This window comes from Nitrosopumilus ureiphilus (assembly GCF_013407185.1).
Taxonomy (GTDB): domain Archaea; phylum Thermoproteota; class Nitrososphaeria; order Nitrososphaerales; family Nitrosopumilaceae; genus Nitrosopumilus; species Nitrosopumilus ureiphilus.
This window is the reverse complement of the sequence record NZ_CP026995.1, coordinates 686,607-742,184: the sequence shown is the minus strand read 5'-3', so window position 1 is coordinate 742,184 and position 55,578 is coordinate 686,607. Positions and strand designations below refer to the sequence as shown.

At 33.1% G+C, this 55,578-nt stretch carries 72 protein-coding genes and 1 tRNA gene (1 of these 73 cut by a window edge); 38 read left to right on the top strand and 35 right to left on the bottom strand.

The window, feature by feature from the left end; genetic code table 11:
- The 8 genes from aroD to C5F50_RS04235 all read left to right on the top strand — a co-directional run.
- A protein-coding gene (aroD, locus tag C5F50_RS04270; RefSeq protein ID WP_179372443.1) for a type I 3-dehydroquinate dehydratase crosses the window boundary here: on the top strand, positions 1-484 show its 3' portion. It extends 185 nt beyond the left edge of the window; 484 of the gene's 669 nt are visible here — the last part of the coding sequence; its start codon lies beyond the left edge, outside the window; its stop codon occupies positions 482-484.
- 46 nt (positions 485-530) lie between these two features.
- Entirely contained in the window at positions 531-1,352 is an 822-nt protein-coding gene (gene aroE, locus C5F50_RS04265) for a shikimate dehydrogenase (protein ID WP_179372442.1), read from the top strand.
- Entirely contained in the window at positions 1,352-2,206 is an 855-nt protein-coding gene (locus C5F50_RS04260; protein ID WP_179372441.1) for a shikimate kinase, read from the top strand. The genes aroE and C5F50_RS04260 overlap by 1 nt, the downstream gene beginning before the upstream one ends.
- Complete coding sequence (gene aroA / locus C5F50_RS04255) at positions 2,196-3,464, top strand: 3-phosphoshikimate 1-carboxyvinyltransferase (protein WP_179372440.1); 1,269 nt, start codon at positions 2,196-2,198, stop codon at positions 3,462-3,464. Before C5F50_RS04260 ends, aroA begins: the two co-directional genes overlap by 11 nt.
- A 330-nt stretch (positions 3,465-3,794) precedes the next feature.
- Positions 3,795-4,892, top strand: a complete 1,098-nt coding sequence (aroC, locus tag C5F50_RS04250; protein ID WP_179372439.1) for a chorismate synthase — start codon at positions 3,795-3,797, stop codon at positions 4,890-4,892.
- Between the two features lie 4 nt (positions 4,893-4,896).
- Positions 4,897-6,267 (top strand): aminotransferase class I/II-fold pyridoxal phosphate-dependent enzyme, encoded by a 1,371-nt coding sequence (locus C5F50_RS04245; protein ID WP_179372438.1) that lies wholly within the window; start codon positions 4,897-4,899, stop codon positions 6,265-6,267.
- Entirely contained in the window at positions 6,264-7,115 is an 852-nt protein-coding gene (locus C5F50_RS04240) for a prephenate dehydrogenase/arogenate dehydrogenase family protein (protein WP_179372437.1), read from the top strand. The genes C5F50_RS04245 and C5F50_RS04240 overlap by 4 nt, the downstream gene beginning before the upstream one ends.
- Before the next feature lie 5 nt (positions 7,116-7,120).
- Positions 7,121-7,525: an NUDIX domain-containing protein gene (locus tag C5F50_RS04235; protein WP_179372436.1), complete on the top strand. Its 405-nt coding sequence runs from the start codon at positions 7,121-7,123 to the stop codon at positions 7,523-7,525.
- Here C5F50_RS04235 and thiC read toward each other — a convergent pair.
- From thiC to C5F50_RS04220, 3 genes are all read right to left on the bottom strand, one after another.
- Positions 7,508-8,836, bottom strand: coding sequence for a phosphomethylpyrimidine synthase ThiC (gene thiC / locus C5F50_RS04230; RefSeq protein ID WP_179372435.1), 1,329 nt, complete (start codon positions 8,834-8,836; stop codon positions 7,508-7,510). The genes C5F50_RS04235 and thiC overlap by 18 nt on opposite strands.
- Before the next feature lie 240 nt (positions 8,837-9,076).
- Positions 9,077-9,304 (bottom strand): hypothetical protein, encoded by a 228-nt coding sequence (locus C5F50_RS04225; protein ID WP_179372434.1) that lies wholly within the window; start codon positions 9,302-9,304, stop codon positions 9,077-9,079.
- On the bottom strand, positions 9,301-9,489 hold the full coding sequence (locus C5F50_RS04220; protein ID WP_179372433.1) for a hypothetical protein: 189 nt from the start codon (positions 9,487-9,489) through the stop codon (positions 9,301-9,303). The genes C5F50_RS04225 and C5F50_RS04220 overlap by 4 nt, the downstream gene beginning before the upstream one ends.
- A gap of 103 nt (positions 9,490-9,592) precedes the next feature.
- On the opposite strand from C5F50_RS04220, the gene thiD reads away from it, so the two are divergent.
- The 3 genes from thiD to C5F50_RS04205 are packed head-to-tail and all read left to right on the top strand — an operon-like array spanning position 9,593 to position 12,086.
- Positions 9,593-10,885, top strand: a complete 1,293-nt coding sequence (gene thiD, locus C5F50_RS04215) for a bifunctional hydroxymethylpyrimidine kinase/phosphomethylpyrimidine kinase (RefSeq protein ID WP_179372432.1) — start codon at positions 9,593-9,595, stop codon at positions 10,883-10,885.
- 53 nt (positions 10,886-10,938) lie between these two features.
- On the top strand, positions 10,939-11,640 hold the full coding sequence (locus C5F50_RS04210) for a nucleotidyltransferase family protein (protein WP_179372431.1): 702 nt from the start codon (positions 10,939-10,941) through the stop codon (positions 11,638-11,640).
- Positions 11,641-11,648: 8 nt separating this feature from the next.
- Positions 11,649-12,086, top strand: a complete 438-nt coding sequence (locus C5F50_RS04205; protein ID WP_179372430.1) for a GNAT family N-acetyltransferase — start codon at positions 11,649-11,651, stop codon at positions 12,084-12,086.
- Here C5F50_RS04205 and C5F50_RS04200 read toward each other — a convergent pair.
- Together C5F50_RS04200 and C5F50_RS04195 are read right to left on the bottom strand one after the other, a co-directional pair.
- On the bottom strand, positions 12,083-12,520 hold the full coding sequence (locus tag C5F50_RS04200) for a hypothetical protein (RefSeq protein ID WP_179372429.1): 438 nt from the start codon (positions 12,518-12,520) through the stop codon (positions 12,083-12,085). The two genes, C5F50_RS04205 and C5F50_RS04200, sit on opposite strands and share 4 nt — an antisense overlap.
- 42 nt (positions 12,521-12,562) lie before the next feature.
- Positions 12,563-13,579 (bottom strand): galactose-1-phosphate uridylyltransferase, encoded by a 1,017-nt coding sequence (locus tag C5F50_RS04195; protein ID WP_179372428.1) that lies wholly within the window; start codon positions 13,577-13,579, stop codon positions 12,563-12,565.
- A 233-nt stretch (positions 13,580-13,812) separates the two neighbouring features.
- Here C5F50_RS04195 and C5F50_RS04190 point away from each other — a divergent pair, with 233 nt between their 5' ends.
- Complete coding sequence (locus C5F50_RS04190; RefSeq protein WP_179372427.1) at positions 13,813-15,099, top strand: BPG-independent phosphoglycerate mutase family protein; 1,287 nt, start codon at positions 13,813-13,815, stop codon at positions 15,097-15,099.
- Here C5F50_RS04190 and C5F50_RS04185 read toward each other — a convergent pair.
- Entirely contained in the window at positions 15,083-15,643 is a 561-nt protein-coding gene (locus C5F50_RS04185; protein ID WP_179372426.1) for a DUF309 domain-containing protein, read from the bottom strand. The two genes, C5F50_RS04190 and C5F50_RS04185, sit on opposite strands and share 17 nt — an antisense overlap.
- An 83-nt stretch (positions 15,644-15,726) precedes the next feature.
- Between C5F50_RS04185 and C5F50_RS13050 the strand changes: the two genes are divergently transcribed.
- Together C5F50_RS13050 and C5F50_RS04175 are read left to right on the top strand one after the other, a co-directional pair.
- On the top strand, positions 15,727-16,335 hold the full coding sequence (locus C5F50_RS13050; RefSeq protein WP_246282139.1) for an eS24 family ribosomal protein: 609 nt from the start codon (positions 15,727-15,729) through the stop codon (positions 16,333-16,335).
- On the top strand, positions 16,335-16,520 hold the full coding sequence (locus C5F50_RS04175) for a 30S ribosomal protein S27ae (RefSeq protein WP_179372425.1): 186 nt from the start codon (positions 16,335-16,337) through the stop codon (positions 16,518-16,520). Before C5F50_RS13050 ends, C5F50_RS04175 begins: the two co-directional genes overlap by 1 nt.
- 30 nt (positions 16,521-16,550) lie before the next feature.
- On the opposite strand, the gene C5F50_RS04170 is transcribed toward C5F50_RS04175, so the two are convergent.
- The 3 genes from C5F50_RS04170 to C5F50_RS04160 form a co-directional block, all read right to left on the bottom strand.
- Positions 16,551-17,258 carry a hypothetical protein gene (locus C5F50_RS04170; RefSeq protein ID WP_179372424.1) on the bottom strand — a complete coding sequence of 236 codons (708 nt, stop codon included), beginning with the start codon at positions 17,256-17,258 and terminating at the stop codon, positions 16,551-16,553.
- A 342-nt stretch (positions 17,259-17,600) separates the two neighbouring features.
- Positions 17,601-17,876: a hypothetical protein gene (locus C5F50_RS04165; protein ID WP_179372423.1), complete on the bottom strand. Its 276-nt coding sequence runs from the start codon at positions 17,874-17,876 to the stop codon at positions 17,601-17,603.
- A 61-nt stretch (positions 17,877-17,937) separates the two neighbouring features.
- The gene (locus C5F50_RS04160; protein ID WP_179372422.1) at positions 17,938-20,391 is read right to left on the bottom strand and encodes a heavy metal translocating P-type ATPase; all 2,454 of its coding nucleotides are present in this window, start codon (positions 20,389-20,391) and stop codon (positions 17,938-17,940) included.
- 138 nt (positions 20,392-20,529) lie between these two features.
- Here C5F50_RS04160 and C5F50_RS04155 point away from each other — a divergent pair, with 138 nt between their 5' ends.
- Together C5F50_RS04155 and C5F50_RS04150 are read left to right on the top strand one after the other, a co-directional pair.
- On the top strand, positions 20,530-21,216 hold the full coding sequence (locus C5F50_RS04155) for a DsbA family protein (protein ID WP_179372421.1): 687 nt from the start codon (positions 20,530-20,532) through the stop codon (positions 21,214-21,216).
- Positions 21,217-21,224: 8 nt separating this feature from the next.
- On the top strand, positions 21,225-21,707 hold the full coding sequence (locus C5F50_RS04150) for a hypothetical protein (protein WP_179372420.1): 483 nt from the start codon (positions 21,225-21,227) through the stop codon (positions 21,705-21,707).
- 10 nt (positions 21,708-21,717) lie between these two features.
- On the opposite strand, the gene C5F50_RS13200 is transcribed toward C5F50_RS04150, so the two are convergent.
- The gene (locus C5F50_RS13200; protein WP_280924472.1) at positions 21,718-21,843 is read right to left on the bottom strand and encodes a hypothetical protein; all 126 of its coding nucleotides are present in this window, start codon (positions 21,841-21,843) and stop codon (positions 21,718-21,720) included.
- A gap of 335 nt (positions 21,844-22,178) precedes the next feature.
- Here C5F50_RS13200 and C5F50_RS04145 point away from each other — a divergent pair, with 335 nt between their 5' ends.
- From C5F50_RS04145 to C5F50_RS04135, 3 genes are all read left to right on the top strand, one after another.
- Positions 22,179-23,993 (top strand): potassium transporter TrkG, encoded by a 1,815-nt coding sequence (locus tag C5F50_RS04145; protein ID WP_179372419.1) that lies wholly within the window; start codon positions 22,179-22,181, stop codon positions 23,991-23,993.
- 108 nt (positions 23,994-24,101) lie between these two features.
- Positions 24,102-24,947, top strand: a complete 846-nt coding sequence (locus C5F50_RS04140; protein ID WP_179372418.1) for a sulfurtransferase — start codon at positions 24,102-24,104, stop codon at positions 24,945-24,947.
- Position 24,948: 1 nt separating this feature from the next.
- Positions 24,949-26,589, top strand: a complete 1,641-nt coding sequence (locus tag C5F50_RS04135; protein ID WP_179372417.1) for a Vgb family protein — start codon at positions 24,949-24,951, stop codon at positions 26,587-26,589.
- Positions 26,590-26,599: 10 nt separating this feature from the next.
- Here the strand turns inward: C5F50_RS04135 and C5F50_RS04130 are convergent, their stop codons facing one another.
- The gene (locus C5F50_RS04130; protein ID WP_179372416.1) at positions 26,600-27,028 is read right to left on the bottom strand and encodes an AsnC family transcriptional regulator; all 429 of its coding nucleotides are present in this window, start codon (positions 27,026-27,028) and stop codon (positions 26,600-26,602) included.
- An 89-nt stretch (positions 27,029-27,117) separates the two neighbouring features.
- Between C5F50_RS04130 and C5F50_RS04125 the strand changes: the two genes are divergently transcribed.
- A complete protein-coding gene (locus C5F50_RS04125; RefSeq protein WP_179372415.1) occupies positions 27,118-27,255 on the top strand; it encodes a YHS domain-containing protein in 138 nt (45 codons plus the stop codon).
- Positions 27,256-27,271: 16 nt separating this feature from the next.
- Here the strand turns inward: C5F50_RS04125 and C5F50_RS04120 are convergent, their stop codons facing one another.
- Both C5F50_RS04120 and C5F50_RS04115 read right to left on the bottom strand, forming a co-directional pair.
- Entirely contained in the window at positions 27,272-28,243 is a 972-nt protein-coding gene (locus tag C5F50_RS04120; protein ID WP_179372414.1) for a WD40/YVTN/BNR-like repeat-containing protein, read from the bottom strand.
- A 61-nt stretch (positions 28,244-28,304) separates the two neighbouring features.
- A complete protein-coding gene (locus tag C5F50_RS04115) occupies positions 28,305-29,129 on the bottom strand; it encodes a DsbA family protein (RefSeq protein ID WP_342448756.1) in 825 nt (274 codons plus the stop codon).
- A gap of 103 nt (positions 29,130-29,232) precedes the next feature.
- On the opposite strand from C5F50_RS04115, the gene C5F50_RS04110 reads away from it, so the two are divergent.
- The 3 genes from C5F50_RS04110 to C5F50_RS04100 all read left to right on the top strand — a co-directional run bounded on the left by C5F50_RS04110 (position 29,233) and on the right by C5F50_RS04100 (position 31,524).
- A complete protein-coding gene (locus C5F50_RS04110; RefSeq protein WP_179372413.1) occupies positions 29,233-29,724 on the top strand; it encodes a hypothetical protein in 492 nt (163 codons plus the stop codon).
- Positions 29,725-29,761: 37 nt separating this feature from the next.
- Positions 29,762-30,484, top strand: a complete 723-nt coding sequence (locus tag C5F50_RS04105; protein ID WP_179372412.1) for a sulfite exporter TauE/SafE family protein — start codon at positions 29,762-29,764, stop codon at positions 30,482-30,484.
- A gap of 80 nt (positions 30,485-30,564) precedes the next feature.
- A complete protein-coding gene (locus C5F50_RS04100) occupies positions 30,565-31,524 on the top strand; it encodes a YVTN family beta-propeller repeat protein (protein ID WP_179372411.1) in 960 nt (319 codons plus the stop codon).
- A 38-nt stretch (positions 31,525-31,562) separates the two neighbouring features.
- Here C5F50_RS04100 and C5F50_RS04095 read toward each other — a convergent pair whose 3' ends face one another.
- Positions 31,563-32,081: a hypothetical protein gene (locus tag C5F50_RS04095; RefSeq protein WP_179372410.1), complete on the bottom strand. Its 519-nt coding sequence runs from the start codon at positions 32,079-32,081 to the stop codon at positions 31,563-31,565.
- 2 nt (positions 32,082-32,083) lie between these two features.
- The gene (locus C5F50_RS04090; protein ID WP_179372409.1) at positions 32,084-32,359 is read right to left on the bottom strand and encodes a hypothetical protein; all 276 of its coding nucleotides are present in this window, start codon (positions 32,357-32,359) and stop codon (positions 32,084-32,086) included.
- A 178-nt stretch (positions 32,360-32,537) separates the two neighbouring features.
- On the opposite strand from C5F50_RS04090, the gene C5F50_RS13195 reads away from it, so the two are divergent.
- Positions 32,538-32,660, top strand: a complete 123-nt coding sequence (locus C5F50_RS13195) for a hypothetical protein (RefSeq protein WP_280924471.1) — start codon at positions 32,538-32,540, stop codon at positions 32,658-32,660.
- Positions 32,661-32,696: 36 nt separating this feature from the next.
- On the opposite strand, the gene C5F50_RS04085 is transcribed toward C5F50_RS13195, so the two are convergent.
- From C5F50_RS04085 to C5F50_RS04055, 7 genes are all read right to left on the bottom strand, one after another.
- On the bottom strand, positions 32,697-33,026 hold the full coding sequence (locus C5F50_RS04085; RefSeq protein WP_179372408.1) for a YnfA family protein: 330 nt from the start codon (positions 33,024-33,026) through the stop codon (positions 32,697-32,699).
- On the bottom strand, positions 33,014-33,196 hold the full coding sequence (locus tag C5F50_RS04080) for a YnfA family protein (RefSeq protein WP_280924485.1): 183 nt from the start codon (positions 33,194-33,196) through the stop codon (positions 33,014-33,016). The genes C5F50_RS04085 and C5F50_RS04080 overlap by 13 nt, the downstream gene beginning before the upstream one ends.
- A gap of 108 nt (positions 33,197-33,304) precedes the next feature.
- Complete coding sequence (locus tag C5F50_RS04075) at positions 33,305-34,450, bottom strand: tRNA pseudouridine(54/55) synthase Pus10 (RefSeq protein ID WP_179372407.1); 1,146 nt, start codon at positions 34,448-34,450, stop codon at positions 33,305-33,307.
- A gap of 22 nt (positions 34,451-34,472) precedes the next feature.
- Positions 34,473-35,798, bottom strand: coding sequence for a signal recognition particle receptor subunit alpha (locus C5F50_RS04070; RefSeq protein WP_179372406.1), 1,326 nt, complete (start codon positions 35,796-35,798; stop codon positions 34,473-34,475).
- A complete protein-coding gene (locus tag C5F50_RS04065; RefSeq protein ID WP_179372405.1) occupies positions 35,791-36,480 on the bottom strand; it encodes a diphthine--ammonia ligase in 690 nt (229 codons plus the stop codon). The genes C5F50_RS04070 and C5F50_RS04065 overlap by 8 nt, the downstream gene beginning before the upstream one ends.
- A gap of 116 nt (positions 36,481-36,596) precedes the next feature.
- On the bottom strand, positions 36,597-37,007 hold the full coding sequence (locus C5F50_RS04060) for a translation initiation factor IF-5A (protein ID WP_179372404.1): 411 nt from the start codon (positions 37,005-37,007) through the stop codon (positions 36,597-36,599).
- A gap of 33 nt (positions 37,008-37,040) precedes the next feature.
- A complete protein-coding gene (locus C5F50_RS04055) occupies positions 37,041-37,652 on the bottom strand; it encodes a hypothetical protein (RefSeq protein ID WP_179372403.1) in 612 nt (203 codons plus the stop codon).
- 109 nt (positions 37,653-37,761) lie between these two features.
- Between C5F50_RS04055 and C5F50_RS04050 the strand changes: the two genes are divergently transcribed.
- The 9 genes from C5F50_RS04050 (at position 37,762) to C5F50_RS04010 (ending at position 41,761) form a co-directional block, all read left to right on the top strand.
- Positions 37,762-37,888: transfer RNA gene (locus C5F50_RS04050), tRNA-Tyr, on the top strand.
- 308 nt (positions 37,889-38,196) lie between these two features.
- On the top strand, positions 38,197-38,451 hold the full coding sequence (locus tag C5F50_RS04045; RefSeq protein ID WP_179372402.1) for a hypothetical protein: 255 nt from the start codon (positions 38,197-38,199) through the stop codon (positions 38,449-38,451).
- A gap of 66 nt (positions 38,452-38,517) precedes the next feature.
- Positions 38,518-38,940, top strand: a complete 423-nt coding sequence (locus C5F50_RS04040; RefSeq protein ID WP_179372401.1) for a hypothetical protein — start codon at positions 38,518-38,520, stop codon at positions 38,938-38,940.
- 108 nt (positions 38,941-39,048) lie between these two features.
- Positions 39,049-39,231, top strand: coding sequence for a DUF1059 domain-containing protein (locus C5F50_RS04035; protein WP_179372400.1), 183 nt, complete (start codon positions 39,049-39,051; stop codon positions 39,229-39,231).
- A gap of 105 nt (positions 39,232-39,336) precedes the next feature.
- Positions 39,337-39,861 (top strand): Lrp/AsnC ligand binding domain-containing protein, encoded by a 525-nt coding sequence (locus tag C5F50_RS04030; protein WP_179372399.1) that lies wholly within the window; start codon positions 39,337-39,339, stop codon positions 39,859-39,861.
- 102 nt (positions 39,862-39,963) lie between these two features.
- Complete coding sequence (locus C5F50_RS04025) at positions 39,964-40,257, top strand: hypothetical protein (protein WP_179372398.1); 294 nt, start codon at positions 39,964-39,966, stop codon at positions 40,255-40,257.
- A 453-nt stretch (positions 40,258-40,710) separates the two neighbouring features.
- The gene (locus C5F50_RS04020) at positions 40,711-40,860 is read left to right on the top strand and encodes a hypothetical protein (protein WP_179370589.1); all 150 of its coding nucleotides are present in this window, start codon (positions 40,711-40,713) and stop codon (positions 40,858-40,860) included.
- 123 nt (positions 40,861-40,983) lie between these two features.
- Positions 40,984-41,223, top strand: coding sequence for an Lrp/AsnC ligand binding domain-containing protein (locus C5F50_RS04015; protein WP_179372397.1), 240 nt, complete (start codon positions 40,984-40,986; stop codon positions 41,221-41,223).
- 7 nt (positions 41,224-41,230) lie between these two features.
- The gene (locus tag C5F50_RS04010) at positions 41,231-41,761 is read left to right on the top strand and encodes an Lrp/AsnC ligand binding domain-containing protein (RefSeq protein WP_179372396.1); all 531 of its coding nucleotides are present in this window, start codon (positions 41,231-41,233) and stop codon (positions 41,759-41,761) included.
- Positions 41,762-42,103: 342 nt separating this feature from the next.
- Here C5F50_RS04010 and C5F50_RS04005 read toward each other — a convergent pair whose 3' ends face one another.
- Together C5F50_RS04005 and C5F50_RS04000 are read right to left on the bottom strand one after the other, a co-directional pair.
- Positions 42,104-42,583 (bottom strand): hypothetical protein, encoded by a 480-nt coding sequence (locus C5F50_RS04005; protein ID WP_179372395.1) that lies wholly within the window; start codon positions 42,581-42,583, stop codon positions 42,104-42,106.
- Positions 42,584-42,591: 8 nt separating this feature from the next.
- Positions 42,592-43,305 carry a hypothetical protein gene (locus tag C5F50_RS04000; protein ID WP_179372394.1) on the bottom strand — a complete coding sequence of 238 codons (714 nt, stop codon included), beginning with the start codon at positions 43,303-43,305 and terminating at the stop codon, positions 42,592-42,594.
- 104 nt (positions 43,306-43,409) lie between these two features.
- Here C5F50_RS04000 and C5F50_RS03995 point away from each other — a divergent pair, with 104 nt between their 5' ends.
- Positions 43,410-43,853, top strand: coding sequence for an Lrp/AsnC family transcriptional regulator (locus tag C5F50_RS03995; protein ID WP_179372393.1), 444 nt, complete (start codon positions 43,410-43,412; stop codon positions 43,851-43,853).
- A gap of 19 nt (positions 43,854-43,872) precedes the next feature.
- Here the strand turns inward: C5F50_RS03995 and C5F50_RS03990 are convergent, their stop codons facing one another.
- From C5F50_RS03990 to C5F50_RS03980, 3 genes are all read right to left on the bottom strand, one after another.
- Positions 43,873-44,145: a hypothetical protein gene (locus C5F50_RS03990; RefSeq protein ID WP_179372392.1), complete on the bottom strand. Its 273-nt coding sequence runs from the start codon at positions 44,143-44,145 to the stop codon at positions 43,873-43,875.
- Between the two features lie 207 nt (positions 44,146-44,352).
- On the bottom strand, positions 44,353-44,754 hold the full coding sequence (locus C5F50_RS03985) for a zinc ribbon domain-containing protein (RefSeq protein ID WP_342448761.1): 402 nt from the start codon (positions 44,752-44,754) through the stop codon (positions 44,353-44,355).
- Positions 44,755-44,757: 3 nt separating this feature from the next.
- Positions 44,758-45,501 carry a hypothetical protein gene (locus C5F50_RS03980; RefSeq protein ID WP_179372390.1) on the bottom strand — a complete coding sequence of 248 codons (744 nt, stop codon included), beginning with the start codon at positions 45,499-45,501 and terminating at the stop codon, positions 44,758-44,760.
- Between the two features lie 381 nt (positions 45,502-45,882).
- Here C5F50_RS03980 and C5F50_RS03975 point away from each other — a divergent pair, with 381 nt between their 5' ends.
- Together C5F50_RS03975 and C5F50_RS03970 are read left to right on the top strand one after the other, a co-directional pair.
- Complete coding sequence (locus C5F50_RS03975; protein ID WP_179372389.1) at positions 45,883-46,122, top strand: Lrp/AsnC ligand binding domain-containing protein; 240 nt, start codon at positions 45,883-45,885, stop codon at positions 46,120-46,122.
- 244 nt (positions 46,123-46,366) lie between these two features.
- On the top strand, positions 46,367-47,050 hold the full coding sequence (locus C5F50_RS03970; RefSeq protein WP_179372388.1) for a class I SAM-dependent methyltransferase: 684 nt from the start codon (positions 46,367-46,369) through the stop codon (positions 47,048-47,050).
- Here C5F50_RS03970 and C5F50_RS03965 read toward each other — a convergent pair.
- The 6 genes from C5F50_RS03965 to C5F50_RS03940 form a co-directional block, all read right to left on the bottom strand.
- Positions 47,018-47,455 (bottom strand): hypothetical protein, encoded by a 438-nt coding sequence (locus C5F50_RS03965; protein WP_179372387.1) that lies wholly within the window; start codon positions 47,453-47,455, stop codon positions 47,018-47,020. The genes C5F50_RS03970 and C5F50_RS03965 overlap by 33 nt on opposite strands.
- Positions 47,456-47,478: 23 nt before the next feature.
- Entirely contained in the window at positions 47,479-48,165 is a 687-nt protein-coding gene (locus C5F50_RS03960) for a UbiA prenyltransferase family protein (protein ID WP_179372386.1), read from the bottom strand.
- Between the two features lie 41 nt (positions 48,166-48,206).
- The gene (locus tag C5F50_RS03955; protein ID WP_179372385.1) at positions 48,207-48,374 is read right to left on the bottom strand and encodes a hypothetical protein; all 168 of its coding nucleotides are present in this window, start codon (positions 48,372-48,374) and stop codon (positions 48,207-48,209) included.
- 697 nt (positions 48,375-49,071) lie between these two features.
- A complete protein-coding gene (locus tag C5F50_RS03950; protein ID WP_179372384.1) occupies positions 49,072-49,968 on the bottom strand; it encodes a transcription initiation factor IIB in 897 nt (298 codons plus the stop codon).
- Positions 49,969-50,612: 644 nt separating this feature from the next.
- Positions 50,613-51,266, bottom strand: coding sequence for a hypothetical protein (locus C5F50_RS03945; protein WP_246282199.1), 654 nt, complete (start codon positions 51,264-51,266; stop codon positions 50,613-50,615).
- A gap of 4 nt (positions 51,267-51,270) precedes the next feature.
- The gene (locus C5F50_RS03940) at positions 51,271-51,675 is read right to left on the bottom strand and encodes an Lrp/AsnC family transcriptional regulator (RefSeq protein ID WP_179372382.1); all 405 of its coding nucleotides are present in this window, start codon (positions 51,673-51,675) and stop codon (positions 51,271-51,273) included.
- Positions 51,676-51,807: 132 nt separating this feature from the next.
- On the opposite strand from C5F50_RS03940, the gene C5F50_RS03935 reads away from it, so the two are divergent.
- Positions 51,808-52,647, top strand: coding sequence for a proline dehydrogenase family protein (locus C5F50_RS03935; RefSeq protein WP_246282137.1), 840 nt, complete (start codon positions 51,808-51,810; stop codon positions 52,645-52,647).
- Here the strand turns inward: C5F50_RS03935 and C5F50_RS03930 are convergent.
- Both C5F50_RS03930 and C5F50_RS03925 read right to left on the bottom strand, forming a co-directional pair.
- Complete coding sequence (locus C5F50_RS03930; protein WP_179372381.1) at positions 52,629-54,200, bottom strand: aldehyde dehydrogenase family protein; 1,572 nt, start codon at positions 54,198-54,200, stop codon at positions 52,629-52,631. The two genes, C5F50_RS03935 and C5F50_RS03930, sit on opposite strands and share 19 nt — an antisense overlap.
- A complete protein-coding gene (locus C5F50_RS03925) occupies positions 54,193-55,050 on the bottom strand; it encodes an arginase family protein (RefSeq protein ID WP_179372380.1) in 858 nt (285 codons plus the stop codon). The genes C5F50_RS03930 and C5F50_RS03925 overlap by 8 nt, the downstream gene beginning before the upstream one ends.
- A gap of 82 nt (positions 55,051-55,132) precedes the next feature.
- Between C5F50_RS03925 and C5F50_RS13190 the strand changes: the two genes are divergently transcribed.
- Entirely contained in the window at positions 55,133-55,255 is a 123-nt protein-coding gene (locus C5F50_RS13190; protein WP_280924470.1) for a hypothetical protein, read from the top strand.
- Positions 55,256-55,578: the final 323 nt, after the last annotated feature.

The window sequence follows — 55,578 nt, the reverse complement described above, 5'->3', positions numbered from 1 at the left end:
ACCAAAAATCGAAGGCGGAAAATTTTCTGGAAATGAAAAGGAAAGAATAGCAATTCTGAAACTCATTGCAGAATATAATCCATTTTTGTTAGATGTTGAATTTAACACACTAAAGAAAAATTCACAATTAACAAAATATCTAAAATCAACAAAAACAAAATTGCTTGTTTCATGGCATGACTTTAAGAAAACTCCGAAAAATGCGGAATTAAAAAAGAAAATTGCTCAGATGGCCAAGTTCTCAAATAATGTAAAAATTGTGAGTACAGCAAATACAACAGATGATGCAACTAGAATGCTTGAATTGTATAGCAAGAAAGGAAAGAACAATTTGATATCATTTGCAATGGGAGACATGGGCAGGATTTCAAGGATTTTGTGCCTATATTTGGGCAGTCCATATACATACGTCTCTTTAGGAAAAGCAGTAGCACCAGGACAATTCAGTGTTGATGAAGTAAAGAAAATTACAAATCTAAAATAATTATCAGTTGAGAGTTTAAATCAATCATACTAGTGAGAAAAATAAGATGGGAAAATCATTTGCAGTTATTGGAGATCCAATTGATCATTCATTGTCTCCAAATATCCACAGTGCAGCATTTAGAGAATTAAATTTAGATTGTTCATACATTGCATATAGGATTCCAACAGGAGAATTAGAAGAAGGAATTGAAGGACTCAAAAAAATAAAGATAGACGGATTCAATATCACCATTCCACATAAAGTAGAGATGATGAAGTATTTGGATAAAATGGATGAGTCATGCAGTTTGATTGGTGCAGTAAATACTGTTACAAACAAAGATGGAGTTCTCAAAGGATACAATACAGACATGGATGGTTTTCTAGAGCCATTTAAGAAAAAGAAATTAAACATAGAAAATACCAAAGTTCTTCTTCTTGGTGCAGGAGGGGCAGCAAGAGCAATAGTTGCAGGATTTGCAAAAGAGAAAGCAAAGAACATCACTATTGCAAACAGAACTTTAGAAAACGCAAAGAACCTATCAGAGTTTGCAAAGAAAATTGGACTTTCTGCAAACGCAATCAAGATTGAAGATGTTAAAGACTCTGCAAAAGATTACGACATTATAGTAAACGCAACATCAATAGGACTAAGAAATGAGCCTAGTCCAATTTCATTAGATAATATCAATGAGAAGACAATAGTTTATGATATTGTATACATGCCAATGAATACAGATTTTATAAAAAAGGCAAAAGAAAAAAATGCAGTGATAATTTTTGGCTATGAAATGCTATTAGGTCAAGCAGCAAGAGCCTTTGAGATATGGCACCATATGGAAGCACCTTATAATGCCATGAAAAAAGCATTGTTAGGAGGATTTTGATGGCAAAAGCAAAGGCTACAGTCCATGGCGCTGTATCACTAGTTAACGCCATTGCAAATCAAAAGGGTGCAACTTTGGGGATAGAGTTGAAGGTAGAGGTCACAGTGGAGACAAGCCCAGGAAAAGGAATCGTAATTGAATCAGACAACAAAACCCTCAGTTCACGATTAATCAACAAAACAGTTGAGAAGATCATCTCAAAAAAAGATTTGGAGCAAAACAAAATCTCAATTAAACTAGATTCTGAAATTCCGACAGGATATGGATTAAAGAGTTCAAGTGCAATTTCATCGGCAGTTGCACTGGCATGTGCAAAGATATTCAAACCAAAATTTACTGATCAGCAAATTTTACTTGTAGGAGTTGATGCATCAATTGAATCCAAAGTGAGTATTACCGGGGCATATGATGATGCATGCTCATGTTACTATGGTGGATTTAATGTTACTGACAATGCAAAGAAAAGACGAATCCATTTTGAAAAAGGACCAACTAATATGATTGCAGTAATATTTATTCCAAAAAATAGAAAACGGGGGAATTTGAAAAATCTCAAAATTTTATCAACAGTATTTGAAAATGCTTGGGAATTGGCAAGAAAAGCAAATTATTGGGAAGCAATGACAATTAACGGTTTAGCTACTGCATCAATTCTGAATTCAGATCCTAAAATTATTACGAGTTTGATTGAAAAAGGTGCACTTGCAGCATCAGTTTCGGGTAATGGGCCTGCCATCGCTGCAATTGTAAAAAAAGAAAATGAATCAAACATTAAAAAAATATTTGCAGCTCTTGAAGGAAGAGTAATTGTTTCCAAAGTGAATAACAAAAAGGCTGAAGTTCATGAAGTGTAAAGTTGAAAAATCAAAAATTTCGGGACAAATAGTTTGTCCTGCAAATAAGAGTTATACACATAGAGCAATTTTTCTTGCTTCACTTGCTGGAAATAATAGCAAAGTAGAAAATATTTTACATTCAGCAGATACTATTGCCACCATAGAAGCATGTAAAAAATTCGGGGCGGAAATGGAAATTGAAGATTCATCAATAATTGTAAAAAATCCCATAAAATTCGACAAAATTGTGCCTGAAATCAATACAGAAAATTCAGGGACAACTATCAGAATCGCATCAGGAATCGCTAGTCTATTTTCTGAAGAGATTACTCTAACAGGTGATTCTAGTTTGCAGAAAAGGCCCATGCAGCCACTACTTGATGCATTATCAAGTATAGGAGCACAGTGCACTTCAACTGATGGAAAACCACCAATCAAAATCAAAGGAAAGATTTCCGGAGGAGATGTAAAAATCCCAGGAAATTTTTCTAGTCAGTTTATTTCAGCATTATTAATCAGTGCCCCTCTAACAGAAAAGGGAATTAATCTTACAATAGAAGGAAATTTAGTATCAAAACCATATCTTGATGCAACAATAGCTACAATGCGAAAATTTGGAGTTACAGTTCAAACATTAATCCCATACAAAAGATACAACATACCACCACAAATATACAAAGAGGCAACATTTACAATTCCCATTGATTTTTCTAGTCTCGCATTACTTCTTTCAGCTACTGTTCTTAACGGAGATGAAATCACAGTTAAAGGGAACATTGGAAATTTACCACAAGGTGATGAAGTGTTCATAGATATTTTAGAGCAGTTAGGAGTTACCATAGTGATTAATGATGAAGAAATCAAAATTAAATCGCCTGAAAAACTAACAGGGGGGAAATTTGATTTGAGTAATTCTCCAGATCTTCTTCCACCACTTGCAATTTTAGCATTAAAATCATCAGCACCAATTGAAATAGTTAATGTAAAACATGCAAGACTAAAAGAGACAGATCGAATTGCAATTATATCAAGAGAACTTGTAAAAATTGGAATCAAAATTGAAGAAAAAGACGACGGTTTAATTTTAGAAGATTCAGAGAATTTGAAAGGTGCTGAGCTAAATTCCGAAAATGATCACAGATTATTCATGTCTTTTTGTATTGCTGGAATGTATGTAGGAGATTGTACAGTAACAGATCCTGAATCAGTAAATGTTTCATTTCCAAATTTTATAGAAGAGATGAATCGTCTTGGTGCAAAAATTCAAGTGAATTAAAAAACTATTTTCAAAAAATCAAGTAAAAGTTGTAAAAGGCGCGACCCTGTATAGGATGAAAAGCATTCTCCTCACCCGCAACGCTTTTGCGTAGATAACATGTCTTTTTCGCAGGGCCGCGCAAATTATGGTTTAGAATTTACACGTTTTTGCATGTATTATATATGTAATCGTGATATTTAAGAATATATTATAATTATTTCATAAAAATAGGGCTAATTATATAAGTTTTAACTAGCCATGAGAGGTTTTCAAAAAAAATCCAGCATAGAGCAAAAATCGTAAAAATTTCAGAATGAGGAATTATAAGCATCATTTAACTTTGATAGATTGTTGCCGGGAAGTTCAATTGGTCAGCGTCTTGTTTTAACAAGTTTTGGCGAAAGCCATGGAAAAACTATTGGTGCAGTGTTAGATGGTTGTCCTGCAGGTTTAGAAATTGATGAGAAAGAAATTCAGAAAATGTTAGACTTGAGAAAACCAGGTCAAAACATGATATCTACACAAAGAAAAGAAGGAGATGTTGTAGAAATTGTTTCAGGAGTTTTCAGAGGATTTACGACTGGTGCACCAATTACAATGCTAATTTGGAATAGTGATCAAAAATCAAAAGATTATGAAAATTTGAAAACAAAACTAAGACCTGGGCATTCAGATTATCCTGCCATGATAAAATACAATCACTTCAATGATCATAGAGGGGGAGGTAGATTTTCAGGAAGGCTTACTGCAACGCATGTGATGGGTGGTGCAATTGCAAGAAAATTGCTCAAAGTGTCACTAGGAATTGAAACAAATTCGTTTACATCACAAATTGGAAAAATAAAGATGGAAAAAGAATTCGATGAAAAAATGATATCATCAATTTATAAAAATGAAGTTAGATGTCCTGAAAACAAAACTGCAAAAATGATGCGAGAAGATATTTTGAATGCACGTAAAAAAGGGGATTCACTTGGAGGAATTATTGAATCAGTCACAACAAATGTTCCAGTTGGTTTGGGAGAACCAATCTTTAGTTCATTAGAATCAGATTTGAGTAAAGCAATTTTTTCAATTCCATCAGTCAAAGGAATTGAATTTGGTTCAGGATTTAGAGGCTCAGAGATGCATGGTTCTGAAAATAATGATTTGTATACAATAAAAAAAGGAAAGATAATAACAAAGACGAATAATTCAGGAGGAATTCTTGGCGGAATTTCAAATGGAATGCCAATAACTATGAGAATTGCATTCAAGCCCGCATCATCAATTGCACAAAAACAAAGTACAGTTGACATCAAGACAAAAAAAGAAACAACCCTTCAAGTAAAAGGAAGACACGATCCATGTGTAGTTCCTAGAGCCCCACCTGTAGTGGACTCACTTGTTTCCTTGACGATCGCAGATCATGCACTACTTGCAGGTACAATCAGACCTGTTTTGTAAGAAAATGTCAGATATCAATGATCTTCGAAACAGGATGGATGAAGTTACACTTGAAATGATAAAGTTGCTAAAAACTAGAACAGATATTGCAAAAGAAATCGGCGAAGTCAAAAAAAATATTGGGAAAGGAGTGACAGATGAAGTCAGAGAAGATAATTTACGTGGAAAAGTAATTTCATTATGCAATGAAATTGGACTAGATGAGACTATTGCGACAAAATTTTTTAATTTCCTATTAAATGAATCAGTGAAAGTTCAATCAAACAATAAACAAACACACCTCTCTATTTTCCTAAAAGCAAAATCAATGGAACAACAAGGAAAAAAAATAATCCATATGGAAGTTGGAGAGCCAGACTTTTTGCCACCAGTTATTGTGAAAAATGCGTTGGAAGAAGTTTTTGATAAAGGATTTTTAAAATATGGTCAAGCAAGAGGGATGCCAATATTCAGAGATGCACTTGCAAAATATGTTTCTAAAAAATTTAACGCAAATATAACTGAAGATAACATAATTGTCAGTCCGGGTGCCAGATTTTCAATCTTTACTGCAATTACAACACTTCTTAATCCAGGTGATGAAATAATAGTGATTGAACCTGCATGGCCTGCATACAAAGATTGTGCACTAAATGCAGGAATCAAAGTAAGGACCATCAATACAACTCTAGAAGAAAAATGGGAACCATCATTAGAGCAGATCAAAAATACAATTAATTCAAACACAAAGATGATTGTTCTAAATTATCCGAATAATCCAACTGGCAAAATACTTTCTGAAAAACTACAAGACAAAATTGTTGAATTGGCCAGACAAAATGATCTGTATGTGCTAAGTGATGAAATCTATTCCCAATATGCAAAAACTAGCTGGAAAAGTATTCTATCATATAGTTATAAGAAAAGTATCGTTACTCAATCATTTTCAAAATCCCATGCAATGACAGGCTTTAGAATTGGGTATGCCATAGCAGATACTGAAATTATTGAAAAAATGGCAAAATTAGAGGCATTATGCCTGACAAATGTGTCTGAACCCATCCAATACATTGCCATGAAAGCCCTAGAGGCAGACACAACCAACAATTCTAATACAGTCCAAAATAGACTAGATATGTTGTCTGAAAAAGCATCGAAGATGGGACTAGATTTTGTAGTTCCAGATGGTGCAATGTACATTTTTGCTCGAATTAATCAAGAAGGATTTGATGGGGTTCAATTTGCAAATAGTACTCTTGAGAAAGGACTTGCCATTGCCCCAGGGGAAGGATTTGGAAATTACAAGAATTTCATTAGAATTTCGGCATGTCAAGACGAGAAAACACTAATTGAGGGAATGAATATACTGGGTAACATTATGAGTGAAGAACAATGAAGAAGATTACAGTTATTGGTGCTGGAGGTCAAATGGGACAATGGTTTACCAAATATTTTGCAGAGAAAGATTTTGAAGTAACAGGGTACGATTCAGAAAATAAGATTACAGGAAAAAATATTATATCATCAGATTCTTTAGTTGGTTCAATTCTAAAGGCAGATTATGTAGTATTATGTACACCCACAAGAAGAACCCCAGAAATTATCAGACTCATTGCAAAAGAGATGAAGAGAGGAACATATCTAATAGAAATATCATCTGAGAAATCTAAAGTAGTTTCATCATTATCAAAAATGCCAGACAAGATTAATCCAATTTGCATTCATCCAATGTTTGGTCCTGGAACAAAAATTATCAAAGGTCAAAACATAATTTCAGTCCCAATTAAAGATGCTAAAAAAGAACTAACGGTTGCAAAATCATTGTTTGAAGGCGCAAACTTTGTAACTATTGATGCAGCAGAACATGATAAAAAAATTGCAGTAATTTTAGGGTTGACCCATTTGATGAATTTAGTTTTTGCAAACATTATTTCAAAAGATGAAAAAATGAATCTTACAGAAAAAATGTCAGGTACGACATTTAGAGTTCAAAAGATATTGGCAGAAAGCATTATGACAGAATCCCCAGAACTAATTGAAACAATTATTGCTAATCCAGAAATTAGAAGAGTTGCAGAAGAACTTTGGAAAGACATTGGCAGATTACTTACTGCTGTTCAAGAATCAAAGACCGAAGAGGTAATCACATACATCAAAGAATGCCAAGAGAGACTTGCCAAGCATACAGATACCAATGAATCTTACAAAAAACTAACTAAAATGGTAAAATCCGTTGAAAAATAGCAGGCATGCGTTCAACAAAAATTGTCACATCTTTCATTAGAAATAATGATAAATTATTGATTCTCAAAAGAAGCAACAAAGTAAAATCAATGAAAGGACTCTGGGCGGGAATTAGCGGAATCATTGAAAATGATGAAGAACCATTGAAAAGAGCAAAGATTGAAATTTTTGAAGAAGTTGGAATTACAGAAGATAAGATCACACTTGTAAAATCTGCAGAAGGAATGCGAGTGAATTCTCCACAATATGAAAATCATGAATGGGAGATATACCCATTTTTGTTTGAAGCAGAGAATCCAACGATCGAGCTTAACTGGGAAAATTCACAATTCGAATGGATAGATATTGATGAGTTAGGAAATTATAAGACAGTTCCTAGTCTTCAAAAAGTCTTATTCAATTTGTTGTAGATTATTATTTTCTTTTTCGTATTTTTTTTGTTGTGGCAACATCATGTAAACACATGCACCGCCACACATTGTACATGGCACATTATTTCCAGGATGCTGTCCTGTTCTACTATGAATCTTAGCTGCTTCTTCTGGATCAATAGATAATGCAAGTTGCTTTTCCCAATCCAAAGTACGTCTAGCTTCTGTCATTTCCATATCCCATTTGATAACTTTATCACGAATTTTAACAAGGTCACCTGCATGAGCAGCAATTCTATATGCAATTAATCCAGCTTTTACTTCTTCGGCATTTGGCAAAGCCAAATGTTCAGAAGGAGTAAGATAACATAAAAGATCTACACCTTCACTTGCTGAAACTGCAGCACCTATTGCACTTGCAATATGATCATGACCAGATGCAACATCAGTAACTAATGGACCTAGAACATAGTATGGCACATCACCAATTAGAGATTTTGCCAATCGTACATTTGCTGCAACTTCATTTAATGGAACATGTCCTGGACCTTCCACCATTACTTGAATATCGTGTTCATGAGCTCGTTTCGTTAATTGAGAAATATTGATCATCTCTTGAACTTGCAATTCATCATGAGAATCCAAGATTGAGCCGGGTCTAAGTGCATCTCCGAGGCTAAATGTAACATCATATTTTTTAGCAATTTCAATCAAATAGTCATAGTGAGTCAAATATGGATTTTCTTTATCATGTTTTAACATCCATGCAGCTGTAATTGTTCCACCTTTACTTACAACTCCACCATATCGTTGAACTTTTAAAATTCTTTTTGCGATATCTTTAGTAATTCCACAGTGAATTGTCGTATAATCAACTCCATCTTTTGCATTATTTTCAAATGCATTTAGATAATCATCTTCTGTTAAATTCAAAGGATTTTTGTGAACTTCAACACCATAATTATAAGCCTCATAAATTGGAACAGTTCCAAATGTTATTGGTGCAGAATCCATAAGAGTTTGTCTTATCATTTTAACATCACCGCCATCACTAAGATCCATGATTGTATCTGCATGGTATTTTATTGCGACTTTTGCTTTTTCAATCTCTTCATCAAGGTTTACATTTAGAGTTGAAGTTCCAATGTTTACATTTACTTTAGTTTTAAGACCTTTACCAATTCCAACATTGTGAATTTTTTGTAGTCGTACATTATTACTTGGAATTATTATTGAGCCACGAGCAATTTTTGGAATAAGCCAATTTAATGAGACATCCTCGTCTTTTGCAACTTGTTTCATTTCATCAGTTGCGATACCGCGTTTAGCAAAAGTCATCTGTGTTGCCATAACGTAATCTATGTTTTTGCCTGATTTAAACAATCGTGGAAAATGAAAAAAATGCTGATCGCACTATAATTCCTTGGCACTATATTAAGAAAATAGATCGATTTTAAATGCTAGGATGCCGTTATAGATTAGTATGAGAGCAATAAAAGAATGCAGGCATTGTGGGAGGGAGTTCTATAGCTTGAAAGATGACTTTTGTTCTTTTGATTGTGTAACCCAATCATCATCGTAATTTAGAAATCAATCTAGGTCCAATTCCTTTTGTAGAGTTAGTTTTTCATCTTTTATTCTAAAGATTCTATCCATAATAGGCGTGATTATGTGCTTAGAGTCATCAGAACTTATAAAATTCTGCCTTATCTCACCTACCCTTTGAATTAATTCAATTTCAGCAGAAATTAGAGAAATGTATTTCCTAAGTTTTTGATTTTCAGATTTTAGAGATTCAATTTCGGAGAGGCCTGTCATCTTGGAGGACTCCAACTTTCTTCAACGTCTTCAGTGTTTGTAGATACAAGGTATTGCTTACCACATTTGAAACATTGCCAAAGGAATTTCCCATCTTTTTTTGTTTGATATTGCATAGGAAGTAAACATGTTGTACACCGTAATTCTTCAGTAGAGGCATCATTTGCTATTGGAATTTTAGTCATTAGTTTTTAGAAAGATATTCAAGTATAAAATCAATGTTACAAAGTGAAATATTTGTAAAAATGTAAAGTAAAAACAAATTAGTGCTAAGAAAAATAGAAAATTATGAATTTACTTTCAATTGGAGGATCGGATCCATCATCAGGTGCTGGAATTCAAAGTGATATCAAAACTTTTTCGTCATTTAATGTTCATGGGCTTACAGTAATCACATCTATCACCAGTCAAAACACATCAAATTTTGGTATTGCTGAACCAGTATCACAAAAAATTTTAAAAGATCAAATTGAATCTGTAATGTCGGATTTTAAAATTGATGGAATAAAAATTGGAATGGTATACAATTCTCAAATTATTAAAATTCTAAATAATAAATTAAGAAAAGTAAAAATTCCAATTGTAGTAGATCCTGTAATCAAATCAACGACGGGTGGAGCATTAATTGAAAAAACAGCCATTTCAGATTTTCAAAAGTATATTGTTCCTCTTGCAACAGTAATTACACCAAACAAGTTCGAGGCCGAAATACTATCAAAGACTAAAATAAATTCAAAAAAATCAATACAAAATGTCGCCAAAAAAATTCAAAAGATGGGTGCAAAAAATGTTGTAATTACCGGAGTTGTGACAGGAGATAAAACAATATCAGATTTTATTTTGGAAAAAAATAAAGAATATTTTATTTCTGGAAACAAAATTAATAGAGTCAATCATGGTAGTGGTTGTAATTATTCAGCAGCCATAATTTTTGCTCTAGCAAAAAACAAGACAATAAAAGACTCATTAAGGTTTGCCCAACAATTTACTCAAAATTCAATTAAAAATGCAAAGAAAATAGGAAAAGGAATAGCAATCACAGAAATTCAAGATGTTATCAATCGAGATTTATCAGAAGCAATAGACAAATTTATTCAAATTAAAAATATTTACAAAAATATTCCTGAATGCCAAATAAATTTTGTATATTCCAAACAAAAACCTAAATCAATAAAAGACATTCTTGGTATTTCTGGAAGAATAGTCAAATCAGGAAAGAGTGCTACGGTAGCTGGAGAGTTGACTTATGGCGGTTCAAAACATGTTGCAACAGCATTACTAATAATGAATAAAAGATATCCAAAAATCTGCTCTGCAATAAATCTAAAATATCAAAACACTACAATTTCAAAAATTAAAAAATCAAAACTAATAGTTTCAAGTTATGATAGAAATGAAGAACCAAAAAATGTGAAAATTAAGGACTCAACTATTGAATGGGGCATAAAAAAAGCAGTTAAGAATTCAACAAAAATACCAGATGCAATTTACCATAAAGGAGATTTTGGAAAAGAGCCGATGATCATAGTATTTGGTGAAACCCCAGATGATGTTTTGAGAAAGATTTTAAAAATTATTTGAGTCGGGTCGAAATTCATCCTTGAACATAAATAGTCAATTCTCAAATGAAATTTGTGAAAGCAATAATTCTTGCTGGAGGATTAGGTACAAGACTACAACCGTACACCACATTTCTTCCAAAGCCCATGTTACCGTTGGGAGAAAAACCAATCTTGGAGCACCTAATTGATTGGACAAGAAAAAATGGTGTAAAATCAGTTGTGTTGTGTGTTAGTTATCTTAGAAAAACAATTGAGGATTATTTTGAAGATGGTAAAAGGTTTGGAGTGAACATAGAGTATGCAATTTCAAATAAACCACTTGCTACTGCAGGGCAACTAAAAACTGCTGAAGAATTCATAGATGATACTTTTGTTTGCATATATGGTGATTCAATTTTTAATTTTAGTCTTAGAAATATGATAAAACAACACAATCAGAAAAAAGCATTCGTTACCATGAGTCTTAATGAATACAAAACTAATTTGCCATACGGAGTAATTGAGACTTCAAAGAATGGAAAGGTACTGAGTTGGAATGAAAAACCAGAGATAAAAGCCAATGTAAACATGGGGTGCTACGTCATGGAACCGGAAATTTTGAAATTCATACCAAAAAACAAACCTTTTGGAATGGATGATGTAATTAAAAAAGCCATGAGCAGAAAAAAACTAGTCAATAGCTTTCTTACAAAGAATGGATTTACAGATATTGGAAATAAAGCATCCTACAAAAAAGCATATCAAGAATATATTCAAAAACTAGGTAAGATCTGAAAATAAAAATGAGTGAACCAATAATCAGAGAATTAAGAAAAGAAGACATTCAAAATGGATTTTTGACATCGCTTGATTCATTGAGAAAGACAAGCAATATGGATAATGACAAGGCAATTAAGATTTTTGAGAAAATAAATTCCAATCCGGATCACATAATTGCAGTTGCAGAATTAGGTGGAAAAATAGTGGGTTCCACCACATTGCTAATAGAGCAGAAATTCATTCATGATGGAGGAATGGTAGGTCATATTGAAGATGTGGTAGTAAACAAGGATTTTCAAGGACAAAAAATAGGCGAGAAAATTATGAAGTATATACTAGAAATTGCAAAAAACAGAGGCTGTTATAAAACAATTCTAGATTGCACAGACGACGTAAAACCATTTTATGAGAAATTAGGCTTTAAGCAAATTGCAAATGAATTAAGATTTGATAATGATTAAAAGAACTCTTTCTTAGGACGCTTCTTTTTTTGTTTGGTCAAATAAATACCAACAGCAATTACAATAGGAGACAGACCCATAAATAAAACAGGGGTATTGGTAACAATATCGGTAAGATAAACATCATTAATTTGATCTAACAAGGTATAACAAACAAACATTCCAACTAACAAAATTACTCCACCTGCAACAATTAATCCACCTATAGGTTTTGAACCATATTGTTTTGTCATGAAGAAAGGAACTGCAGCTAAAATTCCAGCGGGGGCAACACCGATTGAAATAAACTGAAATATTTTAGAATCAAACCAAGAATCATCAAGCATAGCATTTTCAGGAGGATCAACAACATAAGAGTAAATTGAAATCATTTCACCGGCAAACATTGCAAATAATGCAACACTTGTTATTGCAAGCCATTTCTCTATTGCCATAATTAAAACAGATTTGAGTAGATAAATAAACCATGCAGAAAATCATATAATGCCAACAAGGTTAGCTAATTCTTTCCTGCAAGATGCTCCAAGTTTTTCAGCAGCTTGTTCTGGAGAAACATCATTTAAGAAAATACCATATCCACGTTCTAATCCAGACCATGATTTTGTAATAGGATAAATTTCAATATGCCAATGAATTTGTCTACTGTTTTTCTTTTCAGGAGATAGATGAAAAACAAGATTATAAGATACATTTTTGACAGTTTTCGACAATCCGCCCAAAGTTGCCCTCAAAATTAAAGACAAATCATTAATTTCTTTTTGAGTAATTTTGGAAAAACTAGTAGTGTGTTTTTTTGGAGAAATCCAAAATTCGTAAGGATATGAGGGGGACCAAGGACAAAATGCGATAAAGCCTTCAGTTTGAAGAACCTGCCTTGGACCACCAATTTCTTCATTTACTGTCTGGCACATTGGACAGACGCCTTTTTCATTTAGAATTTTGTGTGATGCTTCAGCTTCACTCTCAATTACTGGAGGAATAGTAGAAAATGTAAGAAGGTTCAGGTGAGGGTGAGGATTAGTACTTCCTGCCAAATCACCATGGTCAGCATAAATTGAAACATAGGTAACACCTTTTTGAGTATACAGCCACCTCAATCTATCTTGAACAACAACTAGAACGTTTGACCATTGTTCAGGATCAATTGTTGCAAATGTGTCTTTTTCTTTTGGGGATGCAACAACAATGTAATGATATCCATATGCAGGTTCGCTATAGAAAGGTCTGTCACTATAAGAATTTTCTGTATCAATTGAAACGATTGGATTTTTGCTTTCAAATACTCTAATAGCCCAACCCTCTACATATTCATCCTCATTATCTTGAAGACGTTGTAGCATTCCATCTTTTGCAACAAGTGATAATACAGAAGGATTTGTCATAGATTCATTACCAGGAGCAAATGGAGATTTTTTTGGATTAATAATTTTGTCTTCTTTTTTTGTTACAATCATGAAACGTTCAGAAACATAATCTTTACGCATATCCCCCATAATTGTTACTGAAAGTAAATGTCTGTTAAAACGTTTGCTAAGAGAGGGTATTTCTAAATTAAAAACATGTTTTGTAATTAATTTCAGTAAAAATTAAAAAATCATACTTTGATCAATTATGAATAATTAGAAAAATTAAATTAGAAAAATTAAACTGATTCTAAATTTTTGATCGCATATTTTGTTGCAAGATTTAAAGGAGAGCACCTGATGTTGCTAAAACAGAGAATATTATGGATAATTCAGATATTCATATGATTTACGTTCTATTAGATGGAGTTGGAGATCTTCCACATCCAGATTTACAAGGAAAAACACCATTGGAGGCTGCAAATACCCCAACTTTGGACAAGATTGCAAGTAATGGCTGTATAGGAGAAGTAATTTCTGTCGGAAAAGGAATTGCTCCAGAGTCAGACATTGCGGTTTTCAATATGTTGGGATACAAATTCAATCATGCAGAATATGCAGGAAGAGGAGTGATTGAAGCCATTGGAATTGGGATTGACTTCAAAGATGGAGATTTAGCATTAAGAGGAAATTATTCAACACTAAATGATGATGAAGTAATCATAGATAGAAGAGCAGGTAGAAATATTGAAAAAGAAGATGCAGATGGAATTGCAAAAGAGATTGAAGAAAAAATAAAGTTATCCAGTCCAGATACATCGGTTGTAGTATCACCTACAATTGGTCACAGGGTTACAGTTAGAATAAGAGCAAACTCTAGAAAACTTTCTTCAAAAATTACCAATACAGATCCTGCATATAGTAACATCGGAGGCATGGGCGTAGCAAAGGCAGTTGGAGATTTTCTAAAAATTGAAAAATGTTTACCCTTAGAAGATGATGAAGATTCAAAGTTCACTGCAAATATTGTTAATGAGTTTTCAGAACAATCAATCAGAATTATGAAGGAGAGTCAGGTTAATAAAAAAAGAAAAGAGCAAGGTAAGAAACAACTTAGTTGTATTTTACTCAGAGATGCAGGAAACAAATATCCAGATGTGATTCCAATTAATGAAAAATATTCTATGCAATTTTCATGTATTGTGGATATGCCAGTAGAGATTGGAATCTCAAATGTTCTAAAGATGAAAGCATTTGAAGCTGGAGGATTAACAGATTATGAAGAAAAAGCAAGAGTTGCAGCAAAAGCAATGGAGACTCAAAATTCAATTTATGTCCATCTCAAAGGACCAGATGAATTCGGTCATGATGGAGATGCAATTGGCAAGATGAAAAACATAGAAGAGATTGATCAGCGATTTTTTAAAACACTTGTTGAAAATATTGATTCAAGCAAAGTTGCAATTGTCATTTCTGCTGATCACTCCACACCATGTATTAACAAAGGGCACAGTGATGATCCTGTGCCAGTTTTAGTTTCAGCTGATTTTATTCAAAATGATGGAACTACTAGAATGACTGAAGAGCAAGCAAAGAAAGGAAGTATAGGTTTGCTTCAAGGCGCAGCGGTAGTTCCAAAAGCTCTAGAATTAATTAAATCTCAAAAATAGTTAACTTGTTTTCTTGTTGCATATCAACTGCCTTTTTTCTAATTCTATCAACATCAATGGAATGATACATTGAAGGGGAAGTTCCTAGTTTGTCTAAGACTCTTTTGAGCATTCTAATTCCAATACTGACATCATTTTTTTGAGCATGAGCTAATGCTACTGCCATCAGAATTATTCCTTGGACAAGGTCTTTTTCTCTACCAAAGCATTGTTTCCAAACACCTTCAAAAGCCTCATGACTCTCCCAGAATCGTTCATTGTTAAAGTAGAAAATTCCATCAGCGATTCCCTTCTCTTTTTCGATCTCCTCTTCTACAACATGCCGGATATTATCAATAGGACCAATAGGAGATAATTTTTCAACAAGGGTGTCAAGGTCTTCTTTTTTAACAGCCACATCTAACTCCACAAATTTACTGGCTACTCTTGCAATTCTAACTGATGCATTCATGTCAGATGCCAAATCTCTGGCTCTGTAAACGATCTCGCGTGATTGTTTAGGCGAATATCCAGTATTTTTAAAATGAAGCATATAACGTTCCATGGCAATATTCTGCAAGGATTTCTTAAATTTCTTCTCTAATTTCAATCAAGGTTTATATGAAATATCCAAAGGATTTTTGATACATGTCCATCATCGAGACAGTCACAGACGTTGATAACACATTCCTATCTAGGAGAGAGCTGACATGTAATTTTGCAGGATTGGGTGGAAAACTCAAAAGTCTAGAGGCAACAGATATGATTACAAAAGAATTCAAGCTAGACGGCAAAGTTGTAATTCCAATGAGGCTTAGAACTCATGTAGGAAAATCACATGTCACTGGTACTTTCTATGTTTATTATGATGAGGGTTTGGCAAAAAAACATGTCAATCCAACAATTTTCTCAAGAATTGAAAAAATAAAAGCAAAATTGGCAGAGGCACAAGCAGTAGAAGCTCCTGTAGAAGAGGCATCTGAAGAAGTAAAAGCAGAAGAGGCATCTGAAGAAGTAAAAGCAGAAGAGGCATCTGAAGAAGTAAAAGCAGAAGAGGCATCTGAAGAAGTAAAAGCAGAAGAGGCATCTGAAGAAGTAAAAGCAGAAGAGGCATCTGAAGAAGTAAAAGCAGAAGAGGCATCTGAAGAAGTAAAAGCAGAAGAGGCATCTGAAGAAGTAAAAGCAGAAGAGGCATCTGAAGAAGTAAAAGCAGAAGAGGCATCTGAAGAAACAAAACCAGAGGAGAAATCGGAATAATGCCTGTAGAACAAAAAGGTAAGAAAGGTTCTAGTCCCAATGTTTACAAATACTTCAAAGTAGATGGAGACAAAGTTACAAGAATTAGAAAGATTTGCTCTAGATGTGGAAAAGGTGTTTTCATGTCAGAGCATAAAGACAGACACACTTGTGGAAAGTGCGGACTAACTGAATTCAATCAGTAAAAATAAAATTATTTTACAGTAATTTCTAAATCAGTACAATCTTTTTTGGCGAATTTTAGAACTTTTTTCTTCCAATTGCTCAATTTTTGAAATAAATTCTGGTACAAGTTTTATTTTAGAAAGCGATTCGGCAGACAATTTCACATTATTTGCGTCCAAAGATATATTGGATTTGGGAAGATTTTTGTCAGCCCAAAATTTCATCACCTTATCTTCAAGTTTATAATCACGAAAACCAGATGGAAATTTTTTTGTTATGTGATTTAACAAAGTGCGGTCTTTGAAGACAACTCTAGGTTCAAACAATCGCGTTTCATCAGTGTAGACATTTTCAAATAAATTTCCAGATATTTCATCTGAGAGTAACTCCATCTTTGAAATTTTTCTCATCAGTTCTAGAAAATGTAAAAACTCATGTGCTAAAATGGCATGAATAGTACCTTTAAGCCCATAAGCAATTAGAGGTGCAGATATCTGAATTACAACCTGAAATTTATCATCAAACATCACAGGTATTGTTCTTGCAAATAATATTCCAAATTCATAGGAATTGGGATTTGGAGAAGACAATACAAGTGAAGGCTCCACATATGCAACGGGATATTTTATTCCAGATGCTTTTTCGATTCTATTAATTCCTGCAACAACAATTGGAAAACGTTCTACCACAAGATCATAGACATCATCAGGAATTATTCCTTTAGAATGTGCATCTTTGAAACGTATTAGCGGGTCCAATATTACTCCTTGACAAGTTTGAATGTAAAAGGGTTAATTTGTTTAGGATCTTGGCTTTCCAGATTTTGCTTTCTTTTTTTTACGGGTTTCAGCCCTTTGATCAGCATGTCTTTGATGTTTACCTTTTTTTCTCATTGGCATGGTGTTATACAATATTCAGAGGTAGTTAATTGTTATCATAAGTCAATAAAACAACAAATTATCATTAACTCTTGAAATATCAAATGCCTAAAGATCAATAGTCACACACAAATAAAAATTATCATTAAATCCTTTTTGACGCATAAATCACAGGTTATTTGAAAGACTGTCATATGATTAATTTCAAAAATGGTGAGTTTTCTAGGGATTATTCAATTGATTCAAAAATTCTTGATTTTCTCTAAGACTGTTCATCATTTGAGGATGTTTAGTAATATCTTCAATTATCTCATCATGTAATTCTGGATCATTCATCATCGTACCTAACATTATCTCCCTCCATCTTTCAGTGGTATCAGGATCTTTTGCCATCAAATTACCTGGACTGTTAATCTGTTCAGAGTAAACATATCCTGCAAGAAATCCTGCAAAAAGTATTCCTAATGAGAATCCAATCCAAACATGTAGTATTGACAAAACAGTATAGAGAATAAAGAATAATATCAATTCAATACATTACATTTGTAAAGAATCATTTTCATATTTTTTGGGGGTTCCATCGCTTCAAAGACAACGAACTAAGTGTTACTGATACTGAGCTTGTAGCCATTGCCAAACCTGCCAAAGCAGGATAAAGCAAGCCCAATCCTGCAAATGGAATCAACACTGCATTATAGACAAATGCATAAAACAAATTTTGTTTGATTTTACCTACAGTCTTTTTACTTATTTCAATTGACGAGATTACTGCAAAAAGATCATTTCGTAATAACACGACATTTCCAGCTTCCAGTGCAATATCTGTACCACTTCCTACTGCAATTCCAACATCAGCCTGAGTTAGGGCAGCAGCATCATTGATACCGTCACCAATCATGCCCACTTTTTTACCCTCATTTTGTAATTGTTTTATTATCTCAACTTTTTCTGATGGCACTACATCTGAAAACACTCTAGAAATTGAAAGATCCTTGGCAATAGTGGCAGCTGCTCGTTGATTATCTCCTGTAAGCATTACAACATCTATTCCTAATTTTTCTAATTCTCTCAGAGTAGTTTTTGCACTAGGTTTTGGAATATCCAAAAGTGCTATGAATCCAATTAATTTACCATCATGTGTTGTCACAACTACAGTTTTTCCTTCTTGTTGAAGATTGAAAATATTTTCTTCTATTGAGTTTAAATCAACTCCTTCTCTTTTCATTTGACTTGGACTGGCAACCAAAATCTCTTTACCCTCAAATACTGCCCTTACTCCTTTTCCAGGAATAGATACAAATTCAGACGGTGATTCAATGTGTAAATTCATGTCTTTTGCATTTTGTACTATTGATTTTGCTAGTGGGTGCTCTGAATTTTTTTCGGCAATTGCAGTAAATCTTAACAAAGTATTTGCATCATCCAATTCTGAATTATCATTTGTTCTGTTGGATGTGTTTACTGGAATAATATCTGTGACTTTTGGTTTTCCTTCTGTTAATGTACCTGTTTTGTCAAATACCGTTACTTGGATCTTGCCAAGTATTTCTAATGCATCTCCGCCCTTGAATATTACGCCACTACTTGCACCCTTTCCCATTCCAACCATGATTGCAGTAGGAGTTGCCAAGCCCAACGCACAAGGACATGCAACCACAAGTATGGCAACTGCTGGAATTAATGCTATTGCAATACCTGCACCATCTGGTGCAACAAAATACCAAGTCAGAAATGTACCAAGTGCCACAACCAAAACTATCAATGCAAAGTAACCTGCTATCTTGTCTACTATTCTCTGCATTGGCGGTTTTGTTCCCATCGCGTCTTCTACTAGTTTAACAATCTGTGAAAGAATAGTATCGTTTCCAACTTTTGTAGCTTGGAGCACTAGAGAACCCTCATGATTTACTGTGCCTCCAATAGCTCTGTCACCCGGCTTTTTTTCAACAGGAACAGATTCCCCCGTAATCATTGATTCATCAACTGCAGAAAATCCATCAGCAACTATGCTATCAACAGGGATTTTCTCTCCAGGTCTCACAATTACAATATCCCCAGGCTGGATGGACTCTATAGGAACGTCAATTTCTTCGTCTCCTTTTTTAATTCTAGTCGTTTTTGGCTGTAGTTCAAGCATTTTACGAATAATAGATGATGCTTTTCCTTTTGTTTTGTGTTCCATGTATTTTCCTAAAATTATGAATGTAACTACAATTGCAGCTGCATCATAGTAGATATTTTCCCAAACAGGCGTTGGAAATGTATTCCATACACTAAATAGAAATGCAGCAGTTGTACCAGTAACAACTAGAGTATCCATATTTGCAGACTTTATTTTTGCTATCCTGTATGCTCCAACATAGAATCTTCTCCCTACTACAAACTGAACAATGCTTGCACACACAAAGATCAAATATGCTGCAGTATCGGTTCCAGCAAATGGAACAAATGAAAGAAATTCCGGATATCCAAATATGACAACAGGCATTGAAAAAATAACTCCAATTATGAACAGTCTTTTTAATTTCCTTGCTTCAATTCCTTCTGATGATACAACATCATCTTCACTTAAAATTTGAAATCCTGATCTATTAATCATCCCTCTAAGATCTGAACTTGAAAGTAGAGCGGGATTGTATTCAATAACAACTTGACTGTTTTCAGTATTGACTGAAATTTCTCTTACTCCTGCTATTCCAATTAGATTTGTTTTTAATTTTTCCGAATTTACAGAATCAGATACTCCATCAATCTTTGCAGAGAATTTCTCATAGACGACAGTATAACCAATGTCTTTTAATAAATTTTCAATATTTTCCAAATTAATCACTGATGAATCATATTCCAAAGTAGCTTTTTCAGCTGCCAAATTTACTTGACATTTTTCCACCCCATCAACATCTGACATGTAATTTTGAATTGCAGTTATGCATCCTGCACAATGCATCCCACCAATTTTAATGGCTGTCTTTTTGATTTGATCTTTTTTGGCTTCTATTACGAGATTATCCATTATCTGATTGTATACTTTGATTTTGTATTTATTACCAAATACTTACATTTGTAAAATTCTATAGGTATAGATTTTAACAATTTAGAACCTATTAAAAGTGGAAAAAGACGTAAATGGATAATGATTACTGCGAGATGTATGAAAAAGCCTTTGATTATTGGTGCTATTGTCTCTGTAGTTATTGCAATCATCGTAGTATCTGCACTTAATTTTGATTCTACTGATACAAATACTGAAAATACAGGCACCGATTCATCAGTTTCACCATTATCCTTTTCAAGTCTTATCACTTCTGACACTCCACTGAAAGGAGATCCGTCAGCCCCTATCACTTTAATTGAGTTTGGGGACTTTCAATGTCCAAACTGTGGACGATTTGCAAGAGACACCAGTCCACAAATAGAGGCATCTTATATAGAATCTGGTCAAGTCAGTATGGCATTTAAGCACTTTACTGTAGTTGGTCCTGACTCAAAAACTGCTGCAATGGCATCTCAATGTGCAAATGATCAGGGAATGTTTTGGGAATTTCATGATGAATTATACAATAATCAAGGTCATGAGAATTCTGGTTGGGCCAGCAAAGACAATATAAAACAAATTGCATCAAACATGGGATTAGATAAACAAAGTTTTGATTCATGTCTTGATAGTAACAAATACAAATCATTGGTAGATAGTGATCTTGCTCTTGCAAAACAAATCGAGTTTACAGGCACTCCATCATTTCTAATGCTCAAAAACGATGGTTCCAAACCTCAAGCACTTACTGGTGCATATCCATTTGCAACATTTGAAAAGATGTTTGATGATAGTTTAAACTAGGTGAAAAAATGATATCTTCCTTTAAACAAGTTTTTCAAAATAAATTCTACATTTTTCTGGCATCTGTAATTTTTACTTTATTTTGGATAATGTTTAGTGTATTTGGAGAATTATTGTTCTTCACTCCTGTTTTTGTATTTTATCTTCCTTCAGATGCAATTTCTGTTTTTATTTTATCAAATACAATATCTGCACTAATGGGAATAATACTAAGTATGAACATCTATGTTCTAAAAAATACAACTGTAAAAATGAACAAATCCTCATTTATGGGCTCATCTGTGGGAATGATGGCAGGTGGATGTGCTAGTTGTTCGTCTATGGGATTTGTGCTTTTGACTAGCTTTGGTGGTGCAGGAGTTGCAGCATCAACATTTCTTTCAGTATACCAAATTCCTCTTTTAGTAGTCTCAATTGGGTTACTGATATGGTCGTATTATTCAATTCATAACAAATTAACAAAAAGTTGTGTGTTAAACAAAACACAATAGTTTGAGTCTGTTAACAACAACCTCTTCGTTTAGGATTATTTTTTAGTTGCTGTTTTTTTAATTCTACAAATTGATTTACATGGTCTTCTGAACAAAATGATTTTCCAAATCGTTTCAGTTCATTATTTTTTTGCAAATCAATTCCACATATTTTACAGTGTTTTGTAAAACCAAGCATATTTTGTAATTGTTTCTGTTGTATATTAGATCAAATGGTTACACTTGTAAATTAGAGGAAATTTGATTCTGTTTCAATCAGGTTCAAATTGGCTTCAATGGAACGGGAGTGACGTAATCTATGATTTCTATTTTATGCTATAATGAATTTCGCTCTAGGAATAAAAGGATCAAACATCATCCAAGATTATCCGATATCATAGCATAAGAAAATATCCTGCTCAAAAAGAGGTTTTTGATTATCTGTGTAGTATCACTAAATGGTTTTAATATTCAAACAAAACCCACGAAGGCATGTCACATGCAAACAAGAATCCCATAAGTGGCATTCTTGATAGAAATGTTTCTCAGCACATGAATTCCACATTTTTGAAACTTTTGGATTTGACTTTAATGACTGTTGCATGTGGTGTAATGCAAAAAAATGGCAAGGATGAGATCATTGTTGTAAATAAGGATGACACCCCAATAGGAATTGTCACAGATCAAGACGTACTACAAAAGATTGGAGAGGCACATGCAAATCCAAACAAAACCCGATTAGAGGATATCATGACATTTCCTTTGGTAGGGGTCAAACATGATGATACATTGTCAAAGGCATTGAATATTATGAGAAATAACAACTTGAAGAAACTTGTTGTTACAGGAAAAAACGGTAAAATCATTGGCATGATTTATCACCATACAATTACAAGTCTCATACAACAAAAAGTAGCATCCACATCGCCTACAAACTATTCACTTAGAGCAATTTTGTGGAATCTTGGAACTGTAACCCAGTTTGCAGGGATTTTGATGCTTATTCCATCATTACTGGCTACCATTCTCAATGAGACGGCAGTTGCAACAGGAGTATTTTTAATGTCATCACTGCTTTTGATCACAGGGTTTTTCCTAAATGCTTACGGGGACAAACATCCTCTGAATTTGCGAGGATCTGCAATAATGGTGTTTGCAAGCTTTTTCATTTTGGTGTTATTTGGTACAATTCCTTATCTGTATGTTTCACCATATGGTCAAAGCAGTTTTGCAGATTTGTTTGCAAACAGTTTCTTTTCCAGTGCATCAAGTTTCACTACTGCTGGCATGACTCTATTTTCCACACCAGAGGATCTTCCAGACAGTTTCACATTTTATCGAAGTTTTAGTCAGTTTGTAGGCGGTTTGAGTTTCATATACCTCATAATGACTGCATTTTATCCAGAAAGCAAACTCATGACAATGAGGGGATTTATCTCTGGAAAAATCCCAAAATTGCGAGAGTTATTTGCAACAATTACCATAGTGTTTTCCATATATGCCGTAATCATTGCCATGTTGATGTTTTATTTTGGAGAACGAAACATCGTAGATGATTTCTCTATTGCAATGAGTGTTTTATCCACTGGGGGATTCATGCCAGATTCTGGGATCTTAGAAACCCTGACTTTGCCAGAGTATTTTGTATTGATGGGAGGAATGATTCTTGGAACCTTGCCATTTGGCCTTCATTATGCATTTGTCAGGAAAAAATTCATGTCCATAAAATTAACTCGTGAAGTAAGCATTTATTTTGCAATATTGGCAGGTTCAATTCTATTATTTACAGTACTCACAGACATACGTGAAATAGATTCTGTGTTTACCGTAGTTGCCACCAGTACAACTGCAGGCACTCAAATAATAGACTTGGTAGACATCGGATCTGCCCCAATGATCTTGTTACTAGTTTTGATGCTTATTGGAGGATGTGGGTTTTCAACTGCTGGTGGAATCAAAATATTTCGTCTCCAGCAAATTTACCAGTTTAGAAAATATTTCAAAAAAACAAAATGGCAAAAAATTCCATCACATGATAGAAAAGAGATTTGGATTGCTTTGATTTTATTGGTGTTGTTTCCAACTGCCCCAATTCCTGTGGCATATCATTTGAGCAATCAAGGATATGATTTTTCTAACTCTTATTTTGAGTCAGTTGGCGCCATAACAACTGCAGGGTTGGGGGTTGGAATAATTGACATTGATTTGGATGCGTTTTCAAAGATTCTCGTTGGATTTTTGATGATTATAGGTCGTCTGGAAATAATATTACTTGCATACATCTTTGTGCCCAAACTAATATCGTAAAAAAATCAACATTGACTAAGAATCGGGTTTTAATTTTTCCCAAAATATAAAAAAACACTTACAATTGTAAACTATTCAATTAAAATAAACATCTTTTAGAGTTAAATTATGAGTTACGCTCATCCTGAAGTATTAGTTGATACAGAATGGGTATCGCAAAATCCCCCTAATGAAAAAAGAAAACTAGTTGAAGTTGATTATGATCCAGTTAATGGATATCAAAAAGGTCACATTAATGGGTCGAGTTTAATCTGGTGGAAACGTGACATCAATGATCCTGTTACAAGAGATATCATCAGCAAAAAACAATTTGAAGTATTAATGGCAAAAAATGGAATTACTGCTGATACTGAAGTAGTTCTTTATGGTGACTTTAACAATTGGTTTGCAGCATTTGTTTTCTGGGTTTTTAAAATCTATGGCCATGAAAATCTAAAGATTATGGATGGTGGCAGAAAAAAATGGGAATTAGAAAATAGAAATTATACTACGGATGAACCTACATTTTCATCTGTTACATACAAAGCACAACCACCCGATGAGGGATTACGTGCATACTTGTTTGATGTTAGCAGAGCATTAGGAAAAGAAGACACTGTAATGGTTGATGTGCGTTCCCCTGCAGAATTTACTGGTCAAATTACTGCTCCTCCAGAATATCCAATGGAACATGCACAAAGAGGTGGACATATTCCACACGCAAATAACATTCCATGGGCTACTGCAGTAAACGATGCTGATGGTACATTCAAGTCTGTTGAAGAGCTAAGACAAAATTATGAACCAAAAGGTGTTACTCCCGACAAAGATGTAATTTGTTATTGTAGAATTGGGGAAAGATCCTCTCACAGTTGGTTTGTCCTAAAATATCTTTTAGGGTATTCTAAAGTCCGAAACTATGATGGCTCCTGGACTGAATGGGGCAACATGATTGGAAATCCTGTGGAAAAATAAGTTGAAAAATATTGAGTCTACTGTAACTGGATTTCTTTTACTATTTGTAATCTTTTTTTCATCGAATGATATTTTTGCACAAGAAATACAATTAGATGAATTTCTAACATATTCTAAACAAAGTAATTTTATCAAAGAAATTCCGTTTCCAACTGAAGAGTTTGGTCTTAGTGGAATTACTACTGATAAAAATGGAAATGCCTGGACTTACTATGCCACACAAAATTCAAGTCTGATCTCTAAATTTGATCCAGTTGCTGAAGAATTCTCAAAATTTGATATAACAAAAATGACCCAGACCGAAGATATAATTATCAATTTGTCTGGAGGACATATTATTTATGATGAGTTAAGAAATACAATATGGTTTACAGACGCTAGAACCAACTCCATAGGAAAATTCAGCATAGAAAACGAACAGATGGATACAATTGACATCCCAACAGAAAATTCAGGTCCAATGGGAATAATCTTATCTCAAGACAAATCAAAAATATGGTTTACAGAACTAAGTTCAGATCAGTTTGCAAGTTTGGATATAGAGACAAATCAAATAACAGAATACCCCATTAAATCAAACAGCGGGCCATCATTTCTTGCATTTGATGAAAATGGTTCTTTATTGATTACCTTGTCTTATTCCAATAGTGTTTTAGTTGTGCCATTAGAAAATATTCAGTCAAATACATCTTCAGACAGATACGAACTATCTCTGCCTGAACCAGACTTTTTTTCACCTTTTGGAATTGCAATATTCAGACTCGCAAGGAATAGAGAAAATCATTGTATCTGTCATGGCTCTAGCAGAGTTATTGTCTCAGATTTGGATTCTAGTTTGAATGAGTATATTTCTTTATGGACATCCCCTAACGAATTATATCCTCAAACGCTTCCTAGCCAGATAGATCTCGATGAATTTGGGAATATCTATTTTGCACAACATGGTGGAAACAAGATTTCAAAAATTGACACTACAGGTACAATAACAGAATATGATATTCCAACTGGCCCTCTTTCGACTACTATCTATCTTGATGTATCAAAAGATGGAAAAAAAGTGTGGTTTGCAGAAGTTTTAGGAAATAAAATTGGGTATCTTGATACCAGTATCTCGGTTCCATTTGATTTACAAACCGAAACTAAAGAACTCATTTTTACAGAAACTAAAAAATCGGGTCAAGTGACAGTTGAAATTAATCGTTTAGATGATGGTAGTGGGATGTTATCTTTAGATAATTTGGATGTCTCATTGGTTGGCATGACTCATTCAGGACTAGACGGTGTTTCTTTTACTACAAATTCTGATATGATTAACTTGAATCAAAAAAATAAAATTGAAACTATTTTAGATATATCAATTGATCAGAACATTGAACCTGGTATCTACCAAACAATGCTTCAAATTTCGGCACATGAAATAATTGATGATTCTATGAAAGTATCAAAACTTTATCCATTAACAATAATTGTAGATTTGCCAAAACAAATCCCAGTAAACCCATTACAGGAAGATGATTCTGAATTTCTAGTTAAAGATGTTATACAATATTCCGCTATAGGTACAATTGTTATTTTATTATCACTACTTGTGTATAATAGAATTAAAATCTCCAAACAGAAAAAGATCACTATACAAGAATAAACTAAAACAATTACTTTTGAGAGTTTAAAAGTGCTTTAATTCTTCGTTGGTATTTGTCTTGAAAAAGAATTCTACATGAAGGACAGCAAAAAAATCTTTGAATGTTTGCCACTTTTAAAATACTTGGTTTTTCAGAAATCTTCCTGTCACAATAATCACATTTTATTTTAACATGCAAATCTGAATTTAATTTTTTAATTGTTTTCTCATGTGGCTTCATTTTAGATTTAGAAAGATCTGCATTTGCACCAAGCTTTTTCATGTCCAAAATGGGCGAAATTGATTTTATTATGCCCATACTGAATAACCTGTCATAGCGTATTTGCACTGTGGGTGTGCTTATTTTGATCTCTCTTGCAATTTGCCTAAATGATTTTCTTCCATCCTCAATTAGTGCCTCAAGTATCGCAATATCTGTCTCATCTAGAGGAAATGACATGTCTTTCTTTAACCTCACCATTATCTAAATCATATATCTTACATTTGTAAACCCCTCTGTTTATTTGAAGAATTAAATTTTGTATAACAATGAAAACAGATCCAGTTTGCAAAATGCAATTAGATGAACAAGGAACCGTAACTTTAGAACATGATGGAAACACATATCATTTTTGTTGTCCATCATGCAAAGCGATATTTGAAAAAAACCCCTCAAAGTTCTGCTGATTCAAGAATATGAAATTTAAGATTCAGCAGTTAATGCAAGTTCTGAATTATTAGTGCCCTCTAAAATCCATGTGGAACCACCATTCTCTGTCTTGTAAACACTCATGGCAATTCCACTTGCTACTTGCTGTGCGGCAATGGCATAAATTTCTCCATCACGACCTGGAGCAAAGTTCCAAATGCCTCGAGCATCAATAATCTGTCCTGATGTTTTTACCATGGTGTTTCCACCATCCATTGATTTTACAATCATACCATTTCCATCTAAAGTTGAAAATGCATACATTGTTTTTCCATCTGATGAAAAACCAATTCCCGTAACTACACCTCTTTCAATATCTGAATTGACTTGTTCCCATTGTTTACCTTGATCATTACTAACATAAAGACCAGATTTTGTTCCAGCATACACTCGGTTAGGATCTAACGGATCTGCTGCAAGTGACATGATTTGATTTGGAATATCAGGCGAACTCCATGATACTCCATTATCAGAAGTAACAAAGAGTTCATATCCTCCACCAGGAGAACCATAAATCAAACCTTTTTGTGCCTGACTTGCAGTCATTGCATGAAAATCAACTGGTGTATCTTTAACTTTAGAAATTGTTTTCCATGAATTTCCATTATCTTCACTCATTCTAAATCCAAGATTTCCTCCTGTTTTTGGATGTCCACTGGAATACATTGTATTTGTTTCATGATTCATAGAAAACCCCATCAAATCTGCGTTATCATTTCCAACACGTTGCCATCCTACATTTGTTTTTTCAAACAAACCTTGGTGGGTGGCAAGATATAGAGTATCAACATTCCCTGAAAGAAACATTCCAACACCATGAATGTCGCTCCACGGTCCATGAAGTTTTGATGTTGGGGTGTCTATGTTATTTTGTGAAAGTAAAGATATGATAATCGCAACTATGATTACAATTGGAATTATAATTAATCCATATTTTTTGTTTTTTGATGAACCTTTTTTCTTCATTATACGTCCTCTAAATATTGTATATTAAAGAATGACATCTTACATTTGTAAATACATACATTCATTGTGCAAGCATCTCATCTAGAATTTCTTCAAAAATTGGATATGGTTTTGCACCTGAAACCATGATGTATCCAGAATTATCATTTCCTATAAAAAATCCAGGGGTACCAGTAATACCATAATTTTGTCCATCCTGAAGATCATTTCTTATCTCATCAAGATGTTTACCTGATTCTAAACATGCATTGAATTCTTTAGTATCTAGCCCTAGCGTAATTGCATACTGTTCAAATTCATTTAGCAAATCTGCTCCATCTAATTCAGCCCATGTATTCTTGTTTTCAAAAATCATATCATGAAATGACCAAAAAGAATCTTGATCGTCTGCACATTCAGCAGCCATTGCCGCAGGAGCTGCATTAGGATGTATACTTTGAATTGGAAAATCTCGATAAACAAAATTGACTTTGCCTGTATTGATGTAATTCTCTTCAATTAAGGGAAGTGTATTTTCATAAAATCTTCCACAAAATGGGCATTCATAGTCGGAAAATTCTATGATGGTGATAGGAGCATTTGAATTCCCTTTCATGGGATCATCATCTATTGATATGTTAATTGGCTGGGTATTTGGTTGACTAGGTGATTGTGGTCTATTTTCAATTTTTGATTCTAATTTTGCAATTGCAGCATTAAGATCTGACTGTGTAATTTCATCTGAATTTAAATTTGTAAAGTAAGAGCCTGCAAAAAATGCAGAAATTGCAATCACTATAGTTATTACAACAATTAACCCTGTAAATGTTGATTTTTTAATCATTACATTATCGTTCACTGTATTCTCATTTTCTACACTTTTATTTTCTATATTCTCATCTTCCAAAAATTCCCACTACAAAAAATAATTAAAATTTGTATATTTATTCAATGTGCTTTACAAATGTAATATGCTGTATTGATATATAGAAAAGATATAAGAAAATCCCATGAAAAGTCTTGGAATTGTATTGGCATCAGTTATTGTATTTTTTAGTGGTGCTTTTTTATTATCAGCGTATTCTGAAGAAAGTAATTCAATGATGATGCAAAATGGGATGGGTTCTATGAACATGTGTCAATCAATGATGAATAGTATACCACAAGATGTTATAATTAAAACAATTTCAAGTCAGGTTGTATCTGTTGATGAAGAGTCTACTGTTACTTTGTTGGTCTTAGATAAAGAAACTGGCGAACCAATGTATAATGCAACTGTAATTTTACACATAGAGAAAGGTGGACCAATGGAAGAGATGGACAACATGAACATGATGGATATGATGGGAAAGATGTTTGAGGCTGAAAACATTGGTTCTGGCAAATATTTGATTAAAGTGAATGTTGATGAGAAAGGATACCATACAATGCATACTCATGGCATTCCTGAAGGCAAATCCATGATGAATAATCATATGGATATTGGAATAATTGCAAAATAATTGATATCTCATAGAAGAAATTTTTGAACAAATTGGAATGCTTACCCCAACATTAGTGATGGGGCTTGGTTTTCTAGTTGGAATACAGCATGCGTTTGAGCCAGATCATGTCTCTGCAGTAAGTACTCAAATTTTAAAATCAAAGTTTGATAAAAAACCAATAAAACAACTAATCAAAGAATCCATCACAAAATCATCTATTCTTGGTGCAGTTTGGGGGGCAGGACACACCACAACACTTGTTTTGATAGGCTTTTTGGTATATGCCCTTGCAATAACAATACACGATCATATTTTTTCAGGTTTTGAATTTGCAGTTGGAATAATGCTTGTATTTTTGGGAATCACTACAATTATCAATAAAAAAATTCAATTCAAACACAAACATCCTCATCAACACAAAGATGGAACCATGCATCTTGATGAACATAATCATGATGATTCTAATCATAGACACACTCACAAATCATATTTGATTGGTCTAGTTCACGGATTGGCTGGAAGTGGAAGTCTTGTTGTGCTTAGTGCTGTTGCATTAGAGGATATGGGAATGGTATTGGGATTTATCGTAATCTTTGGAGTTGGTTCTATGATTGGAATGGCACTTGTTGGGAGTATGATGGGCGTGCCATTTGCATTTGCACATAGAATTACATCCATACAAAAGATTTTCAAATACACAGCAGGGATATTTGGCATTGTTATTGGTATTAACATAATGTACCAAATTGGAATTTTAGGACATTTGTTTAGTATCTGAAATAATTACAGATTAAAAGAAATGTTCAGTATACTTTCAAATGAATTTTATGTGCAAATATTCACATCATATCAGAATAAATGAAATTGATACTTGGTGTAACCGTTGGAATAATTTTAATCGGAATTGTAGGAATGCTATACTTACAAAATAATACCCATGACGAATCTGAAACAATATTTTTTACACTACAAGGAGATAACACTGTAAATTCATACCCAAATGAAAATAATTGGAGTGCAGGAGAGAAAATGACATATGTCTCCACAATCAAAAATGGTCTTTTAGTACTTGCGACAAGTAGTGCAAGTGATACTGTTTTTGCATTTAATGGGGAAACAGATGAATCTATAGACACATTTCATGTTGGAAAAACACCAAAAGGTGTTAAGATAAGTCCTAATGGCAATTTTGCATTTGTTGCAAATGAGGGCTCTGATTCAGTTACTGTAATCAATCTAGTCCTTGGAAAAATTCACACTGAAATTCCTGTCGGAAAAATTCCCCACAACATAATTTTCAACCCTTCAAACGAACTTGCATTTGTGACATTGCAGGGGGAGGACAAAATAGCAATTATAGACGCAAAGAAATTTGAATTAATATCCACAATACCCGTAAAAGGGATTCCACATAACTTGGACATATCTCCAGATGGCAAATTTCTTTATGTTACACGAACTGCTACAAATGATGTTGCAGTTATTAATTTAGAAAATAAACAAATTATTGCAGAAATTCCTGTCACTCTAGGTCATCATGGAATAGATGTTTCCCCTGACGGTAGTAGAGCATATGTTTCGGGAATTGCAGATGATAAGATCAGTGTTATTGATACAGAGTCATTTGATGTAATTGATCAAATCAAGGTAGGAAAAGGACCTCATGGACTAAGAACTAATTCTGATGGCTCTATTCTGTATGTTGCAGTTTCACAGACAAATGAAATTGTAGAAATTAATACTGAAACGTTAGAAATTATAAATTCTATACCAACAGGTAAAATGCCATTTTGGATTGCAGTATCAAATAACCCGTAAACAATTACTCGAATTATAGTCCTATAATCGAACTATGATTAACACATTAAATTCTCTTCATCATTTAACATGTTCCAAAAATCAAAGGCTGTGTACTGTTCTGATACTGAATATGGAATCCCAATTATTGTTGTTTGATATTGAGTTATAACATCCATCTTTCTAGGATCAATTCTAACTGTATTGTCACTGCCACTAAACAAATGATCAAAGTGCATGAAAAGAGTCTGCGAATACTCTAATGATTCTGAACTATATTCTCCATTTACCTCAAAAATAGAATTTGGCATAATGCTTGCAGAATCAATTACATAAGTGCCTAAAAGTTTTTTCTCAAAATAAATCAGTATATCCAACTCGTTAAAACTCGCTGGAATCAAGGAATTGTTACAGATATTGATGGTATCATCTACCGTATAAAATGAAAAAAATCTAAAAAGATTGTCCCTTCCACCCCATTCTAGTTGTTCCAATGCATAGACATTCAGTAATGAATATCCAACAGTCCCAATTATTATTATAATGGCAATAAAACTAATTATTTTTTGTTTTTCCATATCTATCTCGTAGGATTCATCAAAATTGCACGTTCATTGATTTTCTTGTCATACGTTCCAACTATGATATCTCCTGCCTTTGCGTCACATGGACCAATATTTACAGAAAATCCATCATAGGATTCAGCAATACATCCATCAGCAGTATTTGCAATAATTTTGACTTTTTCAGTCACTTCATCAGGTGCAACATACCAATTAAGATATGCAAATAATGACACTGCTACTCCTACTATGGCAATTACAAGAAAAATTGTAAACTTTGAATTTTCAAACAATACTCAAAGTCTAAAAAACTAGTATAATAATTACAGATATGTTTTACCATTGTACCAATTAAATTATTTCAATATCTATCAAAAATTTGATTTTTTAAAATCAATTAATCAAACTAGCACATTATTTCTAATTATCAAGATCCATTAGCCCATGTTCGCTTTCTATTTGAATTGTACAATGGGTAATGCCAAATTTTGCTCTCAAGGATGTCTAGATTCATACATTGTTGCTATTGATAAAAGATCTCGAGAGGCAGTCAAAAACGACCCAAACTACACTGCTACTCTAAGCAAAGATTAGAATTATTCCTTATAGACAGCCATTAAAAGAAAAAGTCTATCTTGAAAAATAAAACATTACAGCAATACCAATCAAAACTACTACTGATCCAATAATCTCAAATCTATCTGGCTTTTTCTTGTCAACCCAATATCCCCAAATTATTGATGATACAATAAAGATTCCCCCATACGTTGCATACACTTTACCAAAGTCTGCAGGTTGCAAAGTCATGACAATTCCATAAGAAAATAAAATTAATGCTCCAACCAAACCAAAAATTTTTGTTTTATGATCTTTCAACCATTTCCATAAAAGATAACCTTCACCAATTTCTAGCAGTGCTGCAAAAAAGAATATGCCAAGAGTAGACGCTATTTCGACCAAACCTTCTCTCCTTTTCTTGGATAGTAGAAAATTATCAAAACTCCAATTACAGCAATTACTGTTCCAATAATGTCATAGTTGTCAGGTCTTACTCCATCTATTAACCATCCCCAGAACACAGACATTACAATAAAGACACCTCCATAAGCTGCATAGACTCTGTGATTAATTTTTCAATGTCAATGCCTACTCCTGAAAATGTGGAATCACAACTACTTTTGTTGACATTTATTCCTAGATTAATTAAAAATAGTTGTTTTTGTACTAGCTAATTGTTATTATTGCACTTCAATGTCCTTAAAATCAAATTCATGGCACTTGCATGGAATATCAAGAATCTGAGAAATTCCAGGAGTTACATCATCACCGTCAATAAATCTCCTAACTGGCAGACCTCCCTCAATTTTCAAAGACAGGGTGAAAATATTTTTAGAATTTTTTTTATATTTTACAAAGAAAATTTTTTTCGCTGATCGTTTTCCTGATTTATCATAAACTACTACAGGATGCTTTTCGAGAATTTTTAATTTTTGAAGATTTTTTGAATCAATATCAAAGGATGTAGAAATCTTTAGTTGAATTGAAGAATTGAATTTTAAAGGATTTTTGGGTGACTCACGGACTAATTTGAGATTTAAAATTTTCAGAGAATCACTCTTAAAAGAAGTTAATTTTAAATTTCGCTTTAAAGGATTTTGAAGCTTAACAAAAAATGGCCTTCCAGTACCCAAAACTAAACTAGATTTGTCTTCACCGCCAATCCAAGTGAATTTGGCAGTGGTTCCCCCAATTTTTTCAAAAAGAAGTTTTGAGATCTGGCCCTCAATGCTTTCAAATTCCGAAATGCCATGAAAATCACACGTTCTACATCCTTTTCCAGAACAATTTACACACGGTTTTTGTTTCTGAGGAATACCACGAATAGTTTTGAGATATCTTCCAGAGAAAGTAATTGATTTTGAACGTAGTTGGATAGATTCATCTTTTAGATTCACAGTAAAAGCAACGTCTGGATTTTGCGTATCAATAAATTTTTTTGTTTTTTTAGAAAATGATTTTGCCAACTCCCTTGTAATGTCAGTCTTTATGCCATCAATTCCTTTGAGTTTGTATTGTGAGCGAATAAAATCATCCCTATCTACAACAGATGGTTTTATCATGGCCCCAATACTGAATGTATCATAGGAGTAATTTGATGAAATATCAAGCATTAATTTTAAGAAATAATTTAAATTTTCAAATAGGTTTTTACAGATATGACATTTTTTTGTAGAGTTTTGATTTTTCTTTAGCCTTTTCCCTAAAAGTTTGTTTGATGATAGACGTAATTTTTTTGAGAATAGTCGTCCCAAACAATTATCACACAAAGGATGTTTTTGTAAGATTTGATTTGCAATAGGAATAATTTTTTGATAGTCAGACATGCTAGAAAATTTGTTTGAAATATTATCCTAATCCCATTTTTCTAAGAGTACCCTGCATTTGGCGTCCTTTGGATGCCTTCATCATACTTTTAGAATTTTTATAATTTTTTAATAGTTCTTTAACTTCACCTTCTGGCCATCCAGACCCACGAGCAATTCTTTTGATTCGTGATGAATTAATTAGATCAGGATCTGCTTTTTCGTCTTTAGTCATACTTTGAATAATGTATCTCCATTTTGATACTCGGTCTTCCATTTGATCTAGTTGATCATTTTTTACCATTCCAGAAAAACCAGGCATACTATCAAGCAAACCTTTGAGAGAGCCAACTTTGGTAACCTCTTCTAATTGGTAAAAGAAATCATCCATATTCATTTTTCCACTTGAGATTCTTTTCATTCTAACATCATCTCCTTCATTTTCTAATCGTTTTGCCAAATCCAAAATAGCTTGAATATCACCCATTCCAAGTAATCGTCCAACAAATCTGGTTGGAGAGAATTTTTCTAAATCATCAATTCTCTCACCAGTACCAATGTACATTATTTGTGCACCAGTGGCTGCCGATGCAGCAAGTGCCCCTCCACCTTTAGCTGAGCTGTCTAATTTTGTAATAATTACACCTCCAACAGGAATCGTTTTGTGAAATGCTTCTGCCTGGCTAAAGCATTGTTGTCCTATTGTTCCATCAATTACAAGTAATGCCAAATCAGGGTCTGTAACTTTGTTAATTCGATCCATCTCATCGAGTAAATCTTGCTCTTCTTTGTGACGACCTGCAGTATCGATAAGAATTACATCTAATGGTTCTCCCTCAAAATGCTTTAATCCATTTTTTACAATACTAGGTGAATCTTTGTTATTTTCTTCCCCATAAACTTCAACATTAGATTTTTCACACATTGTTCTGAGTTGCACTAATGCACCAGGTCTGTAGGTATCGGCCCCAATTACTCCAACCTTGTGTCCCTGCCTTGTCAAAAACTTGGCAAGTTTTGACGCAACAGTAGTTTTTCCACTTCCCTGAATTCCTAGTAAAATTATTTTATTTTGTTTATCAGGTTTAAAATCAAAGTCTGATTCATTTCCTAGTAATTTTGATAGCTCGTCATAGAGAATCTTTACTATGTGATCCTTTCGTGAAAGACCTGGTGGCGGAGTCTCATCTAGCGCCCTCTCTTCCAGGCGTTTTGTGATCTCTAAAACTAATCGCACATTAACATCAGATTGCAATAATGCTCTTTGAACATCTTTAGAGAGTTCTTTGATTAGTTCCTCATCAATTCCTGAAGATTTTACAATTTTTTTGATTGCATCACCTAAACTATTCTTTAATCCATCAAGCATTGTAATTCAACCCCGCATCCACTATTTCAAACCTTCCTCTATAGCCATCCCATTCTTTTCTTGATTCTTTAACAATGATCGGATTTGAAAACAGAGGGCAGTTAATCACAAATGTTTCTGCTTCACCTCCTTCAAAATTTAAGTTGAATCCAAATTTTTCAGACAAATGTTTCAAAGTATCAACATCAGACTTTGAAATAGATTTCCCAAGCCAAGAATCATCCAAGCCATCCGAAGAAACAGAAGTAATTATGAAATTAAAATTTGAATCAATTAAATCACGCATGTATTTTTCTGGTTCTGAATTCCATAAAGGAGATATAGAAATCAAATTTAATTTAGAGCAAAGTGTTTCAAATTTTTCTTTTTGGAAATTACTTTTAATTCCACCATGAACTAAACCTTGAATTTGATATTGGTCAATTGCTTTTTGCAGTAATTGTTCTAATAAAATTAATTCATCACCAGTATCATCAGAATCAGAATTTATCGTCAATTGAGGAATTTTCATAGATTCAGATTGTAGTTTTGTCCATTGAATATTGGGATGATGCAGCAAATGACTATCACCAGATTTTGTAAAAACACTCAAGAGACATGCTACCTTGTGTCCCTGTTTTTGAGCAAGGTAAATTGCATACGTGCTATCCTTGCCACCTGAAAAAAGAGAAGCTAATTTCATAATCTAAAAAATATTTCATTCAACAAACTTTTGAGATTTGTTGAAAAAAGATGCTTCATCACTCATAATCCTCATCAACATTCAGACGGCTTTTCCGCTCATCATCAGCATCCAAATTAGGATTTGATACGCATGATTTTAGTTTTATCCATAACGACCCAGTATTCCACATTTTGTCCATTTTCCAATTTGCCTTTGACTTCATCATCAATTAATGCAATATCGATGGTCTCAAATGTTTCTGAATCCATTACTTGAACTGTATCACCATTAATTGAGATAATTTGTCCAACTTTTTTGTTAATCATTGGAACATGAATTTGCATGCTGACTGGGCCTACAAGAGGTCTTTTTTGGCCATCAAAAATTCCTTCACCTACGATTCGAGCTTTTGCAGCACCGTGTTTTCCAGGCTTTGATGTATCATATTCAACAATTCTACATGGTTCGCCACTAGGTTGATCAGTATGTGGCAATAAAATGTAAGATCCTATTTTCAAAGAACCAAGATCTGAGGGTTTACTCATGAAAAACAGTTTTTGGTCGAATATTTAACTTTTCTACTTTAATTTATCAAGAATCGATAGACTCATTAAATTAGTCATCGTCATCCCTTTTCTATTGACATCTCGTCTTGTTTGCTCACAATATTTCTTAACGCTTTGATGACTCTTTTCACTTGCAACTTCAATGACTACAATGTGTTCAGAGTATGGAAAGGTGAATTTTGATGGAGTGACACAAAATGTATTCATGTTTCCAAATCCTGCTTTCTCGATCTTTTCTCTTTTTAGCAAGAGGTTTGCAATTTCTTGAAAATCTTCTCCATCTTCTCCATATTCTAAATAATAAACGGTCACAAAATTCGTTTCTCCATCTACTTCTCTTTGGAATAAATCATCATGGATGTTAAATACAAAGGAGGTTTTGTCTTGATTGTGTTCAATGAGATTCTTGGATACCTTTGCACTGTCTTTGAATTTTGCTAGAAGATAATGATTTGTAGAATCAGAGAAATACGGTTTACTTTCAGTGGAAAATGTACCTGTAACAAAAAATAATTTTTCAATGTTTTTTGAATTAATCCAAGATTCCTTTAGCTCTACGGATTCATGTGTATGCAAATATGGAGCACATACATAACCAGAATAAGAAATCTCTAGTTGGGACACTAGATATTCAAGAATTTTTTACGCTATTTATGCTTATAATGAATATAACGATCAAAGATGAAATCATCTACGATAGTTTTTTAATACCAGAGATCCTCGTTTCTCTTGTCCCAAGCTAGCTCAGCCTGGTAGAGCTTCCGGCTGTAGTTGTTGGCTTTAGATGGCTGACCGAATAACAGCATATCAGGCATACAGAAACCGGGTTGTCGAAGGTTCAATTCCTTCGCTTGGGACCACAATCATAGTTTAAGCCCTAGATGATTCATCATATTCTATAAGTCAAAAACTACCATCTCAATCAAATAATTCTTCAATCTACGAATTTGACAAATCATTAGACAGAACAATTGCAGTTATCAAAAAAGAACTATCGCCTGAGAATCAAATTGATTTTAAAATATTCTAGAATCATATCAAATTGAATGGGAATTAGTATAACAATTAATGTCAATCAAAAAATTTGTTTAATTTTTTTCAATTATTTTTACAACAATTAAGAAATTAAAGAATTAAGGTTATTTTTGAGGTTATTTTTAGAGTTTTAATGCAAGATAATATTCGCCTAGATATTAAAAATTTAGAAGATGATATTTTACGAATAGAGGACAACATTATAGAATTTTTGAGGATGAAATATGACAAGGGAATAAAAAAGTCACTCCGTTTACTAGAATCTGATTTAAAATATCTGAGCATTCTTGCAAATGGAGCCCCCATTGACAAAAATGAAGATAGAGAAATAATGGAATTTTTGAGAACTCATTATGACTATCTACAAAAATTATCTGTCCCAGCATAGTTTTTTGAACATATGTTTAGTTTTCCAATGAGCATTCTTATCTAAACCGTTATTCATGATACATGCATGAATGAATTCCTTCAAAAACATAAAGACATCTTTACAATATCTAAAACAAACAATGCCAGATTTTTTGATGCAACTAAAAAAATATCTCCCAAATATCATCAATCAATAGTGAGACTTCAGCAAGATTATATTGATGCCTGGAAAACCGTGATAAATTCTGCTATTTCACTAGAACTAGAATATGCAAATAATGCGGGTTTTGTACCAAATGTATCTGAATCAACTCTGCAAACTATTCATGAAATGACTGAACTCTCAATTCAAGCATATCTCCAACAAAACAAGATCATATTTGATACAGTTGTGACAACAAAACAAGCATTTGCCACATTCAATGACACCACAAAATCTTTTACATCAATGAATAAGGAAATTATGGAATTTTTGATGTCCATGTACGAAGAAAAATTAAAAACATGAAAACCTGTTCTGTTTTATCTTTACAACTATTCAATTTAATCCAAAAAAGATAACAAATTTTGGAATTTTTAAAATGATCTTTTTATTTTATGTAGTGATACAGATATTGTGGCAAATCTTAGGTGTCGTGAGTATGGTTTTGGGTGCAATTATGTTTCCAAAGGAAATGCTGAGAAAATAGTTTTTGATTTTTGGGAGCATATGAATAATGAACATGGAATTGATTATTCAAAGGAAACCATTATGGAGTCAGTTAAACGAAAAAACTCCGAGACACCCCGAAACCCTTGAAAATATAATTGAGAAATAATCATTCTGGAAGTCTTTTATTCTATTATAATGTAATTATTTTGATGTTTCAGCATAGTTCATTTTTGAAAAGGAGGACATAGCAAAATGGCAAGATCCTATGTCCTGATGACCTGTAATTTGGGTTCTGAAAAAGAAGTCATCTCTTCACTGAAAAAAATTGAAGGTGTAAAAGAAGCCCATGGAACGCTTGGTCTTTATGATATAATCGTACAAGTGGAATCAGATTCTGAAGAGAAGATTCGAGAGATTATTACTGGAACTATACGTAAAATGCCAAAAATTCAATCCACAGTAACCTTGACTCGTTCGGAATCAGAGGAATTATTTCAAGCATCTGAGAAATTAATTGGAGCTATGCTTGGACAAAATCTTGCTCAAGCATATGTTGTAATTCATTGTGATAAGGGAGAAGAATATCCCACATTGAAAAATCTTAGCCACATACCTGAGGTGAAAGAAGCCGATGTGGTTTTTGGGTTTTATGATGTTATTTGTAAAGTTGAGGCCTTAGATAATAATACATTAGAGCACGTTCTGACAAAGGCCATACGTGAATTACCAAAGATCAAAACTAGCATGACATTACAGGTTGTCAATGAACAAGAATAATGAACATCTAAAAATTTGTTAAACATACAAAAGCTAATTTTCAAATAATACTAAAGAGAATTAAACGTCAAGATCAACTTGCTTTAATTACATTCAATTGTAATGTCTATCACACAAAGTATCAATGGGAATGAAGAAAAACCGCTTAACATGATCTTAGACGAAATTCCTAGATCCAGGATTGCAATAATTTGTGATCATGACGGCAATGTTTTATGGAATAGCATCCCAAATAACACATTCAGTTATCTCACTGCAGATGAAACAATGGAATCTTTGAAAAGATCTCTTGAGTCCTGGAAAAACGTAATGAGCCATCATCCAAGATTGGGAAGGGCAAATATGCAATTGCTGCATATGAGAAAATCAAGAGAATTACGTACCTATTCCAAATGATCATCTCTTGTTTGTCAGCTTGGAAGGTGAGGAATTTGGCAACATCAAAAACATCCTAACTATAGTCGATGGAGTCAATTCCAATATGGGACTAGATATTTTTTATTCTCAAAAGTTTATGACTGAATTGAATGATGATCTTGAAATAACCTAACAGAATATTTCGAGAGTTTTAAAAGTATTGATGAATCGATGTTGTGAATTGCAGAAAAATGAGATAGTAATCAAAACCAAGTAGTTATCCAATGACAACTCTGTGTTCTGGTTCCAACATCATTGATGTTTTTACTAGTTGATTACTATCTGCAGAAAACATGTTATCATGACATAAAAACAGTATTGAGAAAATCATAAACAATTTTTTAATTTTTTGCCAGAATATTTCATAGATTTTCATTCATGATCTGCTATTTTATTGAGAATGGTGTCTTACTAATTATGGTTTGAATATACATGATACAAAGTCGTCATCATGCTCTGTCTGTAGGTAAAGCAATCGGTGAAGTTGACTATGATGTTGAAATCATTCGTCCAAAATGTGGACAATGTTCTAATCCCACTTCTCACATCAAAGACAAATTACCATTTATCCTATATTCGTAATGGCATATAATGTAAGTAATAATGAAAAAATACATTACATTATTTAGTTTTTAATAGAAAAATTTAACATATTTTGATTTTTTTCATAGTTTCGCTTAAATATTTTTTTTGCTGAATTGATTTGTGCATACTGCTTATGTTTTAGTTAATTGCGATCTTGGTGCTGAGATGGATGTGATAGAGAAACTGAGGCGCATGGATTCTGTAAAAGAAATTCATGGTACTTTTGGTGCGTTTGACATTGTTGCCAAAATCGAGAATTTTGAAAGAGAAAAAATTCGTGAAACAATTATTCATAATATTCGAAAACTTGAACATGTACGTTCTACTCTTACCTTGATGGCAATTCCAGGACAATCATAGACATATTATGATAAAAGCCTATGTCCTAATTCTCAATAAAGCAGGAACAGAAGATTCAATAATTTTTCATTTAAAAAACATCCCAAGTATCGTAAATGCGTTTGGAACATTTGGAAGCTATGATATCATCGCCAAACTAATTTCTGATAATGAAGAAAACATATTTTATGATATTACAAATAGAATAAGAAAAATACCAAACATAAGGTCCACTCTAACATTGTTTGTAGATAAAAAACCAGGTATCTCAAAAACTAACAATATTGAACAAAAAGTTCTTGATGAACATATGGCTCAGGCTTTTGTCATCATCCATTGCACAAAGGCTAACGAATCCAAGGTGCTTACAATCTTGGAGCAGATACCAGAAGTAATAGAAGCTGACATATTAGTTGGCAACTATGATATAACATGCAAGATTGTATCCCCTACATATAATGATATTTCAGAAATTGTCAGCAACAAAATTAGAAAGATTTCTGAAATCAAATCCACAATTACAATTAACGTTGTAAATAATCAGGGTTTTTCAAGATAGTTTGTTTCTCAAGTAAATGCCAGCACTTCGCCTTTTGCAATTCGCTCTTTGAATTTTTCCTTGTCTTTTTCCTTATCTTTTATTGTGTCTTCCATGTGTTTATTTGGTTGATCTTTGATTTATCGTTACTCACTCAAATTCTAAAAAACTGTCAAATAATCTTCAATTAATTAAACATCTTTTAAGAATAAACAATTTTTATTATAATAAGACAAATACGTCTTAATTGTATGGATGAAATTAGAAAATGTGAATGCCCTCCAGGCTCTAAAAGTTATGAAAATGAAGACGGGATGATAATATGTATGTCCTGTGATGGGTGGATAGAGTCTTAAAACTAGTTCAAGATGATTTAGTTTTGGTTCCCTTCACTCCAAATTCTTTTCTAAGCACATTGATGTAATCTGTTCTAATCGCTTCAGAAACCTCAAAGAAAATATCTTTGCCATTTTTTATTTGATATTCTCTTGATATCTTCTCTTTTTCTACATTAAAGAAAGTGATATTTTTATCATTTGGGATATTATTTAGATTCAAAATGGTTCCTACCAATCTTCTTTTTTGTAATAACTGACTTGTTATGGACTCGGGCAATATTTTTCTGTCAAACTTTATGATTGCCTTGATTAGGGGCAGATTATTTGCAGTGACTAATATCTTTCTTTCAAATTCTGTACCCGGTTTTGGGGTATTTTGCGCTATTAACTCTAGTTTTATTTTGCAATTAAGATGGTTCCCCAATGCAGTTACAATGTGACCCAGTGGTGCATCAAGCATTTCTTGTATCATGGGGTCTTTTGTTTCATATTGTGATGCTAACATTTTGTCTCCTATAATAAATGGTATTTCAGATTGTTAATTGTCTGTTTTACAATCTCTGCCATTCTTTCATACATGTCCAAAGTATTTTTATCTACAAAAAGATCTTTTTGAATCTTCCATTTTGATGTAATTAGTATTTTTGAGTTTGATTTCAATCTTGTTGATTCCTTTGGTGGAGAATATCTTGAGATGAGAATTGTTCTTTCTTTAAGCAAACACTTTGTCATTAATTGTTGCAATCGTTGATCCCGATCTAATTGTTCAACTACGTTGTCCCGTATTAATCCTGGAGGTAATGTGGTGAGTTTTTGATATCCATTCCACATAAAACTCTCTACCTCTGAATGAAACAGTCCTTTCTTTACGGTAGTGATTGTTCCTATGTTAAATGGGCCTAGATTAATTGGTTCTGGAAATGCCAAAAAGAATCTCATCATCCACCATGAATGCTTGTGCATTCCCATTCCTACGTGACCTCCAGCTGCATAGTCACACTTTACATATTCTTGTTTTTTTAAAACATGGACATAGTCAATTGACGAGTTATCTAATTTTAGAGTGCCTGCGTTTCCAATTCCGCCTTTTGTTTCTAGCAGATACGAGTCAAGAAAGTCTCCTTCAAAATCATATCTCTCTTCTGATACGGCAGCCTTGATCCCATGTGTTTCAAAATGCTTTTGGAGTTTTTCCAAGATTGGATCATATGCCAGTAGCATTGTCATGATTACAGTTATCTTTAGACAATTATAAGGTATTTCATTTTGATACATTAAATGTATACAAAATTATTCAATATTGTTAAATATTTGTAAAGCTATAGTATAGTGTGGAAATGGATGAAAAAGATATCAAAATTCTCCAATTGCTACAAGTAGATGCTAGACAATCAGCAAGACAACTGGCTCTTAGATTAGGCGTGTCAACTGTTACCATGCTTTCAAGAATAAAAAAACTTGAAGAGTGCAAGCTCATTCAAGGTTACACTGTTCGCCTTGATCATGAGATGCTTGGGTATGACATTACAGCAATCATTGAAATCAAAACCAGTGATGGAAAGATGTTGGAAATTGAAAATGAGATTGCAAAACAAGACAATGTGGTTGCAGTGTATGACATTACTGGCAATGCAGATACGCTAGTTATTGCAAAATTCAAAGATAGGAAAACTATGAGCAGTTTTGTAAAGAACTTGTCTACTGTACAAAATGTAACTAATACTATAACTAACATTGTATTGACTACAGTAAAAGAAGATGACCGATTACTCTAGAATTTCTTAAATTATATTATTATCTGACTATTTTTTCAGTATTTAGAATTTTTCCAGAATTATTGTCAATTTCTAATGCGATTTGTAAATAGCCTATATTGACAATTACAGAAGTAATGTTTGGCTCACTCATAGACACAATTGATTCTAATTCAAAATTATCATACCCATTTTTTTCCAATGCCTCATTGATTATTTTTAGTGCTTTTTCATCATCAATTATTTTCTTTTTATCACCTAAACTCTTTATTCCAAGCAGAACTAAAATTAGAATCATGACTAATCCAAACATAATTTGAAATTCAAACAATGTCAATTTATTGATATAGTATTGTTTTTGTATGATTTATGATGTGTTGTTCTGTTTTAGTAAAATCGTTTAAAATTCCTGGTTTTATGTTATAGATTTTAAATTAAAGGTAAATTCATACAGTCGTCATCTTTGTTTGACTTATTTTATGCTAACTAACACGTTATGTCTTTTAGCGGTTCTGCCAAGTTATAGGGACATAATTTGTCCATCTTCCTGACTCGTCACAATCGACTCTGCATCTTTGAACTGCTTCATTGCTTCAACTTGCGGTGCGTTGGGGTCGAACCTCAACCCTCTGGCCAAAATGTTTTTGGCTGCATTCTCATCCCTGTTGATAAGAATCTTACACATGACACATCTCATCATTCGGTGCTCTTCGGGTACTAGTTTTGACCCACATACCGCACACTTTGATGACGTGCCATGTGCTTTGACATGTTTTACTGGTAATCCTGCCCATTTAGCTTTGTATTCAATCTGTCTCTGCAATTCATAAAAACTCCATGTGTTCATTTTGCCACGATGCTTTTTACCCTGGCCGTTTCCTTTTCTATACAATTTTCTGATTCCCTTTATGTCTTCTAAAATGACTCACTGATTCTGTGATGTGATCCTCTTTGAGACATTGTGGAGCAGTTGATGTACTCTGTTTTTCTCCTTCTTGCCATACTTTGTAAATAATTTCTTTTTAATCCTTGCATCATTTCTTTTAAAGTGAGATTTCACCTCCCTGTATTTTTGTTTGATGCCGTTTGATTTTTTTAGATCATAAAACATGAATTTGCCCATACTGTCATAACTCGTTGCATTCTCAAGATTTCTGTCAATTCCTACAAAATCTTTTGGCGCACTTTGTATGATCTCTTTGGAATATGATATGATTAATTTTTCAGGAGTCAGAGTAATTGAGCCTAACTTTGTGTTTTCTATCTGCTCCATTACATATGACGCAAGTTTGACAAAGAGGTACTGCTTTGCCCTGATTGGGAATCTTAGGTATCCATCAATAATCTTGAATGACTGGTTGTCAAGTGTTATCATGTCTCTTTTCACATAGGGCCTGTTTGCATTTGGTTTTTTCTTTTTGGTTGCACGGTATAGTTTGAGTCTTGCTTTTGCAACAGACAGGGATCCATGAACATATTTTGCATAAAAATCTGAATTATTCCTGAGATGTTCATACAGTTCGTGGTGCATTGTATTGCGTGAAGTTATATTTTTTTCATCTGAGATACGAATAGCCTCATTTGTACACAATCTGAAATAATTAAAGACATTTGCTAGCTCATCTTTTTTATCATGAAACTGCCAAACACATTTGGTAGCCTGTTGCATCGTTAACTGATGTTTACTGTCTTAAATTATTGAAAGTTATACTGTAATACTGAAAAAAGTAAATTTATGTCCCTATAACTTGACAGGACCCTTTTAGCATATAACATCACTCCATTTGATTGGTTTTAGATTACAATTACAATTCTCTCTTTTGCCACATTTTGGACAGTTACAATCACATAACAATAATGCTGCATTGCATCCGTCACATTTTGTATATTCTGCAAAATCTTCTCTCATGTTAATATGATATACTGCATCATGAAAATTAAATGTAAATTTTTTTTACTTAAAATTCATTCAGAAATACTCTATTTTTTTAAAAACATCTAAGATATTTTTTTGAGGAATTAAAATAAGATGTGCACAAATGAATAATGTATGGAAAAAGCATATGTTTTAATCAATTGTGATTTAGGACATGAAGGGGATACACTGGTTGCATTACGCAGTATGAAATCAGTGAATGAGGCTCATGGAACATTTGGGGCATATGACATTATTGTCGAAGTTGCAAATAAAGACGTAAAAGAATTACGTGAAGACATTACATGGAAAATTCGCAAGTTGCCTACAATAAGAAATACATTAACGCTTATGGCAATTGAGGGGCAAGGGTGAGGAGATTATGTTAAAACAGGAAATAGAAGAATACACTTGTTGTCAGACATGCAAAAATTCATTACCCCATTGTCATTGCAAGTGTCCCTATTGTGGGGAACGAGATAAGTGTGAATGTGCGTTGTTTGACGCAGCCACAGGCGGATAAAAATTCCCAAGCGTATTTTTTAAAAAAAATCTTCAAAAAATCCTTTAACATATACCTATTCATAAACTACTTTAAACAAAAACTTCAATAAATTTCATGATTAAAAAACGTCCCAAAGATTTTGTTCCAACGTTTTTTAACAATACTGCCAGTTCCTATGATAGAATAGTACACCTGACTACTTTTGGACAAGATAATGTTTGGAAACATAAAATTGTAGAACAATTGTTGACTGAGAAAACTGTGTTGGATCTTGCTTGTGGCACTGGAATCCTAACAGAACAAATTGTAAATAAAATTCCAAACGTGAAAATAATAGGTGTTGACATCACTAAAAAATATCTTGAAAAAGCAAAAGAAAAATTAATTGTATATGAAAATATTTCTTTTGTAAATCAAGATGCTGAAAAACTTAATCTGGATGAAAAGTTTGATTGTATTACTGCATCATATTTGTCAAAATATTGCATATCTGAAGTTCTGATTAAAAACTGCATTGATCATCTCAAGGTAGGTGGAAAAATAATTTTACATGATTTTACATATCCAACAAATCTATTTGTAAGAAAATTGTGGAATTTTTACTTTAAGTTACTTTATTTTGCAGGATTTTTTGTTCCCAATTGGAAACAGGTCTTTATTGATTTACCTCGCATGATAAGAGATACTAATTGGGTAAAAGAATACGAAGAGACTATGAAAAAATATGGATTAAAAATATTCAAAAAAGAATTGACATGGAATACTTCAACTATTATTGTTGGAACCAAGATTTCCTAGTCTTATTTCTTCCAATATGGTAAACCAAATTGTTTTGTTATGAATAATTTCGTATTCTCTTGTCACCTTATTTTCATCTGGATTTCGGTTCAATGATATGACATTTCTGGAGGCATTAATCCCATTAACATTGAGAATGGTCCCAACACCGCGTTTTTTCTTTAAAAGATCATCTAAAATAAATTCAGGCAAAACCCTAGAGTCAAATTTCACATAAGCCTTTATCACGGGCAATCCCTGTGCAGTAATTGCAACCTTTCTCACAAATTGATTAGGCGCAACAGTGTTTTGTTCTACTACTTGCAGACGTATGTTACAGTTAAGAGCCTCTCCAAGAACAGTGACTACCTGACCCACAGGAGCATCCAATATCCTTTGTAACAAATCTTCAGAAGACATACTCATACAATATTGTCTTGTTTACTGAATTAAAGATACCTGAAAACAAAAAAGAAAATTGTGCCAAATATTATGATTGAACTTGTGAACTTGAGAATAATTTCCTTTTTACGATATTTTTGGTAATTTGCATTTTGTTGTCTTAATTCTTTGTATTTTCTAGATGTAGTAATCAAAATATAGCTTGCAATACCTGCAATTATAGAAAAAACTATGGTTTCAGACGATATGGTGTTTGATTGAATCACAGCTCCTGCAAAAACTGGTAAAATTCCCCAGGAGATTACAAATGATATGTTATTGTGAAATTTACCATGAAATAATTCCAGATTATATGCAAAAAGAAAAAACCCTTCTGCTATTCCTATGGGAAACAATAGCCAAGAATCTAAAAACGCATAATACAGCCCTATTGAAAAAGCAATGATTAAAGAAATTATTGATGCAAACCATAGCTTTGACTTGGATATGTCTCCCCAAGGTTTTTTCTTGCTTCCTAAAGCATCAAGACAATGTGCAGATATTCCTATTGCAAAAAAATACAATACACAGATGGATATTAATCGAACAAGGCTAAATTCTACTGAAAGAGATCCCAATATAGAAAATGATACCACCATTCCAGTATAGGGTAAAAACAGAATTCCTATCAATAATCTAAAATTTCTAGAACCAAATTTTGGAACAAACCATTCAGTTAGTCTATCCCTTTGCATTATTTTTTAATAACAACACAACATTAAATGATTTAATTAAATCATTTTCCCATAAATCCACTTAATTTTTCAATAATTATTCTATTACTTTCTGCATCTATTTTTAGAACATATCCATTTCTCCAACCAAGTTCAGATATATCCTCTTCTGGAATTTCTATTTTATACACCCCGTTGGTTTGTTTGATAAGTTTGGTTGTTTTTACCATATAGAAATATGGTATTTTATGATATCTAAAAATTACTATTATCACATAATGCCTTGAAATTATTCAATAATAATAAAAAAAATTAAACAAATGTACATTATTCTCAAATGTAGCTTTTATTTCACAATGAACTAATATTGTGCGGCAGTAATCCAAAGAAAAAATCAAGAGAGAAAACGGTATCAATAAAAATTAGTCAAATGACTGATACTTGGTTTTACAAGATTACTGCTTAGATTATCTACAGGGTCAGGATGGTAATTATCAAAACTGGTGTAAATCTGCCTCAACAAAATATTTCAAAAGTTGTAGGAATAACCAGTGTTAGGATTTGTAATCAATATGAAGAAACAGATACAACATGTTAAATTATTTTGATTTTTTACAACTTTACTAAATAAATTTAAAGAAAAAAACACCTGTAGTTTAAATTTCATTATTAGAGTATGGGATTATGAGTGAATTGATTACAGGATATCATAGTGTTAGAAATACCTTGATTTTTGTAGGAGTGATTGCAGCTCTTGCAGCATTAGTATTATTTTTAAAATGAACTGATTGTAATAATTCAAATCTTCTATTTTCCAAACTTTTGATAGTGAGATGTTCACCAAACTTTTAGGAGTAAGGGTTTTGGTTTAAATCTCTGTGGAGATATTTTTTATAATAATATTACAATAAATGATTTATCAAATTTCTAAATTAGTTGCACATATTGTTTAAATTCTTTAAACCTATTACGAATGGTTACTTGGGTTATACCTGATATTTTGGATATTTGTTGTTGTGATATACCTTGATTATTTTTAATGCAGGCCATATACACAACTGTAGCTGCAACAGCTCCTGGTTTTTTCCCTGCAATAACTTGTTTCTCTTTTAGAGTATCATAGATAAAAATTGCATCTCGTTTTATTTTCTCAGATAATTCTAGATTATTGGAAAATTTAATTATGCTTGAAGTTGGATCTGGAATAGATATTTCTAGACTTAGCTGTTGGAATAACAATCGATAACTTTTTGCTATGATGTTTCTTTTCTCATGCATGCATTTTGAAATTTCAATAATAGTTCTAGTAGTTCCTAATTCCCTGCATGCAGCATAAATGCATGCTCCAACAATTCCTTTGATTGATCTTCCACGTATCATTTTTTTTTCAGATGCTTTTCTGTAAAAATATGCAGATCTTTCAATAATTGCATCAGATAAGGACATTTTTTCTTTAATCTTGTTTATCTCCAAAAGTGCGATCATTAGATTTCTGTGAGCAGTAGAATTAGATTTGGTTCTAGAATCCCACATTCTCATTCTGTTAATGTTTCTTCTCATTTCATGAGATACTGCCTTACCAGAAGAATCAAAATTATGTTTTCCAATTACTGTGGAAAGACCCCCATCATACATTGTAATGGATATTTTAGGGCCTGTTCTTGCATTATTGAAATTTTCATTAAATCCATCAGTAGAATAATCTACCACATTATTAATTAGTACTTGCCCACAATTTTCGCAAACCTGCTCCCCAGTTGTATCATCAGATATAATTGTTAAATGAATGCAAGTGTTTTCATCTTGCATAAATGGCATAATCATTTTAAACACCTTTCAATAGATGTCGCCACAAGTTGCATATTGTACTGAAAAGAGATTTGGCCATATGTTGAATAGTAACACTGTACACATTGAAATTTAATGGCCTTTTTGTATGAAAAACATTTTTTTGAATTTCTAATTCTTTACCACATTTGCCACATGAACAAATTCTCACATTATAATTACAACAAAATTTCATTTAAAGTGATTGAAAATTAGAGAGACCTAATTAGCAAGAGGTAACAAACTAAATGTTCTAATTCTAGAGAATTGGAATTAGTTATCTAAACTAATAATTTAGTTTATTTTTGTGAAAAAATTAAACATATATTCATTATTTTTATCGTCTAGTTTTTATTTTATTTTCTCGTACCAATTTCAGTAGTAATCAACCAAAGAAAACATCGAGGAAAAACAGAGTAACGATGGGTACACGGTCAATGGACTGGTGCTTGAGTTTGGCAGATTACTACGAATAATTATCCTACTGTCAGTGTAACTATGGATCAGAAATTAATTTTCAAGAATTGAGGAATTCCCTCACGTATGGAAAGTGCCGTTATGACTGATTTTGAATCAGGAAAAATTTTAGTCATTATGGTATTAGAATATCTGTGTGAATGGAATATTCGTCCTGAGGGAATTCATTTTTTGGCGATAAAACCAAAAAGAGGATGGTTTTTCTTTAATTTGACTACTGGGAGATATGGAAATCCATGTTGGAAAATATCTGTGAATTGAGCTGAAATTCCCTTATGACCGGAATATTTTATGAATGGTTTATCTGGCTCTTCATCCAACTCCACATAATAAAAACAGTAAACGGTTTCAGCTAATTCAATTACGGACATGTATCCCACAATCCATTTTTCCCCCTTTGGAAAACACAATAGGGTTATCTTTGGATTATCAGGCCACTCAGGATCATATGTCAATCGAGCCAGATTTCCTAGATCAAGCACTTTGGAGATTTTGAATTTATCAGCTGTTTTTTTGTAGTATTTAATTTGAAATGGCAATGAATCTAAATGAACTATTGGCGCATGATCAGAGGTGGATTGTATAGAAGAGACAACTCGTGATGTTTCCTTGCCGCCTTTTGGATCATATTCAATGTATCTTCCTTCTTGGTAATCAGTATAAAATGCAAGGATTGATTTTGACAAAACAATTCTACTTGATAACACCATCTTGCCATGTAATTTGTGGGCATAAACTCTCAAGGGGTATTCTCTGAAAGCACATACAAATCGTGCAAAATCCAGAAAACTATCTACCTCAACAAAATGAATTTGCACCAAGTTATCCCTTTTTTCTAAACTGATTTAGTTTTGTCGAATCATCATAATCTTCATCATAATCTTCATCAAAATCATCTTCTCCCTCTTCTGAAAATGGTCCTCCCAAAGGTTTTTTTTGTTCAGGTATCACATCAGGCATTATGTCCGGAATTAAATCTGAAAGGCTACTTTCGTGTTCGTCAGTAGGAATGAGTGTCAGAGTGGAATTAACATAGTCTAGTTTCCGAATTTGGTCTGAAATTATATTGTCAAGTTGGGATTGGTTATCAGATTCTATTCTAGTTACAATATCATAGATACCATAGGTTCCTTGAATTTCAGATACGTTTTCTATTTTTCGTAATTGTTCAAGTATTAATGGTTCTTTACCAGGCTCACAGTTAATTAAAACAAAAGCCTCACCCATACAATTAGTGTAAAATCATCAAATTTCTCTTTTGTGGTTGGATAATAGAGTTGGAGAATAAATATAAAATCATATAATTATCATTAGAAATTACTTACTGTGGTCACAGGTACACAATTAATGGAGAAAGTTTTGTTTAAAATAGCAAAACAGTGGATTGCAGGAAATACAATAGATGATGCACTGATATCAGCAAAAACCGCATACAAGTCAGGACGTTATGCAATCATAAACAAACTAGGAGAATATCATACTTCAAAAAAACAAATCACGTCAACAATAGCAGAATATAAAAAAATCATAAACTCTTTTAGAAAATGGAAAATTCGTGGAGCAATCTCAATAAAACCAACCCAAATAGGCCTTTCAATCAATCAGAAACAATGTTATCAGAATTTTGAAAGAATCATACAAGATGCCCGCCATGCCCATGTTTTTGTATGGTTGGATATGGAATCATCAGAACATACTGATGAAACTATAGAGATTTACAATTCGTTCTTCTCAAAATATGAAAGAATAGGAATTGCCTTACAGGCAAATCTCAAAAGAACCGAAGACGATCTAAGTAGTTTGTTACGAATTGGTGCAAAAATACGTCTAGTTAAAGGAGCATATAGAGAAAAAGAAAGAATATCTTTCAAATCAAAAGAAGATGTTGATAAAAATTACGTAAAACTAATGAAGATACTGTTCAAGAAAGGAAATGAATTTGCAATAGCAACACATGATGAGAAGATCATACAAAAGGCAGAGAATTTGGCAAAAAAATATCCTAAAAAATTTGAGTTTCAAATGCTAAAAGGAATAAGAGATGAACTGAAACCAAAATTAATCAAAAAGAAATTTGTGGTTTCAGACTACATTCCATATGGGATTAATTGGTTACCGTATTCATTTAGAAGAATTAAAGAAAGAAAGAGAAACATCCTACTACTTGGAAATTCATTGATTCAGTCACAGCGGGTTTGAGTCTGACTATGCATAAATTGTTGCAGATAATTTTCACCACCAGCTCCCTTTCCAGTAGAACCTGAATGTTTCCATCCAACAAAAGGCTGACTTGAGACTAACGCTGCAGTAGTTGCACTTGCATACCTGTTTGCATATACAACTCCTGCCTGAATTTTTGCAAAGAATTCTTCTAATTGTCTGTCATCATTGCTGAAAATTCCTGCAGTCAATCCATATTCTGTTTGATTTGCAAGTTTTATTGCATCCTCAAAATCATCGTATTTTTGAATACATAAAAATGGCAGAAATAATTCTTCTTTGACAAGCGTATGTTCTTCAGGCAATTTTGTGACTATTGTAGGTTCTACAAAATAACCATTCTCAAGCCCTAATGAAGTTAATACTGAACCTCCTGTAAGAATTTCTCCGTCTTTTCTTGCAATATTAATCGCGTTTTCGAATTTTATTTTAGCATCATTGTTGATGATAGGGCCCAAGAACACATCCTTTTCCCAAGGCATTCCAATTACCAATTTTTTTGTCTTTTCAACAAGTTTTAAAATGAATTGATCAGCAACATCATTTTGAACATAAACTCTTGAACATGCACTGCATTTCTGTCCTCCAAATCCAAAAGCAGCATTCATCACACCGTCAGATGCTTTGTCTAAATCTGCATGTTTTGTTACAATTACGGGATTTTTTCCACCCATTTCAGAAATGAAAGGTTTTGGAGTTGACTTTGTGAATTCTTGAAATCCTTTCATACCAACCTGATAAGAGCCTGTAAATGCAATGCCGTCAACATCTGGACTTTCAATGATGGTCTTTCCTATTATTTCCCCAAAACCAGTTACAAAATTGATTGCACCGTCTGGAATTGTCGAATACAAAATTTTTACAAACTGAAATGAAGACAACGGGGCATCACTTGCGGGTTTTAAAACAGCAGTGTTTCCAGTAATTAATGCACCAGTAGTCATCCCTATTGCAATTGCTGAAGGAAAATTAAAGGGAGCAATTATTCCCCAGACACCATAAGGTTTCATCACTGTCTGTGTTTTTTCATGAGGATTGGGATGAACAGTAGGTTTGCAGAATCCATGATTCTTTTCTAGTTGCAATGCATAGAATCTCATAAAGTCAATCGTTTCATCAATATCACCCATAGATTCAAGGCGATTCTTTCCATTCTCAAAGATCATCAAGGATGCCAAAAAGAATTTTTGTTTGGAAAAAATATCCGCACAATGCCTAAATATTTCAGCTCTTTTTTGATATGAAAAATCACTCCACTTTTCAAACGACTTTTTTGCACTAGATATTGCATTTTTGGCATCATCGGCAGATATTCTTGGGAATTCCGCCACAAGAATTCCAGTATTAGAAGGAGATCTAACTTCAAAACAATCATCACTGTAGATTTCTTTTCCATTGATTACTGCCGGATATTTTTTACCTAATTCATTTTGAACTTTATCAATTGCTCTGTCAAAATCCATATGAAATTTTTCAATAGAGTTGTTTGCAACAGCCTTGCCCCATGTGTATTCATTTTCAAATTCAGCCAAAGTATTTTTCTCCTGATGAATAAAGTACTTCAGAAATTATTCTAGATGCTAAATGAGATGTTCTGTCTTTGACATCAAAACTGGGACACACCTCCATAATGTCTATTCCTATTATTCCCTTTTTTGCAATTTTTTGCAACAAGTATACTGCATCTGTACTGTTCAAACCTAGGGGAACTGGAACAGAAACACCAGGTGCATATGCAGGATCAATACAATCCATGTCAAATGAAACATACACATTATCCCCTAATCTATCCAGTACTGAATTTGCAATTTGTTCTATTCCTTGTTCTGCTATGTCAAAAGGAGTGATCACGCTTAGATTGTGTTTTTTGACATTATCCAATTCTTCTTGTTCTGGAGTTCGAATTCCTATTTGAACACTGGACTCTATTTCAATATTTGAAAGAACATCATTTATCACAGAGCCATAGTAGTTTGTAGTAGAACTTACAAAGTCAGGATGAGCATCAAAATACACCAGAGAGATTTTTCCAAGTCTTGTTGCCATTGTATTGATAATCTGACTAGTGATGGAGTGATCACCTCCAATAGAAACAGGTATTTTGGAAAGAGACGAGATTCTATCATAAAGGGCTTTAATTTGTTCGCGGGAAATATTTCCAATATCGTGAATTTTTTTTTCAGAGCCTTGAAAGGGACGTCCTAGCGATTTTTCACCGTTTCGTTCATAGGAATCTCGTTGATTTGAGATTTGACGAATTTTGAAAGGTGCTTCTGTAGTTCCTTTCCTCAATGCATGTGACTGCGATTCGTCAGGAATTCCAACTATGATAAATTCTGATTCATCAAAATTATCGGTATTAGCCCAACAAATTTTTTCCATGTTTAGTTTACAATGTTATCGAATTTGTATTTTTAATTGTACAGTTAAGATATGCTTTAAACCAACAAGAACGATATGTATCATGTTGAAACGTATCATGATTTTGGGAGGATGTACTGCAGGGTCCAAAATTATACAAGGGTTTACTCAACACTCCAAAAGTGGGTTTAGAGATCTTCCAAAGGCATTAGGATACAAAGAATGACATCGATATAAAGGTGGACAGAAAAGATGTCCTGCATGTGAAGAATTTCCAAGATGTCTTGATGTTCAATGTCCTTGTTGTAGCGTAAAACTACGTTAGGACACCTAGAGGCAATAAAGATAGAAAAGAAATTCATGAAAAAAGAAACTATGGTTAGCATTAACCTTTGAAAAGGTTATTTCATTGATTGATGCATCTTATTACTTGGCATAAGTTTCTGCATCTCTGTTATATGATCTTGCATAAGTTCTTCCAACTGTGAGTTTATTTTAAAAAGTTGATTTAGCCAAATCTCAATAGGTTCAATCCTTAATAATTATTAA

Excerpts from the sequence above, each read along its gene's own strand:
- aroE (WP_179372442.1), top strand. The coding sequence starts at position 531 with ATGGGAAAATCATTTGCAGTTATTGGAGATCCAATTGATCATTCATTG.
- C5F50_RS04260 (WP_179372441.1), top strand. The coding sequence starts at position 1,352 with ATGGCAAAAGCAAAGGCTACAGTCCATGGCGCTGTATCACTAGTTAAC.
- aroA (WP_179372440.1), top strand. The coding sequence starts at position 2,196 with ATGAAGTGTAAAGTTGAAAAATCAAAAATTTCGGGACAAATAGTTTGT.
- C5F50_RS04245 (WP_179372438.1), top strand. The coding sequence starts at position 4,897 with ATGTCAGATATCAATGATCTTCGAAACAGGATGGATGAAGTTACACTT.
- C5F50_RS04240 (WP_179372437.1), top strand. The coding sequence starts at position 6,264 with ATGAAGAAGATTACAGTTATTGGTGCTGGAGGTCAAATGGGACAATGG.
- C5F50_RS04235 (WP_179372436.1), top strand. The coding sequence starts at position 7,121 with ATGCGTTCAACAAAAATTGTCACATCTTTCATTAGAAATAATGATAAA.
- thiC (WP_179372435.1), bottom strand. The coding sequence starts at position 8,836 with ATGGCAACACAGATGACTTTTGCTAAACGCGGTATCGCAACTGATGAA.
- C5F50_RS04225 (WP_179372434.1), bottom strand. The coding sequence starts at position 9,304 with ATGACAGGCCTCTCCGAAATTGAATCTCTAAAATCTGAAAATCAAAAA.
- C5F50_RS04220 (WP_179372433.1), bottom strand. The coding sequence starts at position 9,489 with ATGACTAAAATTCCAATAGCAAATGATGCCTCTACTGAAGAATTACGG.
- thiD (WP_179372432.1), top strand. The coding sequence starts at position 9,593 with ATGAATTTACTTTCAATTGGAGGATCGGATCCATCATCAGGTGCTGGA.
- C5F50_RS04205 (WP_179372430.1), top strand. The coding sequence starts at position 11,649 with ATGAGTGAACCAATAATCAGAGAATTAAGAAAAGAAGACATTCAAAAT.
- C5F50_RS04200 (WP_179372429.1), bottom strand. The coding sequence starts at position 12,520 with ATGGCAATAGAGAAATGGCTTGCAATAACAAGTGTTGCATTATTTGCA.
- C5F50_RS04195 (WP_179372428.1), bottom strand. The coding sequence starts at position 13,579 with ATGGGGGATATGCGTAAAGATTATGTTTCTGAACGTTTCATGATTGTA.
- C5F50_RS04190 (WP_179372427.1), top strand. The coding sequence starts at position 13,813 with ATGGATAATTCAGATATTCATATGATTTACGTTCTATTAGATGGAGTT.
- C5F50_RS04185 (WP_179372426.1), bottom strand. The coding sequence starts at position 15,643 with ATGGAACGTTATATGCTTCATTTTAAAAATACTGGATATTCGCCTAAA.
- C5F50_RS13050 (WP_246282139.1), top strand. The coding sequence starts at position 15,727 with ATGTCCATCATCGAGACAGTCACAGACGTTGATAACACATTCCTATCT.
- C5F50_RS04175 (WP_179372425.1), top strand. The coding sequence starts at position 16,335 with ATGCCTGTAGAACAAAAAGGTAAGAAAGGTTCTAGTCCCAATGTTTAC.
- C5F50_RS04160 (WP_179372422.1), bottom strand. The coding sequence starts at position 20,391 with ATGGATAATCTCGTAATAGAAGCCAAAAAAGATCAAATCAAAAAGACA.
- C5F50_RS04155 (WP_179372421.1), top strand. The coding sequence starts at position 20,530 with ATGAAAAAGCCTTTGATTATTGGTGCTATTGTCTCTGTAGTTATTGCA.
- C5F50_RS04150 (WP_179372420.1), top strand. The coding sequence starts at position 21,225 with ATGATATCTTCCTTTAAACAAGTTTTTCAAAATAAATTCTACATTTTT.
- C5F50_RS04145 (WP_179372419.1), top strand. The coding sequence starts at position 22,179 with ATGTCACATGCAAACAAGAATCCCATAAGTGGCATTCTTGATAGAAAT.
- C5F50_RS04140 (WP_179372418.1), top strand. The coding sequence starts at position 24,102 with ATGAGTTACGCTCATCCTGAAGTATTAGTTGATACAGAATGGGTATCG.
- C5F50_RS04130 (WP_179372416.1), bottom strand. The coding sequence starts at position 27,028 with ATGTCATTTCCTCTAGATGAGACAGATATTGCGATACTTGAGGCACTA.
- C5F50_RS04125 (WP_179372415.1), top strand. The coding sequence starts at position 27,118 with ATGAAAACAGATCCAGTTTGCAAAATGCAATTAGATGAACAAGGAACC.
- C5F50_RS04120 (WP_179372414.1), bottom strand. The coding sequence starts at position 28,243 with ATGAAGAAAAAAGGTTCATCAAAAAACAAAAAATATGGATTAATTATA.
- C5F50_RS04110 (WP_179372413.1), top strand. The coding sequence starts at position 29,233 with ATGAAAAGTCTTGGAATTGTATTGGCATCAGTTATTGTATTTTTTAGT.
- C5F50_RS04105 (WP_179372412.1), top strand. The coding sequence starts at position 29,762 with ATGCTTACCCCAACATTAGTGATGGGGCTTGGTTTTCTAGTTGGAATA.
- C5F50_RS04100 (WP_179372411.1), top strand. The coding sequence starts at position 30,565 with ATGAAATTGATACTTGGTGTAACCGTTGGAATAATTTTAATCGGAATT.
- C5F50_RS04095 (WP_179372410.1), bottom strand. The coding sequence starts at position 32,081 with ATGGAAAAACAAAAAATAATTAGTTTTATTGCCATTATAATAATAATT.
- C5F50_RS13195 (WP_280924471.1), top strand. The coding sequence starts at position 32,538 with ATGGGTAATGCCAAATTTTGCTCTCAAGGATGTCTAGATTCATACATT.
- C5F50_RS04075 (WP_179372407.1), bottom strand. The coding sequence starts at position 34,450 with ATGTCTGACTATCAAAAAATTATTCCTATTGCAAATCAAATCTTACAA.
- C5F50_RS04070 (WP_179372406.1), bottom strand. The coding sequence starts at position 35,798 with ATGCTTGATGGATTAAAGAATAGTTTAGGTGATGCAATCAAAAAAATT.
- C5F50_RS04065 (WP_179372405.1), bottom strand. The coding sequence starts at position 36,480 with ATGAAATTAGCTTCTCTTTTTTCAGGTGGCAAGGATAGCACGTATGCA.
- C5F50_RS04060 (WP_179372404.1), bottom strand. The coding sequence starts at position 37,007 with ATGAGTAAACCCTCAGATCTTGGTTCTTTGAAAATAGGATCTTACATT.
- C5F50_RS04045 (WP_179372402.1), top strand. The coding sequence starts at position 38,197 with ATGCAAGATAATATTCGCCTAGATATTAAAAATTTAGAAGATGATATT.
- C5F50_RS04040 (WP_179372401.1), top strand. The coding sequence starts at position 38,518 with ATGAATGAATTCCTTCAAAAACATAAAGACATCTTTACAATATCTAAA.
- C5F50_RS04030 (WP_179372399.1), top strand. The coding sequence starts at position 39,337 with ATGGCAAGATCCTATGTCCTGATGACCTGTAATTTGGGTTCTGAAAAA.
- C5F50_RS04025 (WP_179372398.1), top strand. The coding sequence starts at position 39,964 with ATGTCTATCACACAAAGTATCAATGGGAATGAAGAAAAACCGCTTAAC.
- C5F50_RS04020 (WP_179370589.1), top strand. The coding sequence starts at position 40,711 with ATGATACAAAGTCGTCATCATGCTCTGTCTGTAGGTAAAGCAATCGGT.
- C5F50_RS04010 (WP_179372396.1), top strand. The coding sequence starts at position 41,231 with ATGATAAAAGCCTATGTCCTAATTCTCAATAAAGCAGGAACAGAAGAT.
- C5F50_RS04005 (WP_179372395.1), bottom strand. The coding sequence starts at position 42,583 with ATGTTAGCATCACAATATGAAACAAAAGACCCCATGATACAAGAAATG.
- C5F50_RS04000 (WP_179372394.1), bottom strand. The coding sequence starts at position 43,305 with ATGACAATGCTACTGGCATATGATCCAATCTTGGAAAAACTCCAAAAG.
- C5F50_RS03990 (WP_179372392.1), bottom strand. The coding sequence starts at position 44,145 with ATGTTTGGATTAGTCATGATTCTAATTTTAGTTCTGCTTGGAATAAAG.
- C5F50_RS03980 (WP_179372390.1), bottom strand. The coding sequence starts at position 45,501 with ATGCAACAGGCTACCAAATGTGTTTGGCAGTTTCATGATAAAAAAGAT.
- C5F50_RS03975 (WP_179372389.1), top strand. The coding sequence starts at position 45,883 with ATGGAAAAAGCATATGTTTTAATCAATTGTGATTTAGGACATGAAGGG.
- C5F50_RS03970 (WP_179372388.1), top strand. The coding sequence starts at position 46,367 with ATGATTAAAAAACGTCCCAAAGATTTTGTTCCAACGTTTTTTAACAAT.
- C5F50_RS03965 (WP_179372387.1), bottom strand. The coding sequence starts at position 47,455 with ATGAGTATGTCTTCTGAAGATTTGTTACAAAGGATATTGGATGCTCCT.
- C5F50_RS03960 (WP_179372386.1), bottom strand. The coding sequence starts at position 48,165 with ATGCAAAGGGATAGACTAACTGAATGGTTTGTTCCAAAATTTGGTTCT.
- C5F50_RS03955 (WP_179372385.1), bottom strand. The coding sequence starts at position 48,374 with ATGGTAAAAACAACCAAACTTATCAAACAAACCAACGGGGTGTATAAA.
- C5F50_RS03950 (WP_179372384.1), bottom strand. The coding sequence starts at position 49,968 with ATGATTATGCCATTTATGCAAGATGAAAACACTTGCATTCATTTAACA.
- C5F50_RS03940 (WP_179372382.1), bottom strand. The coding sequence starts at position 51,675 with ATGGGTGAGGCTTTTGTTTTAATTAACTGTGAGCCTGGTAAAGAACCA.
- C5F50_RS03925 (WP_179372380.1), bottom strand. The coding sequence starts at position 55,050 with ATGGAAAAAATTTGTTGGGCTAATACCGATAATTTTGATGAATCAGAA.
- C5F50_RS13190 (WP_280924470.1), top strand. The coding sequence starts at position 55,133 with ATGTTGAAACGTATCATGATTTTGGGAGGATGTACTGCAGGGTCCAAA.